This window comes from Thalassospira sp. SM2505 (genome assembly GCF_054901115.1).
Genome location: NZ_CM142731.1, coordinates 634,209 through 691,879, shown reverse-complemented (window position 1 = coordinate 691,879; position 57,671 = coordinate 634,209). Strand labels below are relative to the sequence as shown.

The 57,671-nt window shown below is 54.8% G+C and carries 50 protein-coding genes and 1 riboswitch (2 of these 51 cut by a window edge); of the genes, 21 read left to right on the top strand and 29 right to left on the bottom strand.

What is annotated here, in order from left to right; translation table 11 throughout:
- Positions 1-1,140, bottom strand: the start of a protein-coding gene (gene lanM / locus ACTU44_RS03170) for a type 2 lanthipeptide synthetase LanM (protein ID WP_181850141.1). 2,046 nt of this gene lie to the left of the window's left edge; 1,140 of the gene's 3,186 nt are visible here — the first part of the coding sequence; its start codon is at positions 1,138-1,140; its stop codon lies beyond the left edge, outside the window.
- Positions 1,141-1,231: 91 nt separating this feature from the next.
- On the opposite strand from lanM, the gene ACTU44_RS03165 reads away from it, so the two are divergent.
- Positions 1,232-2,167, top strand: coding sequence for a GNAT family N-acetyltransferase (locus tag ACTU44_RS03165; RefSeq protein WP_462096646.1), 936 nt, complete (start codon positions 1,232-1,234; stop codon positions 2,165-2,167).
- A 258-nt stretch (positions 2,168-2,425) separates the two neighbouring features.
- A complete protein-coding gene (locus ACTU44_RS03160) occupies positions 2,426-4,111 on the top strand; it encodes a methyl-accepting chemotaxis protein (RefSeq protein ID WP_462096645.1) in 1,686 nt (561 codons plus the stop codon).
- A 115-nt stretch (positions 4,112-4,226) separates the two neighbouring features.
- On the opposite strand, the gene ACTU44_RS03155 is transcribed toward ACTU44_RS03160, so the two are convergent.
- Positions 4,227-4,394 carry a hypothetical protein gene (locus tag ACTU44_RS03155; protein ID WP_336079927.1) on the bottom strand — a complete coding sequence of 56 codons (168 nt, stop codon included), beginning with the start codon at positions 4,392-4,394 and terminating at the stop codon, positions 4,227-4,229.
- A gap of 330 nt (positions 4,395-4,724) precedes the next feature.
- On the opposite strand from ACTU44_RS03155, the gene ACTU44_RS03150 reads away from it, so the two are divergent.
- The gene (locus tag ACTU44_RS03150) at positions 4,725-5,666 is read left to right on the top strand and encodes a hypothetical protein (protein WP_462096644.1); all 942 of its coding nucleotides are present in this window, start codon (positions 4,725-4,727) and stop codon (positions 5,664-5,666) included.
- A gap of 440 nt (positions 5,667-6,106) precedes the next feature.
- Positions 6,107-7,051, top strand: a complete 945-nt coding sequence (locus ACTU44_RS03145) for a GNAT family N-acetyltransferase (protein ID WP_336079925.1) — start codon at positions 6,107-6,109, stop codon at positions 7,049-7,051.
- A gap of 67 nt (positions 7,052-7,118) precedes the next feature.
- Here ACTU44_RS03145 and trxA read toward each other — a convergent pair whose 3' ends face one another.
- From trxA to tsaE, 6 genes are all read right to left on the bottom strand, one after another.
- Positions 7,119-7,439, bottom strand: a complete 321-nt coding sequence (trxA, locus tag ACTU44_RS03140) for a thioredoxin TrxA (RefSeq protein ID WP_101246499.1) — start codon at positions 7,437-7,439, stop codon at positions 7,119-7,121.
- 162 nt (positions 7,440-7,601) lie between these two features.
- Positions 7,602-11,069, bottom strand: coding sequence for a double-strand break repair helicase AddA (addA, locus tag ACTU44_RS03135; protein ID WP_462096643.1), 3,468 nt, complete (start codon positions 11,067-11,069; stop codon positions 7,602-7,604).
- The gene (addB, locus tag ACTU44_RS03130) at positions 11,066-14,227 is read right to left on the bottom strand and encodes a double-strand break repair protein AddB (protein WP_462096642.1); all 3,162 of its coding nucleotides are present in this window, start codon (positions 14,225-14,227) and stop codon (positions 11,066-11,068) included. Before addB ends, addA begins: the two co-directional genes overlap by 4 nt.
- Positions 14,227-14,988: a nucleotidyltransferase family protein gene (locus ACTU44_RS03125; RefSeq protein ID WP_462096641.1), complete on the bottom strand. Its 762-nt coding sequence runs from the start codon at positions 14,986-14,988 to the stop codon at positions 14,227-14,229. The genes addB and ACTU44_RS03125 overlap by 1 nt, the downstream gene beginning before the upstream one ends.
- A complete protein-coding gene (locus ACTU44_RS03120) occupies positions 14,985-16,109 on the bottom strand; it encodes an aminoglycoside phosphotransferase family protein (protein WP_462096640.1) in 1,125 nt (374 codons plus the stop codon). Before ACTU44_RS03120 ends, ACTU44_RS03125 begins: the two co-directional genes overlap by 4 nt.
- Complete coding sequence (gene tsaE / locus ACTU44_RS03115) at positions 16,106-16,582, bottom strand: tRNA (adenosine(37)-N6)-threonylcarbamoyltransferase complex ATPase subunit type 1 TsaE (RefSeq protein ID WP_462096639.1); 477 nt, start codon at positions 16,580-16,582, stop codon at positions 16,106-16,108. Before tsaE ends, ACTU44_RS03120 begins: the two co-directional genes overlap by 4 nt.
- Before the next feature lie 253 nt (positions 16,583-16,835).
- Here tsaE and ACTU44_RS03110 point away from each other — a divergent pair, with 253 nt between their 5' ends.
- Both ACTU44_RS03110 and ACTU44_RS03105 read left to right on the top strand, forming a co-directional pair.
- Positions 16,836-17,858, top strand: a complete 1,023-nt coding sequence (locus ACTU44_RS03110) for an NAD(P)/FAD-dependent oxidoreductase (RefSeq protein ID WP_462096638.1) — start codon at positions 16,836-16,838, stop codon at positions 17,856-17,858.
- Between the two features lie 39 nt (positions 17,859-17,897).
- Positions 17,898-18,296: a GFA family protein gene (locus ACTU44_RS03105; protein WP_462096637.1), complete on the top strand. Its 399-nt coding sequence runs from the start codon at positions 17,898-17,900 to the stop codon at positions 18,294-18,296.
- 6 nt (positions 18,297-18,302) lie between these two features.
- Here ACTU44_RS03105 and ACTU44_RS03100 read toward each other — a convergent pair whose 3' ends face one another.
- Both ACTU44_RS03100 and lepA read right to left on the bottom strand, forming a co-directional pair.
- Positions 18,303-18,761, bottom strand: coding sequence for a heme-degrading domain-containing protein (locus tag ACTU44_RS03100; RefSeq protein WP_462096636.1), 459 nt, complete (start codon positions 18,759-18,761; stop codon positions 18,303-18,305).
- A gap of 141 nt (positions 18,762-18,902) precedes the next feature.
- Positions 18,903-20,708, bottom strand: a complete 1,806-nt coding sequence (gene lepA / locus ACTU44_RS03095) for a translation elongation factor 4 (protein WP_114096562.1) — start codon at positions 20,706-20,708, stop codon at positions 18,903-18,905.
- Positions 20,709-21,250: 542 nt separating this feature from the next.
- On the opposite strand from lepA, the gene ACTU44_RS03090 reads away from it, so the two are divergent.
- Positions 21,251-23,299, top strand: a complete 2,049-nt coding sequence (locus tag ACTU44_RS03090; protein ID WP_462096635.1) for a sensor histidine kinase — start codon at positions 21,251-21,253, stop codon at positions 23,297-23,299.
- Between the two features lie 150 nt (positions 23,300-23,449).
- The gene (locus ACTU44_RS03085) at positions 23,450-23,923 is read left to right on the top strand and encodes a hypothetical protein (protein WP_462096634.1); all 474 of its coding nucleotides are present in this window, start codon (positions 23,450-23,452) and stop codon (positions 23,921-23,923) included.
- A gap of 109 nt (positions 23,924-24,032) precedes the next feature.
- Here the strand turns inward: ACTU44_RS03085 and pheT are convergent, their stop codons facing one another.
- The 4 genes from pheT to rpmI all read right to left on the bottom strand — a co-directional run bounded on the left by pheT (position 24,033) and on the right by rpmI (position 28,202).
- On the bottom strand, positions 24,033-26,441 hold the full coding sequence (gene pheT, locus ACTU44_RS03080; RefSeq protein ID WP_462096633.1) for a phenylalanine--tRNA ligase subunit beta: 2,409 nt from the start codon (positions 26,439-26,441) through the stop codon (positions 24,033-24,035).
- Between the two features lie 4 nt (positions 26,442-26,445).
- Positions 26,446-27,516: a phenylalanine--tRNA ligase subunit alpha gene (gene pheS / locus ACTU44_RS03075; RefSeq protein ID WP_462096632.1), complete on the bottom strand. Its 1,071-nt coding sequence runs from the start codon at positions 27,514-27,516 to the stop codon at positions 26,446-26,448.
- Positions 27,517-27,630: 114 nt separating this feature from the next.
- Positions 27,631-27,987, bottom strand: a complete 357-nt coding sequence (gene rplT, locus ACTU44_RS03070) for a 50S ribosomal protein L20 (protein ID WP_114096557.1) — start codon at positions 27,985-27,987, stop codon at positions 27,631-27,633.
- A gap of 17 nt (positions 27,988-28,004) precedes the next feature.
- Entirely contained in the window at positions 28,005-28,202 is a 198-nt protein-coding gene (gene rpmI, locus ACTU44_RS03065; RefSeq protein ID WP_044829755.1) for a 50S ribosomal protein L35, read from the bottom strand.
- Positions 28,203-28,455: 253 nt separating this feature from the next.
- Between rpmI and ACTU44_RS03060 the strand changes: the two genes are divergently transcribed.
- The gene (locus ACTU44_RS03060) at positions 28,456-29,415 is read left to right on the top strand and encodes an AEC family transporter (RefSeq protein WP_336079914.1); all 960 of its coding nucleotides are present in this window, start codon (positions 28,456-28,458) and stop codon (positions 29,413-29,415) included.
- Positions 29,416-29,526: 111 nt separating this feature from the next.
- Here the strand turns inward: ACTU44_RS03060 and ACTU44_RS03055 are convergent, their stop codons facing one another.
- The 4 genes from ACTU44_RS03055 to ACTU44_RS03040 all read right to left on the bottom strand — a co-directional run bounded on the left by ACTU44_RS03055 (position 29,527) and on the right by ACTU44_RS03040 (position 32,993).
- The gene (locus tag ACTU44_RS03055; protein ID WP_114096555.1) at positions 29,527-29,931 is read right to left on the bottom strand and encodes a response regulator; all 405 of its coding nucleotides are present in this window, start codon (positions 29,929-29,931) and stop codon (positions 29,527-29,529) included.
- A gap of 54 nt (positions 29,932-29,985) precedes the next feature.
- Positions 29,986-30,501, bottom strand: coding sequence for a translation initiation factor IF-3 (infC, locus tag ACTU44_RS03050; RefSeq protein ID WP_114096554.1), 516 nt, complete (start codon positions 30,499-30,501; stop codon positions 29,986-29,988).
- A 231-nt stretch (positions 30,502-30,732) separates the two neighbouring features.
- The gene (locus ACTU44_RS03045) at positions 30,733-31,725 is read right to left on the bottom strand and encodes a glycosyltransferase family 9 protein (protein ID WP_404969459.1); all 993 of its coding nucleotides are present in this window, start codon (positions 31,723-31,725) and stop codon (positions 30,733-30,735) included.
- 35 nt (positions 31,726-31,760) lie between these two features.
- Positions 31,761-32,993, bottom strand: a complete 1,233-nt coding sequence (locus tag ACTU44_RS03040) for a glycosyltransferase family 4 protein (RefSeq protein ID WP_462096631.1) — start codon at positions 32,991-32,993, stop codon at positions 31,761-31,763.
- A 38-nt stretch (positions 32,994-33,031) separates the two neighbouring features.
- Here ACTU44_RS03040 and ACTU44_RS03035 point away from each other — a divergent pair, with 38 nt between their 5' ends.
- The gene (locus tag ACTU44_RS03035) at positions 33,032-33,841 is read left to right on the top strand and encodes an alpha/beta fold hydrolase (RefSeq protein WP_462096630.1); all 810 of its coding nucleotides are present in this window, start codon (positions 33,032-33,034) and stop codon (positions 33,839-33,841) included.
- A gap of 39 nt (positions 33,842-33,880) precedes the next feature.
- On the opposite strand, the gene ACTU44_RS03030 is transcribed toward ACTU44_RS03035, so the two are convergent.
- The 5 genes from ACTU44_RS03030 to tsaD form a co-directional block, all read right to left on the bottom strand.
- Positions 33,881-34,216, bottom strand: a complete 336-nt coding sequence (locus tag ACTU44_RS03030) for a Rieske (2Fe-2S) protein (protein WP_462096629.1) — start codon at positions 34,214-34,216, stop codon at positions 33,881-33,883.
- Positions 34,213-34,626: an EVE domain-containing protein gene (locus ACTU44_RS03025; protein ID WP_336079910.1), complete on the bottom strand. Its 414-nt coding sequence runs from the start codon at positions 34,624-34,626 to the stop codon at positions 34,213-34,215. Before ACTU44_RS03025 ends, ACTU44_RS03030 begins: the two co-directional genes overlap by 4 nt.
- 3 nt (positions 34,627-34,629) lie before the next feature.
- Positions 34,630-34,908 (bottom strand): YciI family protein, encoded by a 279-nt coding sequence (locus tag ACTU44_RS03020; RefSeq protein WP_114096548.1) that lies wholly within the window; start codon positions 34,906-34,908, stop codon positions 34,630-34,632.
- A 115-nt stretch (positions 34,909-35,023) separates the two neighbouring features.
- Complete coding sequence (locus ACTU44_RS03015; protein ID WP_114096884.1) at positions 35,024-36,028, bottom strand: NAD(P)H-dependent glycerol-3-phosphate dehydrogenase; 1,005 nt, start codon at positions 36,026-36,028, stop codon at positions 35,024-35,026.
- A gap of 60 nt (positions 36,029-36,088) precedes the next feature.
- Positions 36,089-37,147: a tRNA (adenosine(37)-N6)-threonylcarbamoyltransferase complex transferase subunit TsaD gene (gene tsaD / locus ACTU44_RS03010; protein WP_462096628.1), complete on the bottom strand. Its 1,059-nt coding sequence runs from the start codon at positions 37,145-37,147 to the stop codon at positions 36,089-36,091.
- Positions 37,148-37,467: 320 nt separating this feature from the next.
- Here tsaD and hemC point away from each other — a divergent pair, with 320 nt between their 5' ends.
- From hemC to ACTU44_RS02990, 4 genes are read left to right on the top strand one after another with little or no spacing between them, the layout of a single operon-like run.
- Positions 37,468-38,412, top strand: a complete 945-nt coding sequence (gene hemC, locus ACTU44_RS03005; RefSeq protein ID WP_462096627.1) for a hydroxymethylbilane synthase — start codon at positions 37,468-37,470, stop codon at positions 38,410-38,412.
- A 23-nt stretch (positions 38,413-38,435) separates the two neighbouring features.
- Entirely contained in the window at positions 38,436-39,170 is a 735-nt protein-coding gene (locus ACTU44_RS03000) for a uroporphyrinogen-III synthase (protein ID WP_114096882.1), read from the top strand.
- Between the two features lie 40 nt (positions 39,171-39,210).
- Positions 39,211-40,656, top strand: a complete 1,446-nt coding sequence (locus ACTU44_RS02995) for a COG4223 family protein (protein WP_462096626.1) — start codon at positions 39,211-39,213, stop codon at positions 40,654-40,656.
- Positions 40,653-42,092: a heme biosynthesis protein HemY gene (locus ACTU44_RS02990; protein WP_114096545.1), complete on the top strand. Its 1,440-nt coding sequence runs from the start codon at positions 40,653-40,655 to the stop codon at positions 42,090-42,092. The genes ACTU44_RS02995 and ACTU44_RS02990 overlap by 4 nt, the downstream gene beginning before the upstream one ends.
- A 71-nt stretch (positions 42,093-42,163) precedes the next feature.
- Here ACTU44_RS02990 and purH read toward each other — a convergent pair whose 3' ends face one another.
- The 4 genes from purH to ACTU44_RS02970 all read right to left on the bottom strand — a co-directional run bounded on the left by purH (position 42,164) and on the right by ACTU44_RS02970 (position 48,794).
- The gene (gene purH, locus ACTU44_RS02985) at positions 42,164-43,741 is read right to left on the bottom strand and encodes a bifunctional phosphoribosylaminoimidazolecarboxamide formyltransferase/IMP cyclohydrolase (RefSeq protein ID WP_462096625.1); all 1,578 of its coding nucleotides are present in this window, start codon (positions 43,739-43,741) and stop codon (positions 42,164-42,166) included.
- Positions 43,742-44,088: 347 nt separating this feature from the next.
- On the bottom strand, positions 44,089-45,495 hold the full coding sequence (hglS, locus tag ACTU44_RS02980) for a 2-oxoadipate dioxygenase/decarboxylase HglS (protein ID WP_462096624.1): 1,407 nt from the start codon (positions 45,493-45,495) through the stop codon (positions 44,089-44,091).
- Between the two features lie 198 nt (positions 45,496-45,693).
- Positions 45,694-47,655 carry a polysaccharide biosynthesis protein gene (locus tag ACTU44_RS02975; protein WP_114096542.1) on the bottom strand — a complete coding sequence of 654 codons (1,962 nt, stop codon included), beginning with the start codon at positions 47,653-47,655 and terminating at the stop codon, positions 45,694-45,696.
- A 125-nt stretch (positions 47,656-47,780) separates the two neighbouring features.
- Positions 47,781-48,794 (bottom strand): MraY family glycosyltransferase, encoded by a 1,014-nt coding sequence (locus ACTU44_RS02970; protein WP_462096623.1) that lies wholly within the window; start codon positions 48,792-48,794, stop codon positions 47,781-47,783.
- A 221-nt stretch (positions 48,795-49,015) separates the two neighbouring features.
- On the opposite strand from ACTU44_RS02970, the gene ACTU44_RS02965 reads away from it, so the two are divergent.
- Entirely contained in the window at positions 49,016-50,362 is a 1,347-nt protein-coding gene (locus tag ACTU44_RS02965) for an RsmB/NOP family class I SAM-dependent RNA methyltransferase (protein ID WP_462096622.1), read from the top strand.
- Positions 50,363-50,494: 132 nt separating this feature from the next.
- On the top strand, positions 50,495-51,160 hold the full coding sequence (gene rpe / locus ACTU44_RS02960; protein WP_462096621.1) for a ribulose-phosphate 3-epimerase: 666 nt from the start codon (positions 50,495-50,497) through the stop codon (positions 51,158-51,160).
- A gap of 87 nt (positions 51,161-51,247) precedes the next feature.
- Here the strand turns inward: rpe and ACTU44_RS02955 are convergent, their stop codons facing one another.
- On the bottom strand, positions 51,248-51,520 hold the full coding sequence (locus tag ACTU44_RS02955; RefSeq protein WP_114096538.1) for a DUF1674 domain-containing protein: 273 nt from the start codon (positions 51,518-51,520) through the stop codon (positions 51,248-51,250).
- Between the two features lie 250 nt (positions 51,521-51,770).
- Between ACTU44_RS02955 and ACTU44_RS02950 the strand changes: the two genes are divergently transcribed.
- The 5 genes from ACTU44_RS02950 (at position 51,771) to ACTU44_RS02930 (ending at position 57,397) form a co-directional block, all read left to right on the top strand.
- Entirely contained in the window at positions 51,771-54,149 is a 2,379-nt protein-coding gene (locus ACTU44_RS02950) for a Tex family protein (RefSeq protein ID WP_114096537.1), read from the top strand.
- Positions 54,150-54,274: 125 nt separating this feature from the next.
- Positions 54,275-54,392: riboswitch (TPP riboswitch) on the top strand.
- A gap of 75 nt (positions 54,393-54,467) precedes the next feature.
- A complete protein-coding gene (gene thiM, locus ACTU44_RS02945; protein WP_462096620.1) occupies positions 54,468-55,277 on the top strand; it encodes a hydroxyethylthiazole kinase in 810 nt (269 codons plus the stop codon).
- Positions 55,274-55,900, top strand: a complete 627-nt coding sequence (gene thiE / locus ACTU44_RS02940; RefSeq protein ID WP_462096619.1) for a thiamine phosphate synthase — start codon at positions 55,274-55,276, stop codon at positions 55,898-55,900. The genes thiM and thiE overlap by 4 nt, the downstream gene beginning before the upstream one ends.
- A gap of 240 nt (positions 55,901-56,140) precedes the next feature.
- A complete protein-coding gene (locus ACTU44_RS02935) occupies positions 56,141-56,449 on the top strand; it encodes a hypothetical protein (protein ID WP_258548584.1) in 309 nt (102 codons plus the stop codon).
- A gap of 342 nt (positions 56,450-56,791) precedes the next feature.
- A complete protein-coding gene (locus ACTU44_RS02930; RefSeq protein ID WP_114096533.1) occupies positions 56,792-57,397 on the top strand; it encodes a superoxide dismutase in 606 nt (201 codons plus the stop codon).
- 57 nt (positions 57,398-57,454) lie between these two features.
- Here ACTU44_RS02930 and ACTU44_RS02925 read toward each other — a convergent pair whose 3' ends face one another.
- On the bottom strand, positions 57,455-57,671 hold the 3' portion of the coding sequence (locus ACTU44_RS02925) for a type II toxin-antitoxin system RelE/ParE family toxin (protein ID WP_462096618.1). 68 nt of this gene lie beyond the right edge of the window; 217 of the gene's 285 nt are visible here — the last part of the coding sequence; the start codon falls outside the window, past its right edge; the stop codon is at positions 57,455-57,457.

Genomic DNA, 57,671 nt, shown 5'->3' with positions numbered 1-57,671 from the left:
ATCCGCAATCAGGAAATTTTCATGATGCATGTCACTGCCCTTAAGACAGTACATCAATGCCAGTAATTGCCCGGCCGCCCGATAGAAACCCGATCCCTGATCCTGTGAAAGATCGGCATTGGCTTTGACAAAGCCCATCCAGCCATACCCGTCGCGCGCCCAGGTCTTCGGGGCGCAAAGACGAATATCGGAACCGGCCTTTTCAAACCAGTCTGACAGCTCCTTCCATGCGCATTCTGCGTCAACCGGGCGGGGCTTATAGACAATTTTGGCATCATTTTCGAAGGTCAGGATAAGAACCGTACGACCATGATTATGCGGATCAGAAATACCCGCCGTAATTTTGGCGACCTTCCGGGCATCCGCCAGCTCAGGGAATTGTCCGGCCAATGCAGGAAGATCGTTTTCAAGCCGTTCAAGGAATTCGCGCGTTGCCCCGATCCAGTGATCCGTCACGGTTGCCAGAATCCGGATCAGAACCGGACGCGCCGCAATCAGGTTACGCAACGGACCACTGCATAACGCCGTTTTGAATGCACCATATACGCCGGTTCCCGCCGCCTGATCGGGTGCGATACCGACTGCCTGACGATAGCTTGTGAAACTTTCGAAAAAGGCACCTTCGGCAAATTTCGACAGACGACTGACAAGCCCGAGGGTCAGGTCATCCTGTGCCTGTAATGTCAGGGGACTTGGTGCCCGGTCACCAAGCATTCTTTGCGCTTGCACCACCGCAGGCCAGATCAGATCAGCAAATGGTACTGTTTCAGCGATATCGCTTGGGCATTCTGTATCCGTGCCCTGCCCGCCTGCCATCATTGCATCGAGAAACCAAATTGCCGTCGGAACCCAATCTGGTAACGCTTCGCCGTCCCTTAGACGAACATTGCCCAGAAACGGTGTAACATCACGTTCACTCAGCCCATCGCGCGCAAGCCTGCGTGTAAACAGATCATGGTCACCATTGCTGGCAAATTCACACCATCTTTTCAGATATTCAGCCTGAGTTTGATCTGTCGTGACTGACGAACCGTCCGTCATCGAATTGTCTGCAGGAACCGGAACGTATTTTCCCGACAACCTTTCATCAATCGTTGCCGCCCGTGCAACGATTGTGGTCCAAAACGGATCGGTTTCCATCAGTTCCCCTTGACCTTTACGCGATTTAACGCCCTGATAGTTCAAGCTTAAGTCCAAATGACCCGCAAGAAAAGTTTTGTGAAACATGTACTTGGTTCCGATCACAAAAGAAAACATTGAACGCTATATCGCGTTCCGCCTTGCAATCTCGGATGAGGAACAAAGGAACTATTTCGCCAGTATCGATTTGGCAGCTGTCATTTTAGCCAATGGCAATGAATACGCCTTGCAGGACGAAAGCGGACGGATCCATGCATGGGTCATCATCTCGCGAAAACCGGGCCCCGGAGATAGTCTTCTGGTACTGTTTTCGATCGAGATTGCCGAAAAGGATTCTCGGAAACTGACCGAATGTCTCCATCAGGTTTTGGAAAAAGAAAACGGCCGCCTTGCCAGTCACGACACCCGCTATCGCATCTATAACCCGCCCGAAACCGTGTATGTTAAAGCCGATATGGAAAACTGGGGATTTGCTGAAGTTCCCGGAAGTTTCCGATATGAACGTGCCCCGGGCGCCCCGCGCGCTGGCGAGTTTCCCCATGCAGATCGGGCAGTCGAAAAAGGCTATGAGACGATCCTGCTTGATGATGCCTATATCAAAAAGCATCCCGATATTTTCGAAACCCTTGCGGCCATTTTCAACCGGGCTTTCGAGAACCGGGCTTCGGTCAACCAAACCACCGCAGAGCGATTCGAAACCAACTACAACAAGGAAAATAACGGCATGATCATCGCCAAGCTTGGCGATGAAGTCACTGGCTGTATTACCTTGACCCATATGGGAAATTCGGTGCTTTCACCGCAATATTGCTGTCTGCGCCGTCATTGGGGTACGGGATCGGTTGACCTGATGTGTCGCCATCTTGCCGAGTATGTTGCGAAACGGTGGAATGTTCCGATCATTGGCTATGCCGAAGTAAACAATGCCGCGTCATGGAAGGCACTTGAACGCTTTGGCCTGACACGGGTTGAACAATATATGGTGTGGGAACGGGTCGTTGCAGCCGGTGAACGTTTCAAGATTTGATCGTCTGAACGACCCGGGAAATAGCAATTTGTCCCTTTTCCATCCCGGAAACAAGACCTTTCATATCGCCAGAATCAAGGATTTTCGCAGGCTTGAAAGGTGATCTTCTTTTTCCTCACTTTAATAATTTTTATTTTAAGTATTTGGCATAGATCAGTGCAACCATTCCCCGAATCCGCGAAATAACCTGCAACTTTTCAATTTTGTTCCGTGCATTTCACCAGAAATGCGACACATCGCCATTGGAATAGGTGCCAAATGAAGTTGTCTGATTATTCGTTCGCGTGGAAGTTGCGCGGTGTAATTATACTGGTTGCCATCGCACTGGTCGTAATGGCGGTCATTAATCTGATGTCCTTGCATGGTACCATGCTCGGCGACCGACAGGTCACACTGCGCTACACAGTGGATCAGTCGGCCAGTATTCTTGAAGATTTCGCCAAGCGCGCAAAATCTGGCGAGCTTTCAGACGACGAAGCCCGCACACACGCCCTTGAGATCATCTCTGCCCAGCGATTTGACGGCGACAATTACGTATTTGTCACCGATCTTGATGGCACGATGGTCATGCATCCTATCAATCCGAAACTTGCCGGGAAAAGTGCGGGGACAGTCAAGGACCCGACGGGCGCAACACCGGTTGCCGACCTTGCCAAAGCCGCCAAAAACCCGGATGGTGGCTTTGTTTCCTATGTCTGGCCGCATCCAAGCACCAAAAACAACGAACCCAAGCTGGCCTTTGCCAAAAAAGTTGATGGCTGGGACCTTGTTGTCGCAGCGGGCATTTATACCGATGATGTCGAAGCCGCATTCTGGTCACGGGCCCAGACCGATATCCTTACGCTGGTCGCGATGATGATCGTCATTGGTGGCCTTGGTTTTGCGGTTGAACGCAGCACGACCGAGCCAATGCGCAACATCACTGCAGCCCTGTCACGTCTGGCCGATGGTGACTTGTCAGTTGAAAACAACGCCATCGAACGCAAGGACGAGATTGGGGATCTTGCCCGCGCACTTGAAGTATTCCGCGCCAACCGTGAAGAAGCCGACCGCCTGCAGAAGCAACAGGATGCAGCAAACGCAGCCCAACTCGCTCGGGCCAAAAATGTCGATAGCCGGATTGCGCTGTTTGAACACGAAGTTGAAAGCAACCTGACCACAGTGAATGCCGCGCTTGATCAGCTGCGCAGCACGGCCACCAGCATGGCCGCACAGTCCGATCAAACCACGGCTCAGGCAGCCAATGTTGCCGCCGCGACCGAAGAAGCCGCAACCAATGTTGATACCGTGGCGTCGGCTGCCCAACAGCTTGCCGCCGCGATTGATGAAATCACCATCCAGGTTGCGCGCAGTTCCGATATTGCCCAGTCCGGTGCGAACGAGGCCGATGACGCCAGCGCCATTTTTGCCGAACTGGCCAGTGCATCGGACAAAATCGGTGAAGTCGTCGAACTGATTCAATCAATTGCTGAACAGACCAACCTGCTGGCCCTGAACGCCACCATCGAAGCAGCACGCGCGGGTGAAGCCGGCAAAGGCTTTGCAGTGGTTGCCGCCGAGGTCAAAAACCTTGCGAACCAGACAACCCGTGCAACCGAAGACATTGCCGGTCATATCAATGGCATTCAGGACAGCACCCAGGGTGCCTTGGGCGCAATCGAACATCTGTCATCGCGGATGAAAGAACTCAATGAAGTTGCGGGCGGGATTGCTGCTGCCGTAAGCCAGCAGGATGCCGCGACCGGCGAAATTGCCCGCAACGTTTCCGAGGCCGCATCTGGTACCAAGGAAGTTGCCATCAACGTGGACGGCCTGCGTCAATCAGCAGAGGATGAGCGTCATGCATCGACCGATGTTCTTACCGCATCCAACAGCCTGAGCGACAAATCACAAACGCTTCTGGTTCAAATCAAGCAGTTCCTTGAAGACATCAGGGCAGCCTGATCACCTGTGAATGCATTAAACCGGGTTAATATGAAAAGCGGTCTGAAAATCCAGACCGCTTTTCTGCTGTAATCAGAAGTCAATACCGTCCGAGCTGTCCCTGAGCTTGCACGGATTAAGGGTGAAAGCAACTCGGTACACGGGTTGGAAGCGCTGCAGAAATTTCATAATCCTGCATATCGCCTTGATCCCCACGAGCAGAAGTATCCTCAAGTGACTTGGCACCACCTGATGCCTGCCATCCCGCCAATTTCTCAGGCTCCAAAGAAGTTACGTTTTTCATCTGTTCAACCCCTGATAGATGCGGTGAGAGTGCCGCAATTGATGGATAACCGGTCAATTTTGATAATTAATGATTGATAAGTAAAGAGCGCAGAGAAATCATAAATACTCACATCACCGTAACGAACTGACGTCCGCCTTATACTGTGATTCGTGAAGGGCACCGATCTGTTGTGCAACAACGGAATGCAGCATTTACCCCGGCAAACATTATGACAAACGACCTTTCGAAACGGTGTTTCCTGATCGTGCTGTCCTTGACCTTTTGGCTGATTACCGCCCAGATATCCTGCAAGTTTGTTGTAAACAGGAACCGGAAAAACCAAGCATCATGCAGTTTGTTGCTGTCACGAAAGACAATATAACGCCTTATGTCACGTTACGTCGCGAAATCGCCGGCGAAGAAGAGCAGCAGCAGTTCCAGACGACTGATTTGGCTGCGGCCATTCTTGATAAAGGCGAGGAATATGCTCTTCTTGATGACGATGGCGTGATGCAGGCTGCTGTTTCAATCCGGAACGGAAACGCCCTCGTTAACGATCGTTGCATCATGATTTCGGTCGAAGCCAGAGACAAGACACCAAAGACAGAGTTCAGAATGCTGTGCAAAGTTCTTGCCGCGACTGCACAAGATATTGTCGAATCTGACACGCTCTATCGCGTTTACGACCCGATAGGATCAGCCTTTCCAAAAACGGATATGATGGAAATAGGGTTTTGCGAAAACGTGGCGAGCTTTCGCTATGAAAGAAAACCGGGACCACCTCAGCCCGGCGAGTTTCCTCATGCCGACCGCGCGACAAGGCGTGGATACAGATCAGTCCTGATAGACGACGATTATGTCGCATCTGATCCCGATATCTTTGAAAAGCTTGCCGATATTTATAATCGTGCCTTTTCCGGTTGCGATCTCGTGCGCCCAACAACACCGGAACGGATGCGCAAAAGTTATGACACCGAGGCAAACAAGACAATCATCGCCAAACTTGGCGATGAAGTAACAGGAAGCATTATGCTCACCAATCTGGGGAGTTATGTTCTATCCCCCCAATATTACAGCCTGCGCCGTCACTGGGGGACAGGATCGGTTGATCTGATGTGCCGACACACCGCCGAGTTTGTTGCGAAACACTGGAACCTACCCATCGTTGGATATGCCGAAGCCACAAATGCAGCATCCTGGAAAGCACTTGAACGGTTCGGACTGTCCAGGGTCGCCGAATATTGCGTCTGGGAGCGCAAGGTCCTAGCAGGAGAACGACTGACTGTCTGAACCGTTGTTACCGTCGAGGTCAAAAACCTTGCCAGCCATAGCAACGGCCTTCAGGGCAGTATCCAAAGAGCCTTGGGCACAATCGAACATCTGTCATCGCGGATAAAAAACGTCATAAGGTTGCGGGTGGGAATGCTGCAACAGGCGAGATCGCCCGCAACGTAGTCCGCTTGCTTCAATCAGCAGAGGATGCGCGTCATGCAACAACCGATGTTCTCACCATATCCAACAGCCTGAGCGACAAATCACAGGCATTGCTGACCCAGATCAGGCTATTTTTTGAAGACATCCGGGCCACCTGATCGCATTGGCTCAGAGCAGGCCAAATTTGAAGGAGGGCTGATCAAGTCCGCCTTTTCCATGACTTTCACTTGACCTCGAAACCCGTTAACGTCTTGATAGATAATCACTGATTCCATTTTCATCAAAAGAGTACATCCGTGACCCGTACGCTTCTTCCAGTCTCTCCGGACAATGTAAAACGCTTTGCCGATCTGCGCCGGACGGTCAGCACGGAAGAAGTCCGAAATTACATGGCCACTATTGATTATGAGGCCGTCGTCCTGCGCGAAGGCACAGATTACTTCTTTGAAGATGATGCGGGACAAATGACGGCGGCCGTCTCGATTGTCCGCAACAATGACAAGACCGACACCCCGAATATTCTGATTTCGGTTGATGTGCTGCAAAAGGATCCCCGCACCCTGACTGATGCGGCTTGCGACGCCTTGCGATCTGTCGAGGACACCTACGAACAATCGACAATCATCAAACTGATCCCGCCTGAAGATGTAGCGTTTGTCGAACAGGACCTTCAGGCACTTGGTTTTGAAAAAAAAGCCAGCAACTACCGATATATTCGACCGGCAGGACCGGTAGAACCCGATCAGTTTCCCCATGCGCAACGCGCCCTGGACAAGGGATACACATCCATCATTCTTGATGATGATTTCATCAAGAAAACGCCCGATATCTTTGAACAACTCACCGACATCCATAACCGTGCTTTCGCCAGTTGGGAAACAACGGTACCGACCGCACCGGAACGCATCCGTGCCCTTTATGAAGGTGGTGCCAATGTGTTTTTCATCGGCATGCTTGGTGATGAGATCGTTGCCAATGTGGTCAGCTTGAATCTCGGCGCGCATGTTCTTTCGCCACGTCTTGCGACCTTGCGCAAGCATTGGGGCAGCGGCGTTACCGACCTTGTATCACGTCATCTGATTAACGATGCTGCCAAACGCTGGAATCTTCCGGTTTTGGCCTATGTTGATGCACGTAATGCCGCATCATGGAAAGCGCTTGAACGATTTGGATTCGAGCGCGTCCATGAAACGATCCAATGGGAACGGCACATTCCAGCAGGCAACCCGTTTCGAATTTGACTGGAACGTGGCCATAAAAAAAGGCGGGCCATATCAGCCCGCCTTTTTGAATTCTGTGATCTGAGGATCAGATCGACTGGTTGATCCAGTCAACAAGTGCGCTTTTCGGCAACGCGCCGACTTTCATCGCCGCAACTTCGCCGCCCTTGAAGATCATCAGGGTCGGGATGCCACGAACACCGTATTTCGCCGGGGTGTTCGGGTTTTCGTCGATATTCACCTTGGCGATCTTGAGCTTGCCGCCCAGTTCACCGGCGATTTCATCGAGATACGGCGCAATCTGTTTACACGGACCGCACCATTCAGCCCAGAAATCGACCAATACCGGGTCGTTGGAACCCAGAACGTCGGAATCGAACGAACCGTCGGAAACTTTAATCGTGGTCATACTTTCAGATCCTAGTTGTTACGAGGCAAGGGGTATTCCCCGTTAACCTCGATCCGCTGTATGAGGCCAAGGTAGGCAGCACGAATGCAAACGTCAAGCGCATTGGGTGATCAGCGGTCATGTCACCCGCGCTATGCCTTGTGTTCTGCAGAGTCGATTAGATTAGCTAAATGTCAGAATATGATCGGGAAGTTCGACCATCCATGGTCCGTTTGTCCAAAGAATGAAACAACGCACCTTTTTTCCCGGATACATTTGCGCCAGTGCCGCCCGGTATATCGACATCTGTCGACGATAGGCACGTGGCGTTCCTTCGACATCACGCGGCGGCGGACGGTTGGTTTTATAATCCACAATCATCACATCATCGTCACGCACGACAAGCCGGTCAATCTGGGCTGAAACAACATCCCCGCCGACAATCCCGACCAGTGGCACCTCGGCCCGTGATCCGGATGCAAAGACCGGGGCGAAGTCCGGATTGTTGAAAATGGCGATGGTTTCATCGGCAATCTCGGCTTGCTGATCGGCTTCAAGTACGTGAACGGGTTGGGCCAAAAAACGCTCCGCCGCGGCACGGCGCGCATCAATGGGCAGGTCTGGCAACAATTCCAGAAGCTTATGAATCAAAATTCCACGCTTGAAGCTTTGCCCCTGATCCCCGCCCAATGGCGATTGAACAGCGGGTTCTTCCTCAAGCGGGCGACTTGGTGCCAGTGGTTTTGGCGGAAAGGCCTCTTCGGGGGCAATATTGCGGATCAGGCCGCGCCTGAGTTTTTGTTGACTATCCGAAACGATATCGACTTTATCGGGCTTTGGCAGCTCGGACTGATCGGTTTCCCAAATCCAGCCTTCCCCGTCCCAACCAGACCCGGAATAGGTTGCCAGATCAATCCGGGCGGGTTTGGCGTAGCCTTCCATCGCCTGCTGGCACAGATTGTACCAGCAATGCTCGGGTGCCCTTTTCCCGCCAGCCCAACCACAAATATACAGTCGATCTTCAGCACGGGTCAGCGCAACATATAGCAGTCGGTTGTGCTCTTCATTACGTTTAATTTTGATGGCCTCACGGAGCCGCGAAACCACATCAGTTTCCATCGCCACACGTGGCAACCAAAACATTAAGTTCCGGTCCTCCTGCCAGAAAAGATTAGGCGATTTGTCTGACACCTGCATAGTGTCCGGTAAAAAAACGATGGGGGCCTGAAGGCCTTTTGCCCCATGCACGGTCATAATGCGGACTTCATCACGTCCGCTTTGTTCAAGGTCACGCTTGATCTCGGCATCACCGGCCATCAGCCAGTGCAAGAAACCCTGCAGGGTCGGCGCATGATTGGCCTCATAGCCCATGGCGAGGTTCAGGAATTCGTCAATCGGATCATTGGCCTCGATCCCCAGACGCCCGACCAGACGGGCACGGGCACCGCGCGCATCCCCGCCGCGACCACCCAGCAATTCGGCATAAATCTCAAACGGGCGCTCGTAATCCACCCGGCCAAGCCATTTGAACAAGAACGCGTAAGCACGGGCAAAGATTGAGCCGTCATCCACCGCGCCTGCCTTTTCACGCAGCGCATGCCAAAGGGTTCTGGGACGGTTATGGGCGATTTCAAACAACTGATCATCGTTCAAACCGATCAACGGGCTTTTAAGTACCTCGGCCAATGTCAGATCATCTTCGGGCATCAACAGGAAGCGGCCAAATGCCACAAGGTCCATCACTGCAAGCTGATCGGTGATCTGCATACGGTCAACACCGGCGACCGGAACATTGTGTTCCTTAAGCGCCTTGACGACCTCGTCAACGAAGGCGGTGCGACGGCGCACCAGGATCATGAAATCGCCCGCCCTCACCGGGCGACCACGCGATGTCAGGATTTCCTTTTCATCAATCGCGTGGCGAATGCGCCCGGCGATCACCCGTGCCAGACGGATTTCCGGGTCTTCGAGACGCACGACCCGGGTTGGTGGCGTCCAGGGGTCTTCGGATGCACGTTCCTGTGGTTCCACGGCGGGCCAAAGCTCAATCCGGCCTGCCTGCCCGACACGAAACGGACTATGGGCCACATGCGCACCATCATCGCCAACGCCCTGCCTTGCTACCGGTCCGGCAAAGACACGGTCGACCGTGCCCAACACCGCATCGGTAGAACGGAACGAGATATTCATTGGAACTTCGCGCCAAACGGCGGCGATTTCAGTTGCCCGCTCCCGGAAATAACGACGCATTTCGGCGAACTTTTCCGGATCAGCACGCTGGAAGCTGTAAATAGATTGTTTCGTATCCCCAACGGCAAAGATGGTGCGCGGTTTTTCGGCGTGACGCGCAGCATCTTCAAAGAAAACATCTGCCAGAATACTGACGACTTTCCACTGCTCCGGGTTGGTGTCCTGCGCCTCGTCAATCAGGATGTGATCAAGGCCTTCGTCGAGTTTGAACAACACCCAACTGGCCATTTTACTGTGCTGTTCAAGCAGTCCCAGACTGGTCAGGATCAGGTCATCATAATCAAGACGGGCATGAAGCGCCTTTTTGGTGGCATAGCGATCAAGCATCGCATTGCCGATGGTGATCAGGGCCGATGTCGCGCCTGCCATGGCCGCGGCCTTGCATTGCCGGTCAATTTCGATCAGGCGCGCACATTCCTGTTCAAGGGCATCTGCCCCCATCGGATGGTTTTCGGCCGCTGCCTTGGTAACCTGTTTAGCCCTTGGTTCATCCTTCGTCTTAGTAAAGAACACGCTGCGATAATCACTAAACACTGCAAGCCGGTCTTCGACCGTGGTTTTTTCCAGAAACTGCGCGAGCGCAGGCACACGAGCCTGATCGGTTTTGGTTCCGGCTTCAAGCGCGGCAAGACCACGCATCAGACCATCGCGATCAAAGGCATCATCAGACAGTGCCTTGGCAAGGATCGCTTCCTCGCTCAGTCCAACCGGCACACCAAGCGCCTTATAGACCGCATCGCGCATCCGGTTTGCGCCGCCCAGATTGGCCAGCATCCGTTTAAGACGCCCGCGTTCACGGGCAAGTTCGCCCATCACTTCACCAAAGGCACCTTCGCCGACCTGTCCGGTCACCACCGACAGCGCCTTGGCCAGATCTTCATCGCGCCCGGTTCGGGCAAAGGCCAGGACTTCTTCCTGCACATCGGCCATGGTTTCGGCCGCTGTGCGGTCATCCATGATTTCGAAATGCGGGGCAAGCCCGGCTTCGAGCGGGAAACGACGCAACAGCGACTGACAGAACGCGTGGATGGTCTGGATTTTCATCCCGCCCGGCGCATCCAGAACGCGGGCAAAGAGCTGACGCGCACGAATGGTTTCATCTGAACCGGGCGATGCCCCACCGAGATTGGCAAGATCGTCATGAAGTTCGCGATCTTCCATCGTCGCCCAACGGCCCAGCCGTTCATTGACACGGTTGGCCATCTCGGCCGCGGCGGCCTTGGTAAAGGTCAGACACAAAATCCGGTGGGGTTCGGTGCCCGAAAGCATCAAACGCAACACCCGGTCCGAAAGCACCTTGGTCTTGCCCGCACCGGCCGATGCCGACACCCAGACCGATGCATTGGGATCAGATGCGTCGCGTTGCAGGATATTGGGATCAGTACCGCGCATTTCGGTCATGACGGATCCCCTTCCCCAGCATCATGCATATCAGCAGTTTCATCGGCATCTTCGCTGCCCATCCATTCCCGCAGACGCGACAGATGCACATAATCCGAATATTTCGGCGCGTGATCAGGATTTGGAATACTGAAATATGGAGTCTCGGAATCACTAAAAGCCTCAGCTAATCGGTTAACCCCTTCGACAGCTGCATGAGCCAACTCAGCAGGTGTTGCCTTCAAGCTCTTGGCATCCAGTTCTTCAATCTTTCCTGCTGGATCACCGCCAGACAGCTTCCAGAATGCCAAACTAGCCGGGGGCCCAGCCGGCACATCGCCAAAGCCACCCTTTTCGGCAATCGCTGCTTCTAGCGGCAACTGAGGAGCGAATCCGCTCAGCACATCTTTTTTGGCAGGTACTTGGCCGGTTTTGTAATCAATGATCGCAATCCCGCCATCGCGAAGCTCATCAATGCGGTCGGCACGGGCATAGACCTGAAAGCCACTGCTGGTATCAAGGGTGCCTGCCTGTTCGGTATAGGACCTGCGCACGGCATCGCGCCTTGTGGCTTCGGTCTGGATGAACCATTTGGCGATACGTTCAAAACGCGGCCACCAGAATGCCCAAAGCCCCGGACGGGCTGCCAGCGGCTTGAAGACTTCGCGCCCGATGATCAGCAATTCATGTTCCCCATCAGACGGCAGATGATCGGGATGACGCGCAATGAACTGATCCAGTGCATCATGGATCAGATTACCGTAATCGGCCGCACCGGGATCTTCATCCACCCCGTCAAGCTTGCGCAGGCCCAGAATATGACGGGCATAAATCGCATAGGGGTCGCGCATCCACGTTTCGATCTGGGTCACCGACAGACGTTGCGGACGTGCCGATACCGGTGGTTTCGGTGCTGGTCGTCCGATCCGGATTTTCATGTCATCGGTCGGCTCATCAAGGGTTTCCGCCAAGGCATGCCAGTCGCTCGCATCGGGTTTTTCCATGGAAACGCCCGATTTCCGAAGAATGTTTTCAATCCGTAACAACCATCGTGACGGCACGGTCGGCGTGCCTTCGATACGCAATGCGCGGGTCATCACCACATCGGGCGAACAGAACAGCTGCTGGAAATCATGGGCCGATTGCCCGACCCGGTGTTCGGGGGCGGGCAGGCCGAATTTGGTCCGCATGGGGCGGCTCATCCATGGATCGGCACCGGCTGCGGGTGGCCAGACACCTTCATTCAGGCCGCCCAGAATGGTCAGATCGGCCTGCTGCATCTGCGCTTCGACCGTTCCCCAGATAAACAGACGCGGATGTTTGCCATAGCGCGGGCGTACTGCGCGATCGGCCATCAATGCATCAAGAAACGCGCCATAGCGATTGCCAGGCATCGGCACGAATTCGCCAAGCGCATTAAGCAATTCATGGACAAAATCAGCCAGTGCCTCGCCCGCTTCGCCGCGCCACAGACGATCTGCACCGGATTGGGTATCGCTTGCCGCCAATGCCTCGGCAGCGGTGATATGGCAGCGCAGGGCATGAACCGGTGACAGGGCCTTTTCCGCATTCAGGTCCGAAAGACTTTCAAGACAGGCCGCACAACGCGCCACCAGATCAGATAGCCGATCATGATCATCGCGCAGACGTTCAATCCGGGCGGGTGCACTTTCCGACCCGCTTGCTGTCAGGCGTTCGATCCCCTCGTCACGCCAGCCATCAAGGGCGGTTTGCAAACCATCCAGTCCCGGCCCCGGACGCGCCCCGCGCAAGACCTCTTTTTCCAGAAGCCGGGTCAGAACACGGAAGGTTTCCGGCGAAAGTCCGGCGGCCGACAATGGATGTTTCAGCAATTCCAGCAACGGAACCGGTGCGAATTCTTCCTGAACCGCACGCACGACAAGACGCAGATAAATGGCAGGCGCCGTGTCATGGAGCGGGATACCCGCCGAATCATCAATTTCAACTTCCCACCGCCGAAGCTCGGTCGCGACACGGCGCGCCAAACCACGATCCGGGGTCACCAGCGCACAGGTCTTGCTCGGATGTTCAAGGGCCTCGCGCATCATAAGGGCGATTGTGGTTGCCTCTTCACGGGCACCCGAACAGTCCACGCGCAACACACCATCCAGTACATCCGGGCCAAAGCCCGTAATATGACGCCAGTGATGCGTGGTTTTGGCCGGACGCAGGGCTTCGCGGGCCAAACGGCGGCGTTCGATGGTGGCCTCGGTTTCATCTGTCACAGCCGGCCAAAGCAGAACACTGTCGGCGTGTCGTCCGATATGGCGCAATGTCTTGCCCAGCAAATGCTGCGGATGGGTGGCGTCTTCGTGGATGGCGGCCCAGTCTTCGTGCGTAAGTCCCTTCATCAGTCCGGGCAGAACCACCCGCCCCATCGGCATCCCGAGAACCGCGCGCATCAAATCGCGCAATGCCGGGAACGGACCGGTCGACCCGACAATCAGCACCGGAGTTTGCGGCGGATTTGCCGCCCAAAGATCAATCTGCGCCTTGATCAGGGCATTGCGACGCATCGCCCGGTCACTGACATCCTGTGACGCCAGAATGCCCGGCCAATGCAGGGTCAGGATTTGCAGGAACTCAAGGGTCAGTTGCCAGTGTTCGGCGAATTCTTCGGGCACCAGTCCTTCGAGGTCATCAAAGGCACAGTTTTCCGTCTGTACCTGATCGAGAAAACGGGCAAGCTCGCCCGCCAACCGGGCTGCCTGATCGGCGGTCGGTTTTTCACCGCGATGATCGGGCCGGTTCATGATCAAGCGGGTCAAAAGCAGTTTTCGTTGCAGATCCGGAATGGCAGGTGGAAGGTCAAGAGCCGCCTGCTCCCCACCCGCGCCATAGATCGCCAGTTCATCCTCATCCGCCTCGCCAAGTGGCCGGATGGTTGGCAACAATGTAACCGCCCCGTTTGATTGCCGCAGGAAGGCATCGCGCATGACCTTGGCCGAGCGACGGTTGGGCACCATCAAAACATGATCAGGCAACGCATCAGGCTGATCAGCCGTTTCAGCCATCAGCTGTTTGGCAATCAGATCGGCAAAGGCTTCGCCAGGCGGGATAAAGAACAGATTTTGACGGAGCGCATCTTGGACACCAAACGGGTCCACGCCATCGTCGGGATATTCCGGTGCGTCCATGTAATCAAACAGGTCCGCCATTACTTGCCCCCGGATGTAGCTTGTTTGCTGCGCTCAATTTCAAGCGCCTTGGCTATCACCGGTTCGGATTCCGAAAGCGCTTCGGGCGTGCCGATATGGAAATACCCGCCATCATGGACAAGCCCGTAACACCGCCCTGCTGCGAGTGCCGTGTCATAAACCACATTGAGCGAAAACGCCCCGTCGGGCGTGTCTTCAAACAGACGCGGCGACAGAACCTGCACGCCGGTAAAGAAATAGGGCGCGTTTGCGGCTTCCCCGCGACGTTTCAACCGCCCGTCGACTTGCCAAAAGAAATCACCAGCACCGTCATAGCCATACCCGTCCGCCACCGGATAAATTGCCAGAAGCGCATCCATATGGTCGGGATCAAAGGCGCTGATCATACGATCAAACAAGGCATCCCGCCCTTCGGTCCAGAAGACATCGGCATTGGCAATCAGGATGGCATCACGGTCCAGCATCGGCAGGGCATTTTTGACCCCGCCGCCGGTTTCCAGAAGGTCGGCTTCGGGCGAAGTAATGACTTTGGGTGCTGCCCGTGTCGCGACGTGATCGACAATCATCTGGCCAAGGTAATGACAATTCACCACCGCCTGATCAAATCCGGCCGCGGCAAGCTTATCAAGCACATGATCAAGCATCGGCTTGCCCGCCACCGGCACCAGTGGTTTGGGCATAGTATCGGTAATCGGGCGCATCCGTTTGCCAAGTCCGGCGGCCAGTACCATTGCCTGTGCGCTTTTTGGGGTGCCGGTCATGAATGCGCCTCGCGGGTTAAATCTGTTGTGGTCTTTGCAAGATCAGGGGCCTTGCGCGCCGGATCGGGGATATGGGTTTGCACCCATTCTTCGAGTGCGGGCAAATGATCGGCTGCCCCGCGCAGGATTAATTCCCAGCAACGCGGGATATAATCAAAATAACGGGTTTTCCCCGCCTTGACCGCAAGCCAGCCGAACCGGCCCAAAATGCGGAAATTGCGCACCATCGAGGTCGCGACATAAGACATTTCGAATACAGAACGATCAATATCAGGGAAAGCCGCCAGATAGAACTGCTTCATCCGGGCTTCAAGGTCCGGGCCGATATCATGGCGGACATCGCGCAGAAGCGACACCAGATCATAGGGTCGCGTGGCAATTGCCGCGTCCTGAAAATCAATGATGCCGCAATCATCCCCGCCATCGCCATTTTCAACCAGCATCAGATTATCGACATGATAATCGCGATGAATGATCACCTCGCCCGCCTGCCAGCACATTGGCAGCACGTCATCAAGCAACCGGTCAAATGCCGTAATCGCCGCAATACGCTTGCCCTCGTCACCGATGATCAGTGGCAAATAGTCGTTCTTGAAACTGGCCAGCATCTTGCGGAAATTATCCGGGCCATATTGGACCAACCCGCAATCTGCCATACCCCCACCATCACAGAAGCGGTGCAGCGTGATCAGTTGTTCAACCGCACGCAGGTAAAGTCCGTCCTGACCTGTGCCATCCATGATGCCACCCGCCTGAAGCGCACGGGTAAAGGTGATATCACCAAAATCCTCGATCAGGACCAGACCGCGTTTTTCATCCGAGGCGTGGATTTCCGGCACCCGCCAGCCCGCACGTTCAAACAGCGCCGTTGTGTGAAGAACCGGGGCAACCGATGCCGGGCGTTCGGGATCATCATAAATCCCGTGCGGATCGACATGAATCTCGTATGGTGGGAAATCCATCAAAAGGGCCGTGTCATGACGGCGTTCAAGGCGGAAATATTTGCGCGCCGATGCATCATCGACAAGGGGCGAGACCTGTGCATTCTGCCAGCCACAGGACACCAGAAAATCCTGGCGTTCGAAATTGCGACGTTCCTGATCCGGGGTTGCGCGGCTCATGCCTGATTCCCTGACAGCTGATCAATGCGTTTAATCCAGTCATCCCCGCTTGGCTCAAGGATAAACACCCGCCCATCAGGGTTCGATCCGGGTTCGATATGAATATCAAGCCGGTTTTCCGGGGTCAGATATTCCAGCCGGTCGGGCCATTCAATCAGGCTGACGGCGTCGGCAAAGGCATCCTCGATATCCAGTTCATGGATTTCTTCGGGATCGGACAGGCGATAGAGATCAAAATGCCAGACCGGCAGACGATCGAGCTCGTAAATCTGGACCAGCGTGAAGGTCGGGCTTGGGACTTCTTCATGGGGGTTATTGGCAACCGCACGGATAAAGGCCCGGCAAAACGCACTTTTCCCCATCCCCAATGTGCCATGCATCAGGATGACATCGCCGGGTTTGGCGACGGCTGCAAGTTGGGCGGCAAGGGCTTCGGTCCCGGTTTGATCGCTGACAGTGACTGTCTTGCTCATGATGTCCGTTTATCGATTTGGCGACAGGATGCGTTTATGTCCTCTTTTGTAGGGTGTGAAGCCCACCATTCGCAATGATTTTACGTGGTCGTGATCAGGCACACAGCATTTCCAGCCAAACAACCCGAATTCGCCCGGTTTACATTGCGATATATGCCCCCAGATGTTATTTCGCGATGAACAGATTTCCCGCACACCGCCGGGCCGAAGATCGAACCGAGCCCAAATTTGATTTTATTTGGATGGAATGAATATGTCAGACGCATCACACAGCACCGATATTGCCATTATTGGCGCAGGCCCGGTTGGGCTTTTTGCGGTTTTCGAAGCCGGTATGCTGGGGCTTAAATCCCATGTGGTTGATGCGCTTGAAATGGTCGGCGGCCAGTGCAGCGCGCTCTATCCGGAAAAGCCGATTTTTGACATCCCGGCCCATCCGCAGATTGCCGGTCAGGACCTGATTGACCAGCTTGCCAAACAGGCCGAACCGTTTGAACCGACCTATCATCTGGGCCAGCAGGTCATCAAACTTGAAAAACGCGATGATGGCCGTTTCACGCTTGAAACCAATACCGGCACGGTCATTGATGCGGGTGCGGTTGTAATTGCCGCAGGCTGCGGGGCCTTTGGCCCGAACAAGCCCCCGATGGAGGGCCTCGAAGATTACGAAGGGTCGGGTGGCGTTCAGTATTACGTCAAACGTCGTGCCGATTTCGCAGGCAAGAAAGTCGTGATTGCCGGTGGCGGTGATTCGGCCGTTGACTGGGCATTGTCGCTTCATGACGTGGCTGAAAAAGTCATGGTCGTGCACCGTCGCCCGAAATTCCGTGCAGCACCCGATAGCAGCGCAAAGCTTCAGGCACTGGCAGAAACTGGCAAGATCGAAATGGTCATCCCCTATCAGCTTAAGGGCCTTAAGGGCGAAAATGGACAGCTTTCCCACGTTGTTGTCGCAACGCTTAAGGGCGAAGAGCTCGAACTTGAAGCCGATCACCTTCTGCCGTTCTTTGGCCTTGCCATGGAGCTTGGCCCGATTGCCGATTGGGGACTGAACCTTGATAAAAACCATATCGGTGTGACCCAGGCGACCATGCAGACATCGGTTCCGGGCATCTTTGCGATTGGCGATATCGCGACCTATGAGCACAAACTGAAACTGATCCTGTCGGGCTTTGCCGAAGGGGCCAGCGCGATCCATGCCGCACGTTCCTATCTGTTCCCGGACAAGGAATTCCACTTCGAATATTCGACCACCACGGGTGTTCCCAACGAATAATCGAAGCCCGTCATAGCCTGTATTTAAGGAAAGCGCACCATGACCACAAACAAACCGACCCATTCCGGCGGATGTCTTTGTGGCGCGGTGCGCTTTGTTGCTTCCGGTGATCCAATTGGCAGCAATCATTGCCATTGCGGCATGTGCCGCAAGGATAGCGGTTCGGGTGTTTCAAGCTTTGTCTGCTTTCCGACCAGTGCCGTCACATGGAATGGCATGCCAACCGATTATGAAAGCTCGCCCGGTAAGTTCCGTGGATTTTGCCCGAAATGCGGATCAAGCCTGACCTGGCGGAATGGTGCCAAAGACAGCGAGATTGATTTCCGCCTTGGCAGTTTTGATGACCCCCGTCCGTTCAAGGCCCGCAAACATCTGTGGATGAGCACCGCCCTTGAAAGCTTTGCCGGAATTGATCCCGACATCGAACATCTCGACTGAGTTCGATCAGATCGAAACGCCAAGATGTTTGGTCAGAACATCCACAATCATGCCGTGATCTTCGTGTGATGCCAGCCCCGAAACTGTAATGGCGCCAATCACCCCGACACCGGCAACCCGGATCGGAAAGCTGCCGCCATGATCGGCAAAATCGGCAAAATCAATCCCGTGATCGGCAAGTGTTTTGCCCTTGGCCGTAAGCACCAGCCCGAAACGCATCGAACTTTCATGTTCGCGCAAGGTCAGATTGCTTTTGCGCCGCGCCCAAGAATCATTGGCCGGCTTGGCACCCGGAAGGGCTGCATGAAACAGTGTGCGGTCCGGGGTGCGGATATCAATTACCACCGGGGCGTTTTGCGTCTTTGCCACCGCAAAGAGTTTGGTACCAATCGCCCAAGCCGTATCCTCATCAAAGCGATCAAAGATCAGTTTTGCTTCCTGTCTGGCGAGAAGGTCGAGATCCATGGAAGGCTCCTTGGGCAGATATGTCGCAAAGTGTCGGTTTGAACCATCCATACCCCAGCAAAAGGGATACTGGAAACAGCAAAGAAAAAAGGCTGCATCAACAATATGATACAGCCTTTGTTTCGATATCGTAATTTCGGTCTATTTTTCGTCGCCCATCTTGAGCGCATTGATAAAGGCCGACTGCGGAATTTCGACCTTGCCGAACTGACGCATCTTTTTCTTACCGGCCTTCTGTTTTTCAAGAAGTTTACGTTTACGCGAAACGTCACCGCCATAACATTTTGCCGTCACGTCCTTACGGAGTGCTGATACGGTTTCACGGGCAATCACCTTGCCACCGATGGCGGCCTGAATGGCGATACGGAACATCTGACGCGGGATCAGGTCTTTGAGACGCTTGCAGATCTCGCGACCACGATATTCAGCCGCCGACCGGTGTACCATCAGCGCCAGCGCATCGACCGGTTCCTCGTTCACAAGGATGGAAACCTTGACCAGATCGCTTTCGTCATAACCGGCAATCTCGTAATCGAAGCTTGCATAGCCGCGCGAAATCGATTTCAGACGGTCATAGAAGTCAAACACCACTTCGTTAAGCGGCAGTTTGTAAACCGCCATTGCACGGTTCCCGACATAGGTCAGATCAAGCTGAATACCACGACGTTCGGTGCAAAGGGTCAGAATACCGCCAAGATATTCGTCCGGGACCATGATCGATGCCTTGATCCACGGTTCTTCAATCGTCTTGACCTTGGTGACGTCGGGGAAATCTGCCGGGTTATGCAGCAGGATTTCTTCGCCCTTCGTCATGGTGATCTTGTAGGAAACCGACGGTGCCGTCGTGATCAGATCAAGCTCGAACTCGCGTTCCAGGCGTTCCTGAATGATCTCAAGATGCAGAAGACCAAGGAAACCACAGCGGAAACCAAGACCAAGTGCGGTCGAGTTTTCCGGTTCGAACTGGAAGGACGCGTCATTGAGATGCAGCTTTTCAAGCGCATCGCGCAGCACTTCATATTCGCTGGTATCAACCGGGAAAATACCACAGAACACCACCGGAATGGACGGTTTGAAACCGGCCAGCGGCTTGGCGCAGGGGCGTTTTTCTTCGGTAATGGTGTCACCGACTTCGCATTCGGCAACGGTTTTCATACCGCAGTTGATAAAGCCAACCTCGCCCGGGCCCAGTTCATCAAGCGCCAGCGGTTTTGGCGTAAAGACACCAACACGTTCAATCGTGTGGCTGACCTTGGCGTTCATGAAGCGGACTTTCTGCCCTTTTTTGAGCGTCCCTTCCTTCACACGCACCAGAATCATCACGCCGAGATAGGTGTCATACCAGCTATCAACCAGCAAAACTTCAAGCGGCGCGGTCGCATCACCGGTCGGTGCCGGCAGACGATGAACCAGTGCTTCGAGCACATCGGGAACGCCAAGACCAGTCTTGGCTGAAATCATCACCGCATCTGACGCATCAATGCCGATCACTTCCTCGATCTGTTCCTTGACCTGGTCGGGTTCGGCCGCCGGAAGGTCAACCTTGTTCAGGACCGGAACGATTTCGTGGTTATTTTCAATCGCCTGATAAACGTTGGCCAGCGTCTGTGCTTCTACGCCTTGCGCAGCATCGACCACCAGAAGCGATCCTTCGCACGCGGCAAGCGAGCGCGACACTTCATAGGCAAAGTCAACGTGGCCGGGCGTATCCATCAGATTGAGCGTATATTCCTGCCCATCCTTGGCGGTATATTTCAGACGTACGGCCTGCGATTTGATGGTGATGCCACGTTCACGTTCGATATCCATCGAATCGAGAACCTGATCGGCCATCTCACGTTCGGTCAGGCCACCGGTCAACTGGATCAGACGATCGGCCAGGGTCGATTTACCGTGGTCAATATGCGCGATGATCGAAAAGTTACGAATGTTCTTAAGGTCAGTCATTTTGGCTGCTTCTGGCACTAAAATTGGCTGGCATTTCGCCGCGTGGCACATTTGTTTCGAAACGGTGTGATCACCCGAACCGGGCTGATACGTTCGGCGCAATCAGCAAGCTGTCCTGTTGCGTTCCGCCCCGGTCTGCGCACCCAAAGGCCGCGACTCAGAGGCCGGATCACATCCGATTGCCGGACTGGCATGAACAGGAAAACCCGCCTTGCGTGATCGCCATATCATTCGGAAAACTGTCTTTTCAATTTCCCGGATCAATCACCAGCGGGTTTATAGGGGTTTTTGCCCGGAATTAGAAGCGTTGTGTTGTGTTTCGCCCCCAACGAATTCACATGTCTGGCACGCAGGCCTTTTGATCAAACCGGTGCCGATTGGCACCAAACACGTCAAAGAACTGCCAAACTGGCGTGGATAAACACTTTTTCTTTGTTTGCACCCATGAATTCATCTGTTTGTCATCTTTTCAACCACACGAAAAGAACATAGGTTTCAAGGGTGGAAACCTGAAACCATCCTGACAGGGATACGCTGAAAACATGTTCATGACATCCATCGAGCCATCCCTGTCCCAGCGCAGTCTGGTTAAACTGCGCAAAAGGCTCGCAGCCCTGACCCTGACGGGCGTGTTTGTCTTGCTCTTTTCGTTCTTCTTTATTCAGAAAACGCTTTATGACAGTGCAGTTGATCACGCCCGCGCCGAGCTTGAGGCAACGGCATATCGGCTTGGTTTGATGCTGTTTCAGCATCAGGATATCGATCTGCAACAGATTGTTGATGACAATTCCACCATCACCATCGGTGTCCTTGATGAAGAATTTCATCAGATCAAGGGCTTTATCCCGCCACATCTGATCGGTGATCTATCGGACTTTATTCGCGAACAAAAAGCTGATCGTGCGTCCCTGCTATGTGTTCACAATCAACAGGTCATGATCATGGCTTACAGCAAGCTTCATGACATTGACCGTATTGTTGTTGCCTATACCCCGCGCAGTGTGATGATGGAAAACTGGCGTCAGGCCATCATTTTGCATGCCCTGATGTTTGTCATGGCGCTGGTCATCATGAGCGGCCTGTCATTCTGGCTGTGGCAGCGCCTGAAACGCCAGCATCTGCGTGCGATCAATCTGACCGAGCATTTTAGCGAAACCGAAAACACCCTGTCGCAATGCGGCTGTGCGGTGATCAGCTGGCCGGTTGACAGCAAGGATGGAAAGCTCAGCACCCAGTTGAACTGGCCGGAAATCCTTGGCCCGACTGACGAGACAGTGCGTCCGTTAATGACCGACTTCCTTGATCGTCTTTCACCGTCATCGCGCGCGAAGCTCAAAGGCCCACTGATTGATAACAACTGGCCGACCGAACGGATCGGAGCAATGGTCGATCTTCGGGTTACCGCCCAGCAGTCACAGCGTTTTTATCTGATGGCGCAACGCCTTAAGGATAATGACGCCGACATCATTTCCGTGCTGATTCTGGAAACTGCCGAGCAACAGGAATTATGCCATCCGTTTGAGACCTATCTTCGGCATACACCGGAACCATCAATTGCCGTTGATCAGGATGGCATTTTACGTGGATTCAGCCCGGCACTTGAAGAGCTGATTGGTCCGAAACTCCATGACCTGACCGGCATGAATTTCTTTAACCTGTTCGAACACGAAGACCAGCAATCGGCGATGACAGCCTTTGGCCAGAGCGGCGGGCCCATCATGATCGGGGATGGGCAAACAATCTTGCGGGTACGCTATCATGACGGATCGGTACGCTGGTTGGCCTGGCGGGGTATTGGGCCGATTGACGGCATGACCTTTGCCAGTGCACGTGACGTGACCGAGTTTGTCGAGAATGCCAACAAGCTGCGCGATACCCTTGATCAGCTTAAACGCAGCAACGAGGATCTTGAACAATTCGCCTATGTCGCGTCTCACGACTTGCAACAACCCCTTCGCATGGTGGCAAGCTATACTCAGCTTCTCAAACGTCGTTATGGCGGCACGCTTGATCAGGAAGCTGACGAATATATCGATTATGCGGTTGATGGCGCCAAACGGATGCACAAGCTGATCAGCCATCTGCTTGAATATGCCAAAACCGGCACCAGCGAAGACCTTACCGAGATTGATTGCAACCTTGTTCTCAACGAGGCACAGGCAGACCTTAAGGCCGTGATCAGCCAGGAACACGCGACAATCACCCATGATGATCTGCCCACGATCAAGGGGGACCGGATTGCCCTTTCCCGCCTGTTCCAGAATCTTTTATCCAACGCCATCAAATATCGCCGCCCGGGTGTCCCCCCGCATATTGAAATCACGGTCGAACCTGATCCGGTACTGGGCGACTTCTGGCGTTTTTCAGTTCGGGACAACGGGATTGGCATCCATCCGGAACATGCACAACGCATCTTCCGCCTGTTCCAGCGCCTGCATAAAGACGAGTTTTCCGGAACCGGCCTTGGATTATCGCTGTGTCGCAAGATTGTCGAACAGCATGGCGGACGCATCTGGCTTGATACCAGCCGCCCGGTCAGCGATCCGGGCACAACCATCATTTTTACCCTGCGTGTCAATCGGCCCGAATAACCCCCGACCATAACACCCGACCGATCACATCTCGCAGGCAAAGGATCCGTGCACCTTTTGCCAGTCCTGAGTGGCAAGCATATTGCTTGGATAAGCTGGTATCGGAGCAGCCGGGTAAAAGCTGCCCTGTGGTGGCCAAAGGAGTAATGCATGTTCACAATACCCGCCCTATCACGGTCGCGAATATCCGTTCTTGTCTCCATGCTGGGCGTGCTCACGCTGGGCGCGTGTGGTTCTGACATGCGGACCATGAATGACAGCCACATGCAAAAGCTGGCCTACTTCTTTGCCAATCACGAACCGGGTGAGCCCTTGCCACGCGGTTGGAGACGCCTTGATGGCGCAGAAATCAATTACCGTTTTGCAAACGAAACATATGCCGTCTATTCGATTGACGAAGACGAACAGCTTCTGGTCATGCATCTTTATGACAATGGCGAAGGCCGCCTTGAAGCCAATGATGATCGCGAAAGGTGCGTGTGGAACACCATGATGGATCAGCTGGCCATCGAATGCGATGACACCGATATGGAATGGCACATCTTTACCAATGGCCCGGACCTGATCGCACTTGATCTTGATGAAGATGAATATGCCATCTTGCGAAAACGCCCCGGTCGGTAAATTTGACCCGGTCGGGCCAGATGTATGACCAACCCATAACTCATCCCAAACAAAAGCGGGCTGCCTCTGGATAAGGGCAGCCCGCTTTGTGATCAAGGATGGAAGACGCCTAGGCGCGCAACGATCCACCTGTTGCCTTTTCAACCGCATCAACAACCTTTTTGCTGACCGCTTCAATTTCTTCGTCGGTCAGGGTTGCCTTGGTCGGCTGCAAGGTGATCGAGAAAGCGAGTGATTTCTTGCCATCTTCGATACCTTTGCCTGCATAAAGGTCAAAGATTGTAACCTCGGTGATCAGGTTACGGTCTGCACCACGCGCAGCCTTGATGATCGCCTCGGCCTTGACGTCGCTATCAAGCAGGAAGGCAAAGTCACGCTCGACCGACTGGAAGCTTGATGCGTTCAGGGATGGACGGGCAGTGCCTTTTTTCTTTGGCATCGGAATGTTTTCAACAAACAGTTCGAACGCCACGACACGGCCTTTGACACCCAGCGCCTTGAGCACTTTGGGGTGCAGTTCACCGAAATAGCCAAGAACGTTTTTCGGACCCAGCTGCAGGGCCGCCGAACGACCCGGATGATACCAGGCCGGTGCACCTTCGGTGTTGACCTGAAGGTTTGCGGCATTGGTCCCAAGTGCATCAACCAGTGCTTCGACATCGGCCTTGACGTCAAAGACGTCAACGTCACGACGCGAACCGGTCCAGCTGCGCTGGGTGGTCGAACCTGCACGAAGACCCGCCGCCACCAGACGCTGATCACCCGGCTGGTCACCAAAGAATTCCGGACCAACCTCAAACAGTGAAAGATCGGCAAAACCGCGAGCCTGATTGCGGCCGGCTGCTGCGATCATGTTGATCAGGGCGTTCGGACGCATGACATCCAGATCGGAACTGATCGGGTTGGCAAGGAACAGGCCTTCCTTGAGTTCGCCAAACAGTTTTGCCCAGCGTGAATCGGTGAAGGACCAGGTCACGGTTTCATAAAGACCACGCGACGCCAGAATGCGACGGGTCAGACCAACACGTTTCTGCATCGGTGACAGAGCCGGGACCGGAAGACTGGTTTCACGTTCAAGCGGAACAGTCGGGATTTTGTCATAACCGACGATACGCAGAACTTCCTCGACCAGATCGGCTTCACCGATGATGTCCGGACGCCAGGTCGGGGCAACAGCGGTAATGACCGGTGCCGAACCACTGACCTCAAAGCCAAGAGCGGTGAGGATTTCAATCGCGCGGTCGGCCTCAACAGCAACACCGCCCAGCTCAAGAATGCGGTCGATCCGCAAATCAAAGGCATTGCGCGGATTGGGAACGTCGCCTGCCTTGACGACGTGGGAGACTTCACCCCCACAGATCTCGGTGATCAGATGGGTGGCAACTTCCATGCCCCATGCGACCGACTGCGGATCAACGCCACGCTCGAAACGATAGCGCGCATCGGAATTGACCTGAAGCTTGCGACCGGTTTTGGCGATGCTGATCGGATCAAACAGTGCGCATTCGACAAAGACATTGACCGTTTCTTCAAGGCAACCGGTTTCTTCACCACCAATGATACCACCGATGCCAAGTGCCTTTGCCTGATCGGCAATGACAACCATGGAATCGGAAAGCTCGTATTCCTTGTTATCAAGGGCAGCAAGCTTTTCACCGTTGGTCGCGTAACGGACATTGATGTCGCCCGACAGTTTGTCGGCATCAAAAACGTGCAGCGGGCGGCCAAGATCGTGGGTCACAAGATTGGTGATATCAACCAGCGCCGAAATCGGACGCAGGCCGATGGCCTCAAGACAGGCTTTGAGCCAATCCGGGCTTTCGCCATTTTTCACGCCACGAATATAGCGACCATAGAATGCCGGAACTGCATTGTTTTCAGCGATCTCGCCGGAAATGGTGACGCCAATCGGGCTGTCAAACGAACCGGCAACCACTTCCTGACGCGGATCGGCCTTAAGCGTACCGATGCCTGCTGCCGCCAGATCGCGGGCAATACCGCGCACACCGGTGCAATCGGGACGGTTCGGGGTCAGGCCGATTTCAATGATCGGATCATCAGCACCGAGAACGCCTGCAACCGGCGCACCGATTTCTGCATCTTCGGGCAGTTCGATGATGCCGTCATGGTCTTCACCCAGGCAAAGCTCGCGGGTGGAGCACATCATACCCTGGCTTTCGATGCCACGGATCTTGCCCGGCTTCAGCTTGGAACCATCAATCGGAATGATCGCGCCCGGCTGTGCCAAAGCAACCTTAAGACCCGTGCGCGCATTCGGCGCACCACAGACGACCTGGATGATCTTGTCACCGGTATTGACCCGGCACAGTTTCAGGCGGTCGGCATCCGGGTGCTGACCTGCTTCTTCGATATAGGCGACACGAATGTCAGCAAGAGCTGCTGCACGGTCCGTGACATTTTCGATTTCAAGACCGATATCGGTCAGTTTTTCGGCAACCACCTCGATCGAAGCATCGGTATCAAGGTGCTGTTTCAGCCAATCAAGTGTGAATTTCATAATCTCAGCCCCTTACCATGTTCGGTACATCCAGCGGCACGAAACCATAATGTTTCAGCCAGCGCAGATCAGTATCGAAGAAGGTGCGAAGATCAGGAATGCCGTATTTCAGCATGGCGATACGTTCGATTCCCATACCAAAGGCAAAGCCCTGATATTCATTGGGGTCCAGACCACAAGCCGCCAAGACGCGCGGATGAACCATGCCGCAACCGAGAATTTCGAGCCAGTCATCGCCTTCACCAATTTTCAGCTCGCCGCCCTTGCGCGAACAGCCGATATCCATTTCGGCACTCGGCTCGGTGAACGGGAAGAAGCTCGGGCGATAGCGCACCGGCACATCATCAAGTTCGAAATAGGTTTTGACGAACTCAAGCAGGCAGCCCTTCAGATGACCCATATGGGTTTTCTTGTCGATCACCAGACCTTCAACCTGATGGAACATCGGGGTATGTGTCATATCGCTATCGGAACGATAGGTGCGACCCGGCGCGATGATGCGGATCGGCGGGGTTTTGCTCTGCATGGTTCTGATCTGCACCGGTGAGGTATGGGTACGCAGCACAAGGCGCGAGCCATCTTCCTGTTCGGGCAGATAGAAGGTGTCCTGCATTTCACGCGCCGGATGTTCCGGCGGAATGTTAAGCGCAGTAAAGTTATGGAAGTCGTCTTCAACATCCGGCCCTTCGGCCAGTGCAAAGCCCATCTCGCCAAAGATCGAGACAATCTCATCAATCGTCTGGCTGATCGGATGAATACGGCCCGCCGTTTCATCCGGGCGCGATGACAGGGTGACGTCGATCCGTTCGCCCGAAAGGCGCGCTTCAAGGGTCGCATCTTCGAGGGCGGTTTTGCGGGTGTCGATTGCGCCTGCTACCTGGTCTTTGACAAGGTTCAGCGTCTGACCAAATTCACGACGCTGATCCGGGTCCATCTTGCCAAGGTTTTTCATAAGGCCGGTAATACGGCCTTTCTTGCCAAGGGCGCTGATGCGGACTTCTTCAAGGGCAGCAAGATCAACTGCCTTTTCGACTTCCGACAGAACCTCTTCGCGCAATGCTTCGATGTTTTCCATAACTTCCGACGCTTTGGCTTGGGTTTAAAAATTACAAAAAGAAAGGGGACGGCCAATATGGCCGCCCCCGATCAAATCAGGCAAGTGCCGATTAAACCTTTTAACAAAGGTTTATTAGCCGAGTGCAGCCTGCGCCTGGGAAACCAGAGCTTTGAAAGCTTCCGGCTCACGTACTGCGATGTCAGCAAGCACCTTGCGGTCCAGTTCAACGCCAGCCTTTTTGAGGCCATTCATGAACTGCGAATAGCTCAGACCGTTCTCACGTGCGCCAGCGTTGATACGCTGGATCCAGAGCGAGCGGAACTGGCGTTTCTTAACGCGACGATCGCGGTATGCATACTGCAGACCTTTTTCCACAGCCTGAACGGCGGTGCGGAAAGTATTGTTGCGGCGACCGCGGTAACCCTTGGCAGCCTTAATAACCTTGCGGTGACGAGCGTGAGAAGTCACGCCCCCTTTTACACGAGCCATTTAACTCTCCTTCAACCTTAACCGTACGGCAGGAATTTTTTGACGATGCGGGCATCTGCGTCACAGAGGATCTCCGTGCCACGAGCCTGGCGCTTCATCTTGGTCGGTTTCGCAGTCAGAAGGTGGCGCTTGTTTGCCACGTTGTGACGGACCTTCCCGCTTGCAGTCAGGCGAAAGCGTTTTTTCGCACTCGATTTAGTCTTCATCTTGGGCATTTTTCTATCCTTGCATAAGCAATGAAAACGAAATCCCCTTCGGCGGCTGGGCATGCCCTGAAGGACCATTACAGTTCTTCCAGCCTCACCACCTGTTTTGGGGACGGGTGGTTATAGACTCCGGGATAGCCTTTTTCAAGGGCCAATTCGCCCCTTTCCCCTTGCATTTTGCGGCCCAGACCCGCCATTGTGCCTTTGTCTGGCACATTTGCCTGTCCGCCTGCATCCCGGTTTCAGCTATCTGACTGATCACATGTCACAAATTACGTCTATCATTCTGCCATTCTTTGCCCTGATCGGCCTTGGCTGGCTTGGCGGGAAATTCAGGATCGTCACGCCTGAAGGCATGCGTGGCATCAACGGGTTCGTCTTTTATTTTGCCCTGCCCGCCCTGTTGTTCCGCGCCCTTGCCACCCGTACACCGGCTGAAATCTGGCAACCTGACATCCTTTTGGCCTATGGCGGGGCAACACTGGTTGTTTATGGCCTGACCCGACTGGTTGCAGCCAAATTCTTTGATCTCGACCCAACCAGTCAGACACTGTTTTCCTTTGCCGGAACCATGTCCAATGTCGGCTTTATGGGCTTGCCGCTGATTATCGGTTTGCTGGGCCCCGAGGCCACCGTGCCCCTGATTGTGGCCCTTGCCTTTGACTTGATTGTGATGCTGTCACTTTCGCTTCTTTTACTTGAGGGTGCAAAACATGCGCAGGGCAGAAACTCCCTTGGCAAAATCATTCGGGGAACACTGACCAATCCGGTCGTCCTGGCCATTATTGCAGGCGTGATTGCCAGTTTGCTTGACCTTAGCTGGCCCGAGGGCGTCGACTATCTGCTTGAATTGCTTGGTCGAAGTGCGGGACCGGCGGCACTCTTTGCCATTGGCGTTGCCCTTGTCGGTCGCCCGATTGCCGAAAAACGGGCAGAGCTTGCCGCAATGTCGATTGCTAAACTGGTGATCCATCCGCTGATTGTTTTTATCGGATTCTATCTGGTCGGGACCGTGACTGGCCTTGAAGCCAAAGCTGTTTTCCTGCTTGCGGCCCTGCCAACAGCGGGCAATGTCTTTGTCGTTGCGACGACTTATGACCGGTACATCGTACGCAGTTCATCGATTGTGCTGGTAACGACAGCCCTTGGTGTCATCACCTTTTCGATCTTCTCGCTGTATATCGATCCGATTATTGCATTGCTTGACAGCGTTGCCCCCTGAACCACAGAAAAGGCGCGACGCTCAAAACTGTCACGACCCGCTCCGCTTGGTCTCGGCGCAATTTTATTTTGCTGATCGCATCGGAAATTGTCGCTTGGCCGTGAAAAACGGCTAAACAGCCGTTTTGATGGTATGTGCGCGGCCGATCCATTTCTCGATTCGGCTCATCAGTTTTTCACGGTTAATCGGCTTGAGAACGAAGTCATTGCCACCTGCGGCAACACCGCCACGCAAGTCTTCTTCGCCCTGACGGGCGGTGACATAAATGATCGCACAGGCCAGATCGGGGAAATGGGTCCGCACATTAAGTGCGGTTTCAAACCCGTTCATGTCAGGCATCATGATATCCATCAAAATGATGCGCGGACGTTTGGTCTTCAAAAGTTTGAGAAGATCCTTGCCAGAGGAAACACCCTGAAACGTGAACCCGCCGCTCTCGACGATTCGTTTCAGCAAGACCAGACTTTTCGGGTCATCGTCGACACCAACGATCAGAAGATCATTTCCTGCTGGCATGGCATTCCCTCTTTGGCTTGGACCTTTTGGGGCAGAACGGCAAAACGCCGCGTCTTAACGCGGCGCCAGCACCATAATCATAATACGGCCTTCCATCTTTGGCATCATTTCCGGTTTTGCGAGGTCTTCAAGATCCCCCGAAAAACGCTGCAACATGCCAAGACCGAGATCCTGGTGAGCCATTTCACGTCCGCGGAAGCGCAACGTAACTTTCACCTTATCTCCACCGCCAAGAAACTTCTGCGCAGCACGCAGTTTGACATTGTAGTCATGGGTATCGATGTTCGGACGGAGCTTGATCTCCTTGACCTCGATAACCTTCTGTTTCTTTTTGGCCTCGTTCTGCTTCTTGCTTTGTTCGTATTTGAACTTGCCGTAGTCGATCAGCTTGCACACAGGCGGTTCGGCATTGGGCGCAACTTCGACCAGGTCGAGTCCGACTTCCGCTGCCATTTCAATGCCTTCACGCACAGTCATCGGCTCCGACATATTGCCTTCGGCGTCGACAACACAGATGGAACGGGCTTTGATATCCTCATTGACGCGCGGACCTTCCTTGGTCGGCTGCATCGGTTTGCGTGGTCGTGCTATGGATAATCTCCTATGGTAATCAAACAAATCGGTCAGAAACAGAAACGACGAAAGACACTGCTTGATCAAACAGTGTTTTCGTTCCAACCTGACCTAGCATATCCGCATGCGTTCAGAAAGCAATGTTTTTAGGCAATTACACTGGTCGCAAAGCGCCATTTTCCGGGCCTTTCATTCAGGAGCACCGATAACGCCACCCGCACCGATTTCCTAATCGGTCAGATCAAGGCGGCGCCGGACTTCATCCATCACCCGATTTACGGTCAACTGCCGCAGATCGCTCTCGCGAATAACGCTTACCGCGTCTTTTCCGATCCCGCGTGGCGCGCTGAGTTTCGGATCGGATTCGTTCGAAAACAGCACGATCGAAGGTGCAGCTGCGGCGGCTGCGATATGCATCGGCCCGGTATCATTCCCGATTGCCAGAACCGACCGCGCTGCAAGTGATGCAATCTCTAGAAAACCGGTACGCCCCATCAGATTGCGGGCCTTTGGGCACATCTGATCAATCTTGTTGAGCACCTCGGCTTCCTTATCGGTTCCAATCAGAACCGGCGTCAGACGATAATCGGCAAGTTTCTTGGCCAGAAGACCAAAACGTTCGGCAGGCCAGCGTTTTGCCGGACGATGTGGTGCACCGCCCGGACAAATCAAAACAAACGGGCTTCGAATGCCGAACCGTTCCAGATCAATATCCGGTCCTTCAAGGTAAGGAGCAGGCACATCCTTGATACCTGCATCCAGAAGTTGCTCCGCCATGCGGTCAATTGAATGCATGGAATCACGATGCGGATTGGCATGGGGATGCGAACATCCCCGGGCAATACCCGACCATTCCGGCTTCGGGCCCGGCCAGAACAGTTTGTAATAAAAGCCGCTGCGATCTGACGTTTGAAGATCATACACCCGGTCAAACTTGCCATTCCGCAGAAACCGCCGCAGCGCAAGAACTTCGCGCGGCTGGCTCAACTTCGGACGACGATCAATCGCAATCGAATCAAAATAACCACTCGCCTTCATCAGATCGACATAGGGACGCGTGGTCAGAACGGTAATATGCGCATCCGGATGGGCGGCACGAATTGCCGCAAACGGTCCCATCGCCAGAACAACGTCGCCAAGCGCGGACAGTTTGATCACAAGGATACGCTGGCGGGGCAGGTCTGCAGCTTGGAGAGAGCTTTCATCTTCGATGACCGACATCGGAGTTTCCTGTTCGCTTTCGATTTTCTGGTCGGTCATACCGCGTTCCTGATAACGCGCTTGAGCGCCTTGGCATAAACACGCAAGGTTCTTTCTGCCATTTGTTCGAGCGAGAATTCCTCGATCACGTGATTGCGGCCCTTGGTCGCAAGGATCGCCCGTTTTTCCGGAGTCAGGCTAAGAACCTGAATAAGGGCACGCGACAGCTGATCAACTTCATTCGGGCTCACCAGCCAGCCGGTTTCACCGGGCAGCACCGTTTCCATCGCACCACCATGTGCGGTTGAAACCACCGGTCGTCCCATTGCCTGTGCTTCGGATGGAATGCGCCCGAATGCTTCCGGCTCAATTGACGGACAAGCCACCACATCGGCCAGCATATAAGCTGCAGGCATATCAGCACAGTGATCGACGATATGGACAACATCCTCGAGACCAAGTTTGCGGGTAAGCTGCAACAGTTCTTCTCGATACGCCGTACGCCCCTGATCCGATCCGACAATCAGACAACGCACCTTGCGGTGTCCCAGTTCTTCAAGAACGGCCGGTAATGCCTGAATAAGGAAGCTGTGCCCTTTCCAGCGCGTAATTCGACCGGGCAGCATGATCACATATTCTTCACCGTCCAGACGCCATTGGGTCGAAAGGGCTATCAACCGTTCCTGGCTGACATTTTCCGGATTGAAAAGATCGATATTCGTACCGCGTGGAACGATGTTAAGGCGCTCCGGGTCAACCTTGTAATATTTGTTGATGTGATTGGCGATATGCTTGGAAATCGCAATCACCTGATCACCCATGGTCATGATTGCGTTGTAGCGACGCTTGAACGGGTTGTTGTGTCCTGAATAGGTACCATGGAAGGTTGTCACAAACGGAATACCCGTCTTGAGCGCAGCGAAATAGGCGCTCCAGGCCGGAGCACGTGACCGGGCGTGAATAATATCAACGCCTTCTTCGCGGATCAGCTTGACCAGCGCATCGATATTACGGCGCATGACCAGAATATTCTTGGATTTTAACGGCAGAGTGATGTGTTTAGCACCAAAACGCGCCAGCTCGCGTTCCAGACGGCCGCCCTGGGACGCCACAAGTGCCTTGCCACCGCCATCAACAATGGCACGTGCAATATCGACAGTTCCGCGTTCCACACCACCGGCATCAAGTTCGGGCAGCACCTGCAAGATCACGGCAGGACGATAGTCCCCGTCTTGCGCTTGGGGCTCGGTTCGATAGACTGTTTCTGTCATTACTTCTGACGCGCTCATGCAACTCCAACCATCAACACCCAAGGATTCCGCCCCGGATGACCCATGACATGCCGACGCCACAGCGTAAAAAGCCCGAATATCTTAACCGGACTGACGGTTTGAAAATCGCATACCATCACGTACCGGGCAAGCCATCTGACGTACAGGCGCCTGATACTCCCGGGGTTATGTTCCTTGGTGGCTTCATGTCGGACATGACCGGCACCAAGGCAACCCATCTTGAAGCGCACTGCATTCGGCAGGGGGTGGCTTATACCCGCTTTGACTATTCCGGTCACGGACAATCGTCGGGTAAATTTGCCGATGGAACAATTGGTAAATGGGCCAGTGATGCCATTGCCGTTCTTGACGAAATCACATCCGGACCACAAATCCTTGTCGGTTCATCCATGGGTGGATGGATCATGCTTTTGGCAGCCCTTGCCCGCAAAGAACGAATAGCAGGACTTGTTGGCATCGCAGCCGCACCTGATTTCTCCGAAGACCTGATGTGGGCGCAATTTAGCGACGATCAGAAAAAAGTGATCATGGAAAAAGGGGCATTGATCGAGCCAACCGAATATGGCGACGATCCCTATACCATCACCCGCGCCCTGATCGAAGACGGGCGCGAGCAGCTGTTACTGCGCAAACCGATTGATCTTGCCTGCCCGGTACGCTTGGTACAGGGAATGCAGGATCCTGATGTCCCCTGGCAGACAGCCATTCGCCTGACAGAGGCACTGGCAACAGATGACATTCGGGTCGATCTGATCAAGTCAGGAGATCACCGCCTGTCTGAACCCGACCAGCTTGACGTCATCACCAAGCATCTTGATGAAATAATTGCAAAGACAGCAGGCTAGCCTGCTGTCCTCTCAGATTGAAAGTGTTTGGCAACCAGATCAGGCGAGAACAACGTTCTCGTCCCTGATTTCCACCGCGACCGGTTCAAGTGCATCCCCCGTGCAAGGACCAGACACACATTCCCCGTCTTCGATCCGGAACCGCGCACCGTGGGTGGAACAGATGATTTCCTCACCGAAATCGCTGATGAATTCATCAGGCTCCATATCAAGCGGTACACCGATATGCGGGCAACTGTTCACATAGCCGAAAATATCACTCCCGCTTCGAACCACAAAAATGCCGGTTCCGCCAAGATTGATGCCCTTGGCACCGGTGGCATCAAGATCACGCAACGCACATAAAACCGTGCCGGTTTCCGCAAGACTGGTCACGGTGCAACCCCGCCCATTTCACAAATCGCAGCCCATGATGCATCATCAATCGGCATCACAGAGAGACGCGATTGTTTAAGCAATGACAATTCGGCAAAACGCGGATCAGCCTTGATATCGGCAAGGCTGACCGGCGTCTTCAGCGGCTCGACCGTCTTGAAATCGACCTGAACAAATTTGCCGGTGGCATCGCCTGGATCGGGATAGAATTCGCGCACCACTTCAACAATGCCGACAATGCGTTTTTCATTTACCGAATGATAAAAGAACGCCTTGTCTCCGATCTTCATGGTGCGCAAGTTCTTGGCAGCCTGATGATTGCGAACTCCATCCCAGCCTTCGACATCTTTCCTGACCTGGTCGTCCCACGACCAGCTTCCCGGTTCGGTTTTGACCAGCCAGTATGCCATGGATCAGAACACCTTCTTGAACGGGCGGATGACTACGGATTCAAACAGACCCGCCTTGGCATAGGGATCATTGGCGGCAAATTCGCGAGCATCCTCGATTTTATCAAACTCGATGATAAAGACCGAACCGTTCATGCCTTCCATATCAGGATCAAGGGTCGGACCAGCCGCCACGATACGTTCGGCAAAACCGCCTTTGATATAGGCCAGATGGTCTTCGCGATTGGCTTTGCGAACATCAAGATGACCGGGCTTATCAACACAACGGATATAGAAATGCATGGACTGTTTCCTGCTTCTTTATGGGATCAATGACCATAAAGTGACAGAACAACACGACATTCTCAAGCCGAACCAATCGGCAATAACCTGCTTATGAACAAGGGGCTGACAGAAATCAGCCGTTACTTTCAAGCTCGTCACGGAACGGACGCTGCAAGAGGGCATTAATCGTGCTGCGCAGATCCGCATCATGGTTTGCCACCTGATCAACAGCCGCACAAATCGGCATCTCCACACCATATTTGGCGGCCACTGCAGTAATCGAGGCTGCGGTATGAACACCTTCGGTCACAGATCGGCGTTCCGAGAGAATATCCTGCGCCTTACGACCTTCGCCAAGTGCGACACCAAAAGTGTAATTGCGCGAAAGTGTCCCCGTACAGGTCAGGGTCAGGTCACCAAGGCCGGCCAAGCCCATCATGGTTTCAACCCGACCACCCATGGCGACAGCCAGACGTGACATTTCGGCAATCCCGCGGGTAATCAGGGCCGCACGCGCATTATCGCCAAGCTTCAGGCCCGCCACAACGCCACTTGCAATCGCAAGAACGTTCTTGATCGCGCCTGCCACTTCAACACCGGCCACATCGGTACTGAAATAGGGACGGAATTCCGGCGTACCAATCAGATCGACCAGACGTTTGCCCAAAACACGATCCTCACAGGCAAGTGTAATGGCCGCTGGTAACCCGACTGCAACTTCCTGGGCAAATGTCGGGCCCGACAAAACAGCAACCGGCACATTGCCAAGCGTCTCATTGACCACCTGCGCCATCAGCGCACCGGTTTCCTTTTCAATTCCCTTGCAGCAAATCACCGCCGGAAGCTCGTCTGGCCAATGGGCGGCAAAGCGTGTCAGGGTTTCGCGCAAATGCTGCGCCGGGGTTACCAGAAGTACCGCATCGGAGTCCCGAATGCCGTCATAGTTTGTGGTTGCCCGCAATGCACCGGGCAACTGGACACCGGGCAAATAAAGATCATTCTCGCCGTTTTTGTTGATCCGGTCGGCAAGATCAGGATTACGCAAAATCAGTTCGACATCTTCGCCAGCCCGCACTGCCTGTACGGCAAGGGCTGTTCCCCAGGCACCGCCACCAACAACTGTAATGCGCTTTTTCATGATCATTGTTCCGGCAAAAGTGAAGTCGTTCTGGATGGTCGCAGACTTGCGCGATTGTCCCTATGCCTTGACCCCGGCACCGGGACGCTTGGGTGCCTCGGGGTCGAGCGGCCAGCGCGGACGTGGTTTGAAATCAAGATCGTCGCGCTCGCCCAGACGGAACCGTTCCAACCCGGCCCAGGCAATCATCGCGGCATTATCGGTACAAAGATCAAGCGGTGGGGCAACAAGCGTCATCCCTGCCTGATCTGTGAGTTCGGTCAGGCGTGTGCGCAGATATTTGTTCGCAGCAACCCCTCCCGCAAGAACCATGGTCTTGCCTGCCGGATAGTCGCGCATGAATTCAAACACTGCATTGCGCGCCCGATCAATCAGGGTATCGCCGACTGCGCGCTGGAAGGATGCGGCAAGATCGGCTTTGACTTCTTCGGTCTGTTGTTCGACCGGGAAACCGTCAAGATAGGTTCGAACTGCTGTTTTCAGGCCCGAGAACGAGAAATCACATCCCGGACGACCACGTAACGGACGCGGCAAGCCAAACCGGTTCGGATCACCTTTCGCAGCAATCTTTTCCAGTGCCGGTCCACCGGGATAACCCAATCCCATCATCTTGGCGGTTTTATCAAATGCCTCGCCAACCGCGTCATCAATGGTGGTGCCGATGCGCTTGTATTTGCCAACACCCTCGACAATCAGAACCTGACAATGCCCGCCTGAAACCAAAAGCAGCAGATACGGGAAAGCCACATCATCGGTCAGACGAACCGTAAGCGCATGACCTTCAAGATGATTAACCGCAAGGAACGGTTTCTGCGCGGCAAAGGCAATCGCCTTGGCGGTCATGGTGCCAACCATCACCCCGCCAATCAGGCCCGGACCACCGGTACAGGCCACCGCATCAAGATCATCAAATTCGACACCGGCATCATCCATCGCCTCGGCAACCAGACGATCAAGATGTTCAAGATGGGCGCGTGCGGCAATTTCGGGCACAACCCCGCCATAGGGACGATGATCGTCAAGCTGTGACAAAACACGGTTTGCCAGAATTTCGCGCTTGTCATTGACGACAGCAGCGGCCGTTTCATCACAGCTTGTTTCGATACCAAGTACGATCATGTGTTTGATCCGCTTATGCAGGTCTGCCGACAGGTTCGGCAATCGGAATCCATAATATGTCTGGCGATGATGTAGCGGAAACTTTGTGTTCTTTCCACCCCCGACGGGCGCAAGTGCCATATGCAGTTATCGCGCTTCACGCATGACCTGACCAATTGTTCCCGACAGTCATCCTTTGGCATCCTTTGCCCGCACTGGACATAAGTCAATGAAACCGCCGGGAAATGCACTAGGATCAACCGTATCACATATGTGATTTTCGGGGTTTGAACCACCGCCAACCCTTGTTTTTAAACGATTTTAAGACTAAGACTTCAGCCATGACAGATACAGCTAAACTTCGCATCGGTACCCGTGGTTCTCCCTTGGCACTCGCCCAGGCACACGAGGTACGTGACAAACTCGCAAAGGCCCATCCGGAACTTTCCGCCGAGGGGGCCATTGCCATTACCGTGATCACCACGACCGGCGACAAGATACTTGACCGGGCCTTGTCTGAAATCGGTGGCAAGGGCCTGTTCACCAAGGAAATCGATGACGCCCTGATGGGCGGCGAAATTGATCTGGCCGTGCACAGCATGAAGGACGTTCCGACAGTTCTTCCTGATGGCATGATCCTGCCAACCATTCTGCCACGTGAAGATGTCCGCGATGCGTTTATTTCGCTGAAATATAAAAGCTTTGCTGAAATGCCGGCCGGATCTGTCATCGGATCGGCGTCCCTGCGCCGTCAGGCGATGATCCTCAATAAATATCCCGATCTGAAAGTCGTGACATTCCGTGGCAATGTTCAGACCCGTTTGCGCAAACTGGGCGAGGAACAGGTTGATGCCACCCTGCTTGCAATGGCTGGCCTGAACCGGTTGGGACAGCCCGAAATTGCCACCGCACCAATTGCCGAAGACGATATGCTGCCCGCCGTAGCACAGGGCGCCATCGGCATCACCATTCGCCAAACCGATACGCAAACCAGAGAATGGCTTGACGCATTACATTGCGAAAAATCTGCCATCCGCGTTGCTGCCGAACGTGCAGCCCTTAAGGCCCTTGATGGTTCGTGCCGCACCCCTATTGCAGCACTGGCAGAGTTTAATGATGATGGCAGCCTGCGTTTGCGCGTTGCAATTGTCCGTCCCGATGGTAGCGAACGACTTGATACCGAACGCCTGATCGCCAAGCCGGATATGGACAGTGCCGCCGCGGCCGGAACTGATGCCGGTGAAGAACTGAAACAGCGTGGTGGGCCAGACTTTATTTCGGCCTGACCCCGGCAATGACGGGAAAGCAGATGGGACCCTTGGTGTTAAATACCCGGCCCGAAACCGATTCTGCCGACCTTTTGGCCGCGCTTGAAACACGCGGCTTTCGTCATTTATCGGCACCGATGCTTGCCATCTCTTTTCCGGCAACCGACACGCCGTTTGATATCAGCCCCTATCAGGCACTGATATTCACCTCCGCGAATGGCGTTCGTGCCTTTGACCGGCTGACCAATGATCGCAGCCTGCCCGCACTTTGCGTCGGGGATGCAACCGCGCGCATGTGTCGGGAACTTGGCTTTGCCACGGTTCAATCCGCCAATGGTGACATTCACGATCTGGCTGCACTCATTCGCCAAAAAATTGATCCGTCATCCGGGCCGCTTTTTCATCCAGCCGCTCGCAAGACTGCCGGTGATCTGGGCGAGATGTTGCGCAATGACGGATTTCAGATCGACCGGCAGACCGTCTATGAAGCAATCGCCAGTGACGAACTTTCGCCTGATGTGCTGACTGCACTTCGCCATCATCATATTGACGTCATTTTATTTTTCTCTCCCCGCACTGCGGAAACCTTTGTTAAGCTTGTGCACAGCTATAAGCTTGAAGATGATTTGTCAGGCGTGAGTGCAATTTGCCTCAGTCCGGCGGTGCAATCGAAGATCTCAGACCTTACATGGCATAGAACGTACGTTGCATCACAACCGACACAAGAATACCTTCTTTCCTTATTAGGGTCCGTCGTAACGGCTTGCCGTACCTGACGCCGTTCTGGGAATAACCGCAAACTGCAATGGTCCGATCGTGAAAACACCAGAAACGCCAAAAACCAACGCTTCCACCAAATCGACCGAAACGGAACAGCCGTCCGAAACCATTTCCGTTGATAGCAAGGGAAATGCCAGCCCGGACCCCAAAAAGGCGGATGCAGCCCCCGCAGAAAAGTCCGGCATGTCGACTGATACCGGTGCAAAAAAGCCCGATACGGATAAAAAACCGGCCTCTGATCCAAAACAGGATGGCGCAAAATCCGCAGCGGAACCGGTAGCACCTGTGAAACGCAAGGGTGCTGGCGGCAAGGCGCTAGTTCTGTTCGTTCTGATCATTGTCGGGGCTTTGGCAGCAGGCTGGCTTACACGCGCAATCTGGTGGCGCGATGCCCAGCCGCATCTGGCGCAATATGTGCCCGATGAGATTCTTGCTGAAATTGCCCCGGACGGCTTTGACGCCGATAATCCGTCAAACAATGACGTCACCGTCACCAACGCACAGGTCCCCGAAAGCAATCAGGACACTTCAAACGCCATTCCGGCACCAAGTGAAGATGCCACCATGGCCGAAAAGGGCGACAGCGAAGTCACGACGGGCGATACGCTTCCCGACGTTACGGAAACGGATTCCCAAATCGCGGACAGTACAGCACTCCCCGATGGTGCCGTTGTCCTTGACCCGGACCTGACCGAACGTCTGTCGCGCCTTGAAGGCACGATCAATGCCCTGCGCGAACGCCTTAACAGCGAACGTGGCGATACGCTGAACAATACGGTCGCCCGCCGCATGGCCGAAATCGAAACCCGTACGGCACCGATTGAAGAACTGGCCCGCGTTGAAAGCGAACTTGCCGGTGTCGCCAATGAAATGCGCGAACTCTCGGCCCGCCTTTCGACCATGGAAGAAGAAGTCCGTGCAACCACAGGCCTGCGTGTTGAAAGCCGCGGACAGGCAATTGCCATGGCTGTGACCATCCTGCGTGATGCGCTTCAGCGCGGTGGACCATTCATGATTGCCCTTAATCAGCTTGAACGCAGTGCCGGGGATGACGCGCTCATTCTCGAACAGATCGAAACCCTGAAACCGCTAGCCGAACAGGGCGCACCGACCATCGAAAAACTGCGTCAGTCCTTCCCGGTCATGGCACAGGATGCGGTTGCAGCCGCAACTGATGATCATTCGGGCAGTGTTCTGGATGCGACATGGGCCAATATCAAGAAACTGGTCCCGATCCGTCGCGTTGACGCCGCCGGGGAAGAATCCCTTGAAGGCCGTCTTGTTCTGGCAGAAAACGCCCTGGCACAGGATGACCTTGATGGCGCAGTCGCAGCCCTTCAGGGTGTTGAGGGCGAACATGCCCAGGCCGCTGTCAGCGACTGGCTGAGTGCGGCGGAACATCGTCAAACCCTGAACGCGGCCATCGCGACCTTAAGCGCCCACGCCATCGGCCTTCTGACCGGGGCGGAGGGCAGCCAATGATCCGTCTGCTGACCTTTATCCTCATCACCGCTGCGCTGGTTTTCTGCACCGTCTGGTTTGCTGATAATCCCGGCAATATGACGATTGTCTGGCTGGGTTATCGCTTTGACGGGTCAATCGGCATGGTTGCACTCGGCCTTCTTGCCCTGACTGTTGTGCTGGTTCTGGCATGGCGCGGCTGGACAATGATTGCCAATTCGCCGGGCTGGATCGGGCGTCTTCTGGGCAGTCGCCGCCGCAAAAAAGGCCAGCAGGCATTGACCATGGGCCTGCTTGAACTGGCATCGGGTGATGTGCGTCAGGCGCTTAAACATACCCGTGCGGTTGATCGTTACCTTGAAGACGATACGCTGACGCGCCTGTTGACCGCACAGGCCGCCGAGCTTGATGGCAATAACGATGCCGCCAAACGCCAGTTCGAAGCGATGCTTGAAAAACCGGACTCGGCATTCTTTGGCCTGCGCGGTCTGTTGCAACTGGCCCTTAAGGCCGATGATCGCGAAGCCGCCCTTGATTATGCCGAACGCGCCCATCGTTTGCGCCCGCGCAACCCGGCTGTGATAGTCACGCTGTTTGATCTGCTGCTGACATCGCGTCGGTGGGATCGAGCGCTTAGCCTTCTGGTTGATGCACAAAAGGCATCTGTTTTCGGTGAACAGGAACTCACCCGCCGCCGTGCGCTATTGATCACGGCCAAGGCCGAAGACGCAATTGCGGCCAGTGAAAATGCCGAGGCCATCAAACTCCTGCGCAAGGCACTGAATGCTTCGGCTGATTTTACCGGGGCTGCCGTGTTGCTGGCCGGTCTTTATCGCGATATCAAACAGGATGCCAAGGCCCGCGAAGTCGTCACGCAAAGCTGGCGGGTTGCCCCGTCGGCCGCACTTGGCGCGATTTACCGTGAAACCCTGACCGGCAATCCGCTGGCACAGGTTAAATCGGTCGAAAAGCTGGTTGCGACCAATCCCGACCATGTCGAAAGCCAGATCGTTCTGGCCGAAGCTGCCCTTGAAGCCGACCTTTGGGGAATCGCCCGCAGCAATCTTGAAAAGGCCATGGCAAGCAAGGCCGAAGCCCGCCATTACCGTCTTCTGGCCGATCTGGAATTGCGCGAAAATCAGGATGGTGCGAAGGCCCGTGACCTTCTGATCAAGGCAAGCCACGCCAACCCCGATCCGGATTGGCGGTGCGGAGCCTGTGGTGCGGAAACAGATCGCTGGGTGGTGTCCTGCCCGTCCTGTCATTCATTTGGCAGTGTCGATTGGCGTGCACCACTGCGCGTCCATCAGGACCCGGCAGCCAAGCCTGCAACTGACGCAACAAATTCCAAAGAACCTGTTGCGATTGAGCAGGATGGTACCCTTATTGATCATAGTAACGATGATGACGCCGCGACAACCGGGCAGCCATCAAAGGGCAGTCAACCCGCGCTATAATCATCGCAAACCGACCTAAAACAAAACCCCGGGGAAATCCCCGGGGTTTTTCAGTTTGGTCTCAAGCGCGCCTAGTGGCGGAAGTGACGCATGCCGGTAAAGACCATGGCAATGTCATGTTCATCCGCTGCGGCAATGACTTCTTCATCCCGCATGGAACCACCCGGCTGGATCACTGCCGTTGCACCGGCCTTGACCGCAGCCAGAAGACCATCGGCAAACGGGAAGAACGCATCGGACGATACGACCGAACCCTTGGTCCGCAGTTCAGCTTCACCGGCATTCTTGCCAGCTTCTTCTGCTTTCCAGGCGGCAATGCGCGAGCTGTCAACGCGGCTCATCTGACCGGCACCAACACCAACCGTCTTGCCGTCTTTGACATAGACGATGGCGTTTGACTTGACGTGCTTGCCAACGCGGAAGGCAAACAGAAGATCATCAAGCTCCGCCTCAGTCGGCTTGCGCTTGGTGACAACTTTCAGCTCGTCACGTTTTACACGACCGGCATCGCGGTTCTGAAGCAGGTAGCCGCCCGCCAGCGAACGCAGGGTCATGTCTTCGCCTTCCGGATCGGCCATGCCACCGGTCACCAGCAGACGCAGGTTTTTCTTGGCGGCCAGAACTTCCTTGGCCGCATCATCTGCATCCGGGCAAATCACGACTTCAGCAAACAGCTTGGCGATTTCTTCGGCGGTTTCTTTGTCCAGGGTACGGTTAACCGCGATGATGCCACCAAATGCTGAAACCGGATCACAAGACAGCGCCTTGTTATAGGCTTCGATCAGGGTCGCACCCTCGGCAACGCCGCACGGGTTGGCGTGCTTGATGATCGCCACCGCCGGTTTTTCGTCAAACTCGGAAACCAGTTCAAACGCTGCATCGGTGTCGTTCAGGTTGTTGAACGACAGTTCCTTGCCCTGAAGCTGGGTCGCGGTTGCCACACCCGGACGATTTTTACCGTTGGTATAGAACGCGGCCTGCTGATGGGGGTTTTCACCATAACGCAGGGTCTGTTTCAGTTCGGCCGAAACATTAAGACGCTGCGGGAAGGTTTCACCAAGCTGACCGGCAAACCAGGTTGAAATGGCCGAGTCATAGGCACCAGTCCGGGCAAAGGCCTTGGCAGCCAGAACGCGGCGGGTTTCTGCGGTGGTTGCACCGTTATTTTCTGACATTTCCGCAACAACGCGGGCGTAATCAGACGGGTCAACAACAACCGTGACCGATTCATGGTTTTTCGCCGCCGAGCGGATCATGCTCGGTCCGCCGATATCGATATTTTCGATGCAGGTGTCAAAATCGGCACCCTTGGCAACGGTTTCTTCGAACGGATAAAGGTTCACGCAAACCAGATCGATCGGGGAAATCTCGTTATCTTCCATCGCCTGCATGTGGCTGGAAAGAGAACGGCGGCCCAGAAGGCCGCCGTGAATCTTCGGATGAAGAGTCTTGACACGACCGTCCATGATTTCGGGAAAACCGGTGTGATCGGCAACTTCCTTGACCGGAATACCAGCAGCTTCAATCGCCTTGGCGGAGCCGCCAGTCGACAGGATTTCAACGCCCTGTTCATGAAGGGATTTGGCAAATTCGACCAGACCGGTCTTGTCGGAAACGGAAATAAGCGCGCGCGCAATACGAGCAGTCATTGGGTTCGCTTTCATGCATCAATGTGATGAAGGTTGCGGACCCATTGATGATATATCGGCCCTCAAAGCATCATCTTGCATGGCTGCTCGTGCATGCGAATGTGACAATGTTGCGGGCAAGACCGGCCTTTTAACGGGACCAGAATGATGTCATTCCGGTCCGGGCCGACACATGATCAATGAGTCCGAACCATGTTTCGCGCGGAGCTTTACCATGTGCAGCGCAAAATGTGGACCCCGAATTCTTGCATGGCGGCTTTTAACAAAGCCGCCACCTGAGCCAAGTACCCGTAACGAAAACGGGGTGGCACTCTGGCCACCCCGCTTCATTCTTGCCAAGTTCAGGATCAGGCAACGTTTTTCTGAACCCCAAGGGTTTCAAGGGCTGCTTCAAGCGATGCCTTCTCGTGGGCGGCATAAAGGGCCAGCTCATCGGCAACCGGCGTGCCAAGGCATTGCTCGAACACGTCCTGATTGGATTGTTCGGCATAGTTTTTCTGTTCGTCACTGCCAAGATTCGACTGGAAGATGCCCGCCGCACTGACCGGCAGGAAGTCTTCGTAAATGATCGGATCGGCACGCAGATATCCCTGATCGACCAGATCATTCACCGACGCTTCAAGATCGACATTTTCCACCGCATTGCGCCCAGCCTTGGTCACGCTATAGCGGAAGAATGCCAGTTTCTCGACGCGGAGTGTCTCGTAATCATCGGGGAAGGCCGCAAAACGTTCTGCCAGTTCGGTTTCATAGTCGCGCGCATTCGATCCGCCCGCACTGACCTGAACCGCATGACGGACAGATGCCAAAAGGGTGTCATAAAGCTTGCGTCCCTCGGCGGTCAGGGCAATCCCGCGCTGCTCGATCTCGCCAAAACGTGCGGTATGGGTACCAGCCGTCCCCTTTGCGCTGCCGCCAACGAAATAGACCTGTTCTTCAAGCGCCTTGAAGCTGGTCTGACGCAGAAGGATCGGGCAATTGCGGGTGGGCGGGCCTTCAACAATGGCCTTGGGCGATATGCCGCGTTTGGGCATATCCCGCTGAACCGCATCGATATCAAGGGTTCGCGGGGTCAGGTGATTGATATGCGGCCCCTTGAAGCAGACAACATCGGCAATCAGACGATGGGCATCATGAAGCTTCTGATAGGTTTCAAGCGAAACCGTCGCATCACTGTGCCAGCGGAATGTTTCCAGTGCCTCGGCAACAAACTGTTCGGCCTGAATGCGATCAAGACCGCCATTCTTTTCTGCCAGATAAATCAGTTTCAGCGCGTCCGGGGTAAAGATTTCGCGCTCCGCTAGGATCGCTTCGGCCTCGGTGCGAAGGCCTTCATCCTCGATCAGTTCAAGACGCAGAAGGGATGTGAAAACACGAAACGGATTGCGGCGCAGGGCTTCGTCATCAATCGGGCGAAAGGCCGTTGAATGCACCGGAACACCTGCCACCGACAGATCGTAATAGCCAACCGGATGCATGCCCATCACCGCAAACAGGCGGCGCATGTTAAACAGCTCTTCGGGTTTACCCAGACGGATCGCGCCATGGCGTTCAAGATCAATGCGACCAAGCTCGTCATTATGTGCAAGACCGTCTCGGAGCTCCGGATCGGCTGAGAGCTTTTCCCGATTGATGTCAGAAACCAACTCCATCAGCGTGCCATATTGCGGCACCTCTGCGCGATACATGTCCGACATCGCACTGGAAAACATCGAACGGATTTCATCAGGATGGACAAATGCGTTTGCCGACATGTGGGCCTCCAAAAGACGGATCGTGCAAGAAACCGGAATGGCCAAACGCCTCGGTCATTCCAATTTGTCATTCTGAACGCAAGATATTGTCCGCTTTTGGCAATGACAAACGACAATTCCGCACGAGTTCATTCGCCCACGGAATGAATATCACACCAGTCGACGTCACATGAATTTGGGAATGTGGAAGCAGCGACCCTAAACGGAACCGCTGGCCTGTTCGGTACCGCTATCGTCCGATGCATCGGCAAAGATCGACTTTACGCCGATTTCCGGTGGCTGGAATTCCGGAACAAGCTGACTGATCAGCTCAAGGGTTTTATGCGTGTTGCGATTGGTTGCGCTGTCTTCCAGTGCGTCAAACACCTGCCGGATCAGGGCATAATCGACAACACGCGGGCTTGCCAGCATCACACCGTCAGTCTCGGTCGGTGCGGGTGGTTCGCTGTCATGAAACAGTTCTTCATAAAGCTTTTCCCCCGGACGCAGGCCGGTCACCCTGATCTCGACATCCTTGCCCGGTTGCAGCCCTGACAACAGGATCATCTGACGTGCCAGATCAATGATTTTGACCGGCCGCCCCATATCAAGAACAAAGATTTTCCCGCCATCGGTCACACCATGACGTCCCAGCTCGGCTGATTGCAGAACAAGCTCGACCGCCTCGGCAATCGTCATGAAATATCGCGTAATACCTTCGTGGGTCACGGTCAGCGGCCCGCCAGCTTCAAGCTGGCGACGGAACAACGGTACAACCGATCCGGTCGAGCCAAGAACATTGCCGAACCGTACCGTGACAAAGCGCGTTGGTCCGCGCTGATCCGCCGGAAGGGTTTCAAGCGCCTGGCAGTAACATTCGGCCAGACGTTTCGATGCCCCCATCACATTGGCGGGGTTCACAGCCTTGTCAGTCGAAATCAGGACCATGGTCGAAACACCTGCCGCCCGGCAGGCTTCGGCAACATTTCGTGTGCCAAGCGTGTTGGTCAGAATGCCTTCATTGGGGTTATGTTCGACCAGTGGCACATGCTTGTAGGCCGCAGCATGGAACACGATTTCCGGGTGATAGCGATCAAAAACCTGACCGATCCGGGTCCGGTCACGGACATCACCCAGAATGCTTTCGCGCGGCAAATCGGGGTATTTTTCCGCCATCTCCATATCGATGGCATAAAGATTATATTCCCCGGCATCGACAAGTGTGACGCTGGCCGGACCGTAAGATGCGATCTGGCGCACCAGTTCCGACCCGATAGAACCACCCGCACCGGTAATCAGAACCCGCTTGCCGCCAATCATCTCGCGCACACGGTCGCGATCAAGGCGGGCCTGCGGACGCCCCAAAAGGTCTTCGATGGCAACAGGGCGAATTTGCAGCGGATCAGCCAAACCTTCGCGCAAATCACCAAGCTTTGGCAGGCGGGCCAACGTCATGCCAAAACGTTCGGCAATCTCGACCCATTTGACATTGTCTTCATGGCGCAGCGCATCACCGGTCAGAACCAGTCGGCGCGGCAGGCCATGCTTGCTGATTTCAAGCTTGTTGATGACCTCTTCAAGCTTGTCGACCGTTGCAAGAACATCCACGCCATGCATGTTACGCCCGACACGCCCCTCGGTCAGTGACACAATACCGACAACCTTGAACGGCGTGTCTGAGGAACGCTCGGTTTCACGAATAAAGGCCTCGGCCTCGTCACCTGCGCCAATCAACAGGACCGGCAGACGCGTCGTTCCCTGACGCACCAGTGCCCGCGCAGTCGATTTATCCTTGGCAATTCGATAGGTCAGGCGCGCCCCGCCCAGCAACGCCATCAACAGAAACCATTGAATGATCGGGGCCGAACGCGGCATCCAGTCAAGGCGCGTGGTCAAAAACAGCACAAGGAACAGGACCGCAACTGCGACCGAAACGGCCTTGGCAATACGGGTCAGATCATTGAGTGACGCATAGCGCCAGATGCCGCGATAAAGACCGAAATACCAGAATGATGCCGCCGCAATCAGTGTAAACAGGCCTGCCGAAAACAGAATGTTTTCCGTCGCATAGAAACGCACGCCATCGCCAACCCGCAGATACAGGGCCAGCGGAAATGAAATTGCAGCCATGAAAACATCATGGGCAAAGGCAATATGGCTTCGCTGTAAAATGCGCGACATGCGGTCCCTAAACGGCAGTTTTCTATTTAGTCAAAGGATATACCCGCTTGATACCGCGCGGATAAGGCTTTCTTTTCGCGCCCGCCCGGAAACAAGTCAAGCAATGCGCATCCGCGTCACCGCAATCACGGCTCCGACCGGCCTTTGACCGGCATGCGAACCATCATGCCAACCAGTGACAGGACAATGATCATCGCGGCAATTACCCGCATCCAGTCGGGTGTTTCACTTTGCGCAAAACACACCCCGATCAGGATCAGGTTGCTGATCGCGATCATGGTGGAAACCCGCGCATGGGAAAATCCGCGCTGGATGGCTAACTGATAGAAATGTTCGCGATGGGCCTGCCAGATTTTTTCGCGACGTAACGCCCGCTTGATCAGGGTAAAGGTCGCATCAAACAGGTAATAGGACGGCAGGATAAGCGCCACCACCCACGCCCCCTGGGATGCCAGATCCAAAAGCATCCAGCCCAGAACAAAGCCAAGCGGCACCGATCCGACATCGCCAAGAAACAGCTTCGCCGGATGCCAGTTCCAGATCAGGAACCCGATCATGATCGCAAGGATGCCAAGCCCGATATAGCCAAGTCCGATAAACTGCGGCAGCGGCACCAAAAGCGCGAGAATGAAAACGCCAAGTCCTATTGATCCGGCCTCGACACCGGAAATGCCATCAATCCCGTCCATGAAATTAAACAGATTGATGAACCAGACCCAGGCAAACACCACCAGAACATGATCAAGCCAGATCGGCACAATCCCGCCCAGAACCGGCTTGTCGATGGCAAAGACACCAATAATCACCGCAACGAATTGCAGGGCAAAACGCACCGCTGCCGACAGATCATGGCGATCATCAAGCCAGCTTAACAAACCAAGACCGGCTGCTGCGGCCAACATCAGCCAGTGACTGATCGCCGTAACGCCGGTATGGATAAAGACAACAGCAACCAGAATAATCAGAAGCGGGGTAACCGCCAATCCGCCACCGCGCGGGGTTGGCACCGCGTGACTGGACCGATGGTTCGGCATATCAAGGATCGCCTTGCGCCGCAGATAGTTCAAAACCACCCAGGTTAGCAACATCGAGCCAATCAGAAAGATGCTCGAAAAGGTCGCAAGTCCGGCGAAAGTCATCGTTTGGGCGCCCCTGTCCCTGATCGGTGTAAACTGATCCGTCTGGATTAGCCGGACAGCCCCCTGATCGCAAGGTTTTTCACCCTCAAATCAGGGCCGGATACCGGTTAATATGACCTGTCACACAAGGCTGCCATGCCGTTCAAACACACGCTTGATGCTTTACACTTGGCCATGGCGGCCTTAACTACACGAGACAACACGAAACCGGAGATATCCCTTTGACAGAACGTCGTTCCCGTCCAGCACTACGCAATGCCCCGCGCAAACAGCCGGTCGAGGCACCCGATCCGCGTATGCTTGCACTTAAAACATTGCAGGAATTGCGTGGCGGCGAAGTGACCCTGGACGAACTTCTGTCAAAGCATGGCTATGGCATGCCATCACTTGATCGCAATTTCCTGCGTCAGTTGCTTGGGACCACGCTGCGCCATCTGGGCGAAATCGATGCCGTTCTGGCCCCGCGTTATCAGCCGCCGCAAGACCGCGTTGCTGCGCGCCTGACCAACATCCTGCGACTTGGTGTGGCACAGCTGTTCTTTATGGATACGTCTGATTACGGGGCGGTCGACAGTACGGTCAATCTGGCCCGTGATGCGGGTCTGCACAAATACACCAAACTGATCAACGCAGTTCTTCGCGGATTGCAGCGTGACGGCTTTGAATGGCCCGAAGGTGTCGAAGACTGGCAACTTAACATCCCGGCATGGCTGCGCGGGTCGTGGAAGAAAGCCTATGGCGCCGAAACCGCACAGGCCATTGCCGAGGCAAGCCTTGGCCACGCCATGCTCGACCTGTCGATCAAGGATCGCAGCACCTCTGCCGAGTGGGCCGAAAAGATGGATGGCCTTGTTCTTCCGACCGGTTCGGTCCGCCTTGAAAGCGGTCGTCGTATTCGCGACCTTCCGGGTTATCGCGATGGCGACTGGTGGGTGCAGGATGCCGCCGCCGCCATCCCGGCAACCCTGTTTTCGGCCTATAAGGGCAAGACGATCTATGATCTTTGTGCCGCACCGGGCGGCAAAACCATGCAGTTGGCATCCCTTGGTGCGAGTGCGATTGCGGTTGATAAATCCGAAGGCCGCCTGAAACGCGTTTTTGAAAATCTTGAACGCGTTGCATTGGGGGCGGCAGTTGTCACCGGGGATGCCACCGATCTGGCCCCCGACACCCCGCGTGCTGATGCGGTTCTTCTGGATGCGCCCTGTTCGGCAACCGGCACCATTCGCCGCCATCCTGATATTTTGCTGCGTCAGAATGACAAACTGATGCGTTCGCTTTTGCCAATTCAGACCAAGCTGCTTAATCAGGCCGACAAGCTTCTGAATGTTGGTGGGGAGCTGATCTATTGCACCTGTTCGCTGCAACCCGAAGAAGGCGAACATCAGGTCAAATCATTCCTGGCCGATCATCCGAATTATGAACGCAAACCCATCACCGCCACGGAACTTGGCGGCTGGGACGAGGCCATCAACGGTGCCGGGGAACTGCGTGTTCTGCCAATCCATATGCAGGATTTTGGCGGCATGGACGGCTTTTTCTGTGCCCGGCTTGTCAAAAAGGCCTGATTTCGAGTCAGAATAACCGCCAGACGCGCAAACAAGGCAGCCATGAGCCCCATTCGGGTGACAGGGCGTCCGATTTGGGTTATGAGAAGCCCGAATTTCCCATATCCCGCATTGCTTCAGGACCCGTGACGCATGACCACGTCGAACATTAAAATCGCACCTTCGATCCTTTCGGCCGATTTCGCCCAGCTGGGCGTTGATGTCCGCGCTGTTGACGCAGCTGGCGCCGACTATATCCATATTGATGTGATGGACGGCCATTATGTGCCCAACATCACCATCGGCCCGGACGTGGTCAAGGCACTGCGCCCGCATTCCGACAAGGTGTTTGACGTGCATCTGATGATTGCGCCGGTCGATCCCTATATCGAAGCCTTCGCCAATGCCGGTTCCGATATCATCACCATCCATGCCGAGGCAGGCCCGCACCTGCATCGTTCGCTTCAGCTGATCAAGTCACTGGGCAAAAAGGCCGGTGTGTCGCTGAACCCGTCGACGCCGGAAAGTGTCATTGAATATGTCATGGACATGGTTGATCTGGTTCTGGTCATGACCGTGAACCCGGGCTTTGGTGGTCAGAAATTCATTCCGAGCCAGCTTGAGAAAATCAAGCGCATCCGCAAGATGATCGACGCGACCGGCCGTGAGATCGACCTTGAAGTCGATGGCGGTGTGAACCCGGAAATCGCTCCGCAGGTCATCGCTGCTGGTGCAAACGTTCTGGTCGCAGGATCGGCAACCTTCAAAGGCGGCCCGTCCGAATATGCCAACAACATCAAGGCAATCCGCGGCGCGTAAATCGTAGAACGCTGATCGCCTGAAATGACAAAAGGCCGGAGCATGATGCTCCGGCCTTTTTCATATCTTGATATGGACCATCGCCGATCAGAAATCGATACAGCGGCCCTTGTTTTCCCAATCGCCAAAGCGTGTTGGTTCCGGGCCTTTGGGACCACCGATTTCCCGGGCCTTGGCAGCGGCTTCCTTGAACGCCTTTGCTTCGGCCAGTGCATTGATCGCATCTTGCGACAATTGCGGGGCAACGTCGGCACCAGCGATCTCGCCTGCCTGATCTGCCGGATTGGCATCGGCTTGCGGTTCGGCCTTTTCTTTGGGCGCGACATTATGAATGACGGTCTCGCGGAACTTTCCGGCCATCCGGTTTCTCCTGCTTTGCACGCTTGCGCGCTCTTGAATTCACATTTGCCAAAGAAATAGCGTCATCAGTCCCGGCCCGCAAGCTTTGGTCCGGCGCATCCGAACCGCACAAAACGCATGGGATTTCAGTCCTTTGGAATCAAACACTGAATCGCGATCCGCGCTTTGGCAAAATTTTGGGGAAAACAGACTCTTTCCGTGGGAGCCCAAAGCCGCTATTTCAGGCAGACGAGCAAAACAAGGAGAAACCATGCGTCCAATTCCCCAGCGTATCGCCGAAGAACTTTCGGTTCGTCCGGAACAGGTCATTGCCACCATCGAGATGCTTAATGAAGGCTCGACCGTTCCGTTTATCGCCCGTTACCGCAAGGAAAAAACCGGCGGGCTTGATGATACTCAGTTGCGTACGCTGGAAGAACGTCTTCGCTATTTGACCGAGCTTGAAGAACGTCGCGCATCGGTTCTTGAAAGCATCCGCGAGCAGGAAAAACTGACCCCGGAACTGGAAGCCGCGATTAACGAGGCTGACACCAAGACCCGCCTTGAAGACCTTTATCTTCCATACAAGAAAAAGCGTCGGACCAAAGCCCAGATCGCCCGCGAAGCAGGTCTGGAACCGCTGGCCGACAGCCTGTTCAATGACCCGACCCTTGATCCGGAAACCGAGGCTGCGAAATTCGTCGATGCTGAAAAAGGCGTCGAAGATAGCAAAGCCGCCCTTGATGGTGCCCGTCAGATTCTGATGGAACGCTTTGCCGAGGATGCCGATCTGGTCGCCAAGCTGCGTAACCATCTGTGGAACGAAGGCGAAATCACCGCATCGGTCGTCGAAGGCAAACAGGCCGAGGGCGCAAAGTTTTCCGACTATTTCGAGCATTCCGAAAAAATCAAAACCTGCCCGTCGCACCGTGCGCTGGCCCTTTTCCGGGGTCGCAACGAAGATATCCTTCAGCTGAAACTGACCCTTGGCAAAGAGGATGAAGATCGTCCGCGCAGCCAGCCGGGCCGGGCCGAAATCATGATCGCTGCCCATGTCGGCATTGCCGATAAGGGCCGTGCGGCGGATAAGTGGCTGGTTGATACGGTGCGCTGGACCTGGCGTGTCAAATTGTCGCTGTCGATCGAGCTTGATCTGTTTGGCACCCTTCGCGATAGCGCCGAAGAAGGTGCGATCAAGGTCTTTGCCGACAACCTCAAGGACCTTCTTCTGGCGGCACCTGCGGGTCAGAAAGCCACCATGGGTCTTGATCCGGGCGTTCGCACCGGGGTTAAGGTTGCCGTTGTCGATGCCACCGGCAAGCTGGTGGATACCGCTACTGTCTATCCGTTCCAGCCGCGCAATGACGTCGAAGGTGCGATCAACACGATGGCGGCCCTTGCCGCGCGCCATCAGATCGAACTGATCGCCATTGGCAATGGTACGTTCTCGCGCGAGACCGATGAACTTGCCGGTCAGATGCTGAAACGTTTCCCGGCCCTTAAGGCCACCAAGGTCATCGTCAACGAGGCCGGGGCGTCGGTTTATTCCGCATCCCAGTTCGCCGCCGAAGAATTCCCTGATCTTGATGTGTCGCTACGTGGTGCGGCCTCGATTGCGCGCCGTTTGCAGGACCCGCTGGCCGAACTGGTCAAGATCGAACCGAAATCCATCGGTGTCGGTCAGTATCAGCACGATGTGTCTGAAACCAAACTGGCACGATCCCTTGATGCCGTGGTCGAGGATTGCGTGAACGGGGTTGGTGTTGACCTTAACACCGCATCCATCCCGCTTTTGACCCGCGTGGCGGGTCTGACCGAAACGCTGGCCCGCAATATTGTCGGCTATCGCGATTCAAACGGGGCGTTCCAGTCGCGTGCCGATCTAAAAAAGGTCGAACGTCTGGGGCCAAAGGCGTTTGAACAGTGCGCAGGCTTCTTGCGTATTCGCGGGGCACAGAACCCGCTTGATGCATCGGCCGTACACCCGGAAGCCTATCCGCTGGTCGAAAAGATCAGTGCCAAGGCATCCCGGCCGCTGGCAAGCCTGATTGGCGACTCGGCCTTTATCAAAACGCTGCGTCCCGAAGATTTCGCCGACGAGACTTTCGGTGTGCCAACCATCCGCGACATCATTGCCGAGCTTGATAAACCCGGTCGTGACCCGCGTCCGGAATTCAAGACCGCCAAATTCGCCGAGGGCGTAAATGAAATCAAGGATCTGCGCACCGGCATGAAGCTTGAAGGTACGGTGACCAACGTTACCAATTTTGGTGCCTTTGTTGATATCGGCGTGCATCAGGATGGCCTTGTCCATATCTCGCAGCTGGCCGATAAATTCGTCGATGACCCGCGTCAGGTGGTCAAGGCCGGTCAGATCGTTTCGGTCACCGTCATGGAAGTCGACGCACCGCGCAAACGTATCGGTCTTTCGATGAAATCGGCCCCGGATTACGAAGGCACGCGTGAACGCCGCAATGACACTGCCGGGGGTGCCCCGCGCGGTGGCCATGGTGGCGGACGCCCGCAACAATCATCGGGCCCGCGCAACAACACAGGCAATGCAAATCGCGGCAATGGCGGAAATTCCGGCGGTGATGCCGGGGGCGCGATGGCAGCTGCCCTTAAGGCCGCGATGGAACGTCGCAAATAACTGCAATCAACCATCGGGATGATCTTTCAAATGGCGGGATGGCCTGGGCTGTCTCGCCATTTTCATATTCAGGCACCAGGACCAACGGGATGAATTGACAGAAAGCGGATTAAAACCCATTTTGAGCACTCACCAAGGGGAGCCCCGTCAGGGGGCTGAGAAACTGCCGTGTGAAAATCAGCGCAGTGACCCGTTGAACCTGATCCAGTTCATACTGGCGTAGGGACGGTGTGAACGCGATTTTCCGGCGTTCTCCATCTTTCCGACTTCGAACTGGGTCTCCAAACGCACTTGAATTTGCTGCATTGGAGCCTCGACATGACGACTGATCTTTCCTCAACCGCCACCGCCCTGTTTGAAAAGATGCGTGCGACCAATCCGCTGGTCCATTGCATCACCAACTATGTCGCAATGAACTATGCCGCCAATGTCCTGCTGGCAGCCGGTGCATCGCCCGCGATGGTGCATACCCCCGAAGAATCCGGTGAATTTGCCGCAATTGCCAGTGCATTGACGGTCAATATCGGCACCCTGTCACCCCACTGGGTCGAAGGCATGATTGCCGCGGCCCAATCCGCCAATGCGGCCGGAAAGCCCTGGGTGCTTGACCCGGTGGCGCATTTCGCGACCCGGTATCGCCGCGACGTTGTCGCAGAATTGCTGAAACTGAAGCCGACCGTCATTCGCGGCAACGCGTCCGAAATCATCGCCCTTGCCGGTGGACAAAGTGCCGGTCAGGGCGTCGATAGTGGCGATCCCGTTGAACAGGCCGAAGGTGCTGCACGCGCCCTTGCCAATGCACAGAAAGCCGTTGTCGCAGTAACCGGCGAGATCGATTTTGTCACCGATGGCACCCGTGCGGTTCGTATTGCCGGTGGTTCGCCGCTGATGCCGAAAATCACCGCCATGGGCTGTGCGTTGACCGGACTTGTTGGGGCCTATGTCGCGATTGCCAAAGATCAGGCGTTTGAGGCCACTATTGCCGCCCTGACCAATTTTGCCGTTGCCGGAAGCATTGCCGCGCAATCCGCAAACGGCCCGGCATCTTTCATGACGGCCTTTGTTGACGGGCTTCATAATCTTGACGCCACAACCTTTAACGACACTGCACGCATTGAGGCCCTATGAAATCCTTTGATCTGTCGCTTTATCTGGTGCTTGATCCCGATCTGTGCCGCACCCATTCGATGGTTGAAACAACCATGGCAGCCATCGCGGGTGGTGCAACCATCGTTCAGCTTCGCGATAAAAAGGCCGGGACCGAGGGGCTTATTCGCATTGGCCGGGAACTGATCGAAGCCATGGCTGGCACCGGGGTCCCGCTTATCGTCAATGACGATATCGAAGCCGCAATTGCGATTGGCGCAGACGGGCTGCATGTCGGTCAGGATGATTTGCCATCCCAAACGGCCCGTGAACGACTGGGACGTGACAAGATCATCGGCCTTTCGATCGAGGATGAAACGGTCGCACGCAAGGTCGACCCGGGCATTGTCGACTATGTCGGCATCGGCCCGGTCTTTGCCACATCAACCAAACCCGACCATAAACCCGCCATCGGATTTGATGGTCTGGCTGATCTGGTAAAGATCGCCGGTCTGCCTTCTGTTGCCATTGGCGGTCTGAAAAAAATCATGTCGAACCGATCTTTGGCGCCGGGGCCAATGGCATTGCGGTTGTATCGGCCATTTGCGGCCAACCCGACCCCGAAGGCGCCACCCGTGCCATCGCCGATGCGATTGCGGCACTGAAATAGCCCATCGATATCAATATCCTAAAGACAGGGTCGCGATTGCGCCGACGGTCCTGAATACTTTCATCCCCTGCCCGATCACCCCGTCTGGCAGGGGGTGATTTTGGGGCGCGCGCATGGCTGCCCCTCGCGACTTGCACGAAACCGCACGGAAATGCCTCAATTGCGCCGCTAATTCTCCGGCTTCGGGGTGCATCTTGGTTTCATGAGAACGATGCACACAAGCGCGAGGGATGTCATGTTGAAATCTATGCGCAGCAAAAAGCCGGTTGCCATTGCCCTGATCTGTATCCTGACAGGAACAACAGCCGCTGTGGCTGCAATCCGGATTGCGCCGAAACCGACAACTGATAGCGTTACAATCAATTCTGAAAAACCGGCCGGTGAAGTCATCCTGACCCATCAGGACGGGACAATCGCGCTCGATCGGGACTGCCATACCTTTCCATGCAAGCTTGATATCTCGTCGCTGCCAACCGGCGAATATGCCGTCATGATTCGCAATGGCACCGATATCGAGCATCGCAATGCGCTTTATAAGGAATAGGCCCTCGCACTTGCTCGGCAAGTTAAACCGATGAGACTCGAAGTCGAAAATTTTTCGACAAATCTCTGGAACGTTTCGCCCGCCCGACTGTTTAGTCATCAGAATGCGCAACGCCATATTCGCACTTGATCGCCGATTTCCCGGCAATTTCCAGAGAGCGCATTGCATAACGGGCCCATCAAGCTAGATAAAGGCCCAGAGGCACCCTCCCTGCCCGGGGAAATGATCCCTGCAACAAAGGTTTCCAACAGGTTGCACGGGATTTTCACTTTCACCCAAGGTGCAAAAAGGGATATGTTGCGTTACCGCACAGACCAATAATGAAAGTCGAGGAACTGTATCATGGCATTTGAACTCCCAGCACTTCCGTATGCATATGACGCGCTTGCACCGGTCATGTCGTCTGAAACCCTTGAGTTTCACCATGACAAGCACCACAACGCATACGTTGTGAACGGCAACAAGCTGCTCGAAGGTTCGGGCCTTGAAGGCAAGTCGCTCGAAGAAGTCGTTGTTGCATCCTATGGCGACGCTTCCAAAGCAGGCCTGTTCAACAACGCTGCCCAGCACTGGAACCATATCGAGTTCTGGCAGATGATGAAGAAAAACGGCGGCGGTAACATTCCGGGCGAACTGGAAAAGAAAATCGTCGAAGATTTCGGCTCTGTTGATGCCTTCAAGGAAGCCTTCATTCAGGCTGGCGTTACCCAGTTCGGTTCGGGCTGGTGCTGGCTGGCAATGGACAAGTCGGGCAAACTGGTTGTGACCAAAACCCCGAACGCGGAAAACCCGCTGGTTCATGGTCAGACCCCGCTGCTCGGTTGTGATGTTTGGGAACATTCCTACTACATCGATTACCGCAACGCGCGTCCGGACTATGTCAAAGCTTTCCTCGACAGCCTGGTAAACTGGGAATATGTCGCAGAGCGCTTCTCCAAAGCTGGCTAATCAGCCCTGCTTTGAGACAAGATTAAAGAAAGCGGCTCCTTCGGGGGCCGTTTTTTTTTAAAACTCGTCAGGCCAACGTCGTGCTGTATGCAACACCGCAATTATGGTCACCGTATCTTCTTCAAGGCCATAGGCAACAAGATAGGGCGTGCCATTCACGATCATTTCGCGTGTTTGTTCCACGCGTCCGACACGACCTATGAAGGGATGGGTGGCAAGCTGGGAAACAGAACCTGATATCAACTGATAGGTTCTGAGGGCTGCGGTTGGATTG

Excerpts from the sequence above, each read along its gene's own strand:
- ACTU44_RS03160 (WP_462096645.1), top strand. The coding sequence starts at position 2,426 with ATGAAGTTGTCTGATTATTCGTTCGCGTGGAAGTTGCGCGGTGTAATT.
- ACTU44_RS03155 (WP_336079927.1), bottom strand. The coding sequence starts at position 4,394 with ATGAAAAACGTAACTTCTTTGGAGCCTGAGAAATTGGCGGGATGGCAG.
- ACTU44_RS03150 (WP_462096644.1), top strand. The coding sequence starts at position 4,725 with ATGCAGTTTGTTGCTGTCACGAAAGACAATATAACGCCTTATGTCACG.
- trxA (WP_101246499.1), bottom strand. The coding sequence starts at position 7,439 with ATGACCACGATTAAAGTTTCCGACGGTTCGTTCGATTCCGACGTTCTG.
- addA (WP_462096643.1), bottom strand. The coding sequence starts at position 11,069 with ATGACCGAAATGCGCGGTACTGATCCCAATATCCTGCAACGCGACGCA.
- addB (WP_462096642.1), bottom strand. The coding sequence starts at position 14,227 with ATGGCGGACCTGTTTGATTACATGGACGCACCGGAATATCCCGACGAT.
- ACTU44_RS03125 (WP_462096641.1), bottom strand. The coding sequence starts at position 14,988 with ATGACCGGCACCCCAAAAAGCGCACAGGCAATGGTACTGGCCGCCGGA.
- ACTU44_RS03120 (WP_462096640.1), bottom strand. The coding sequence starts at position 16,109 with ATGAGCCGCGCAACCCCGGATCAGGAACGTCGCAATTTCGAACGCCAG.
- tsaE (WP_462096639.1), bottom strand. The coding sequence starts at position 16,582 with ATGAGCAAGACAGTCACTGTCAGCGATCAAACCGGGACCGAAGCCCTT.
- ACTU44_RS03110 (WP_462096638.1), top strand. The coding sequence starts at position 16,836 with ATGTCAGACGCATCACACAGCACCGATATTGCCATTATTGGCGCAGGC.
- ACTU44_RS03105 (WP_462096637.1), top strand. The coding sequence starts at position 17,898 with ATGACCACAAACAAACCGACCCATTCCGGCGGATGTCTTTGTGGCGCG.
- ACTU44_RS03100 (WP_462096636.1), bottom strand. The coding sequence starts at position 18,761 with ATGGATCTCGACCTTCTCGCCAGACAGGAAGCAAAACTGATCTTTGAT.
- lepA (WP_114096562.1), bottom strand. The coding sequence starts at position 20,708 with ATGACTGACCTTAAGAACATTCGTAACTTTTCGATCATCGCGCATATT.
- ACTU44_RS03090 (WP_462096635.1), top strand. The coding sequence starts at position 21,251 with ATGTTCATGACATCCATCGAGCCATCCCTGTCCCAGCGCAGTCTGGTT.
- ACTU44_RS03085 (WP_462096634.1), top strand. The coding sequence starts at position 23,450 with ATGTTCACAATACCCGCCCTATCACGGTCGCGAATATCCGTTCTTGTC.
- pheT (WP_462096633.1), bottom strand. The coding sequence starts at position 26,441 with ATGAAATTCACACTTGATTGGCTGAAACAGCACCTTGATACCGATGCT.
- pheS (WP_462096632.1), bottom strand. The coding sequence starts at position 27,516 with ATGGAAAACATCGAAGCATTGCGCGAAGAGGTTCTGTCGGAAGTCGAA.
- rplT (WP_114096557.1), bottom strand. The coding sequence starts at position 27,987 with ATGGCTCGTGTAAAAGGGGGCGTGACTTCTCACGCTCGTCACCGCAAG.
- rpmI (WP_044829755.1), bottom strand. The coding sequence starts at position 28,202 with ATGCCCAAGATGAAGACTAAATCGAGTGCGAAAAAACGCTTTCGCCTG.
- ACTU44_RS03060 (WP_336079914.1), top strand. The coding sequence starts at position 28,456 with ATGTCACAAATTACGTCTATCATTCTGCCATTCTTTGCCCTGATCGGC.
- ACTU44_RS03055 (WP_114096555.1), bottom strand. The coding sequence starts at position 29,931 with ATGCCAGCAGGAAATGATCTTCTGATCGTTGGTGTCGACGATGACCCG.
- infC (WP_114096554.1), bottom strand. The coding sequence starts at position 30,501 with ATGCAGCCGACCAAGGAAGGTCCGCGCGTCAATGAGGATATCAAAGCC.
- ACTU44_RS03045 (WP_404969459.1), bottom strand. The coding sequence starts at position 31,725 with ATGTCGGTCATCGAAGATGAAAGCTCTCTCCAAGCTGCAGACCTGCCC.
- ACTU44_RS03040 (WP_462096631.1), bottom strand. The coding sequence starts at position 32,993 with ATGAGCGCGTCAGAAGTAATGACAGAAACAGTCTATCGAACCGAGCCC.
- ACTU44_RS03035 (WP_462096630.1), top strand. The coding sequence starts at position 33,032 with ATGACCCATGACATGCCGACGCCACAGCGTAAAAAGCCCGAATATCTT.
- ACTU44_RS03025 (WP_336079910.1), bottom strand. The coding sequence starts at position 34,626 with ATGGCATACTGGCTGGTCAAAACCGAACCGGGAAGCTGGTCGTGGGAC.
- ACTU44_RS03020 (WP_114096548.1), bottom strand. The coding sequence starts at position 34,908 with ATGCATTTCTATATCCGTTGTGTTGATAAGCCCGGTCATCTTGATGTT.
- ACTU44_RS03015 (WP_114096884.1), bottom strand. The coding sequence starts at position 36,028 with ATGAAAAAGCGCATTACAGTTGTTGGTGGCGGTGCCTGGGGAACAGCC.
- tsaD (WP_462096628.1), bottom strand. The coding sequence starts at position 37,147 with ATGATCGTACTTGGTATCGAAACAAGCTGTGATGAAACGGCCGCTGCT.
- hemC (WP_462096627.1), top strand. The coding sequence starts at position 37,468 with ATGACAGATACAGCTAAACTTCGCATCGGTACCCGTGGTTCTCCCTTG.
- ACTU44_RS03000 (WP_114096882.1), top strand. The coding sequence starts at position 38,436 with ATGGGACCCTTGGTGTTAAATACCCGGCCCGAAACCGATTCTGCCGAC.
- ACTU44_RS02990 (WP_114096545.1), top strand. The coding sequence starts at position 40,653 with ATGATCCGTCTGCTGACCTTTATCCTCATCACCGCTGCGCTGGTTTTC.
- purH (WP_462096625.1), bottom strand. The coding sequence starts at position 43,741 with ATGACTGCTCGTATTGCGCGCGCGCTTATTTCCGTTTCCGACAAGACC.
- hglS (WP_462096624.1), bottom strand. The coding sequence starts at position 45,495 with ATGTCGGCAAACGCATTTGTCCATCCTGATGAAATCCGTTCGATGTTT.
- ACTU44_RS02975 (WP_114096542.1), bottom strand. The coding sequence starts at position 47,655 with ATGTCGCGCATTTTACAGCGAAGCCATATTGCCTTTGCCCATGATGTT.
- ACTU44_RS02970 (WP_462096623.1), bottom strand. The coding sequence starts at position 48,794 with ATGACTTTCGCCGGACTTGCGACCTTTTCGAGCATCTTTCTGATTGGC.
- rpe (WP_462096621.1), top strand. The coding sequence starts at position 50,495 with ATGACCACGTCGAACATTAAAATCGCACCTTCGATCCTTTCGGCCGAT.
- ACTU44_RS02955 (WP_114096538.1), bottom strand. The coding sequence starts at position 51,520 with ATGGCCGGAAAGTTCCGCGAGACCGTCATTCATAATGTCGCGCCCAAA.
- ACTU44_RS02950 (WP_114096537.1), top strand. The coding sequence starts at position 51,771 with ATGCGTCCAATTCCCCAGCGTATCGCCGAAGAACTTTCGGTTCGTCCG.
- thiM (WP_462096620.1), top strand. The coding sequence starts at position 54,468 with ATGACGACTGATCTTTCCTCAACCGCCACCGCCCTGTTTGAAAAGATG.
- thiE (WP_462096619.1), top strand. The coding sequence starts at position 55,274 with ATGAAATCCTTTGATCTGTCGCTTTATCTGGTGCTTGATCCCGATCTG.
- ACTU44_RS02935 (WP_258548584.1), top strand. The coding sequence starts at position 56,141 with ATGTTGAAATCTATGCGCAGCAAAAAGCCGGTTGCCATTGCCCTGATC.
- ACTU44_RS02930 (WP_114096533.1), top strand. The coding sequence starts at position 56,792 with ATGGCATTTGAACTCCCAGCACTTCCGTATGCATATGACGCGCTTGCA.